59 protein-coding genes, 1 pseudogene and 1 riboswitch (1 of these 61 running past the window's edge) are annotated in these 54,792 nt (G+C 71.2%); of the genes and pseudogenes, 33 read left to right on the plus strand and 27 right to left on the minus strand.

Translation table 11 applies throughout. The features are described 5' to 3' along the window. Positions 1-169 precede the first annotated feature (169 nt). Complete coding sequence (ftsH, locus tag ACZ67M_RS36085; RefSeq protein WP_392016647.1) at positions 170-2,116, plus strand: ATP-dependent zinc metalloprotease FtsH; 1,947 nt, start codon at positions 170-172, stop codon at positions 2,114-2,116. A gap of 13 nt (positions 2,117-2,129) precedes the next feature. Here ftsH and ACZ67M_RS36090 read toward each other — a convergent pair whose 3' ends face one another. Continuing rightward, positions 2,130-2,738, minus strand: a complete 609-nt coding sequence (locus tag ACZ67M_RS36090; protein ID WP_469854149.1) for a hypothetical protein — start codon at positions 2,736-2,738, stop codon at positions 2,130-2,132. Between the two features lie 170 nt (positions 2,739-2,908). Beyond that, complete coding sequence (locus ACZ67M_RS36095; protein WP_469854150.1) at positions 2,909-3,796, minus strand: SAM-dependent methyltransferase; 888 nt, start codon at positions 3,794-3,796, stop codon at positions 2,909-2,911. Between the two features lie 680 nt (positions 3,797-4,476). Between ACZ67M_RS36095 and ACZ67M_RS36100 the strand changes: the two genes are divergently transcribed. The 17 genes and pseudogenes from ACZ67M_RS36100 (at position 4,477) to ACZ67M_RS36180 (ending at position 18,196) form a co-directional block, all read left to right on the plus strand. After that, positions 4,477-5,073 (plus strand): hypothetical protein, encoded by a 597-nt coding sequence (locus ACZ67M_RS36100; RefSeq protein ID WP_122615172.1) that lies wholly within the window; start codon positions 4,477-4,479, stop codon positions 5,071-5,073. Positions 5,074-5,329: 256 nt separating this feature from the next. Next, a complete protein-coding gene (rpsP, locus tag ACZ67M_RS36105; protein WP_361365347.1) occupies positions 5,330-5,758 on the plus strand; it encodes a 30S ribosomal protein S16 in 429 nt (142 codons plus the stop codon). Between the two features lie 2 nt (positions 5,759-5,760). Continuing rightward, positions 5,761-6,000 (plus strand): RNA-binding protein, encoded by a 240-nt coding sequence (locus tag ACZ67M_RS36110; RefSeq protein WP_003973401.1) that lies wholly within the window; start codon positions 5,761-5,763, stop codon positions 5,998-6,000. Positions 6,001-6,127: 127 nt separating this feature from the next. Then, on the plus strand, positions 6,128-6,691 hold the full coding sequence (gene rimM / locus ACZ67M_RS36115) for a ribosome maturation factor RimM (protein ID WP_361365350.1): 564 nt from the start codon (positions 6,128-6,130) through the stop codon (positions 6,689-6,691). Continuing rightward, positions 6,691-7,524 (plus strand): tRNA (guanosine(37)-N1)-methyltransferase TrmD, encoded by an 834-nt coding sequence (trmD, locus tag ACZ67M_RS36120; protein WP_382813207.1) that lies wholly within the window; start codon positions 6,691-6,693, stop codon positions 7,522-7,524. Before rimM ends, trmD begins: the two co-directional genes overlap by 1 nt. A 136-nt stretch (positions 7,525-7,660) precedes the next feature. Continuing rightward, positions 7,661-8,011: a 50S ribosomal protein L19 gene (gene rplS, locus ACZ67M_RS36125; protein ID WP_361365356.1), complete on the plus strand. Its 351-nt coding sequence runs from the start codon at positions 7,661-7,663 to the stop codon at positions 8,009-8,011. A gap of 44 nt (positions 8,012-8,055) precedes the next feature. Then, positions 8,056-8,808 carry a signal peptidase I gene (lepB, locus tag ACZ67M_RS36130; protein WP_469854151.1) on the plus strand — a complete coding sequence of 251 codons (753 nt, stop codon included), beginning with the start codon at positions 8,056-8,058 and terminating at the stop codon, positions 8,806-8,808. Continuing rightward, positions 8,801-9,883: pseudogene (lepB, locus tag ACZ67M_RS36135) on the plus strand (signal peptidase I); the annotation flags it as partial. The gene lepB (ACZ67M_RS36130) and the pseudogene lepB (ACZ67M_RS36135), both read left to right, overlap by 8 nt. Then, a complete protein-coding gene (gene lepB / locus ACZ67M_RS36140; protein WP_361365362.1) occupies positions 9,774-10,763 on the plus strand; it encodes a signal peptidase I in 990 nt (329 codons plus the stop codon). The pseudogene lepB (ACZ67M_RS36135) and the gene lepB (ACZ67M_RS36140), both read left to right, overlap by 110 nt. A gap of 101 nt (positions 10,764-10,864) precedes the next feature. After that, positions 10,865-11,638, plus strand: a complete 774-nt coding sequence (gene lepB, locus ACZ67M_RS36145) for a signal peptidase I (RefSeq protein WP_361365365.1) — start codon at positions 10,865-10,867, stop codon at positions 11,636-11,638. After that, complete coding sequence (locus tag ACZ67M_RS36150) at positions 11,628-12,158, plus strand: NUDIX hydrolase (RefSeq protein ID WP_467321274.1); 531 nt, start codon at positions 11,628-11,630, stop codon at positions 12,156-12,158. Before lepB (ACZ67M_RS36145) ends, ACZ67M_RS36150 begins: the two co-directional genes overlap by 11 nt. A 57-nt stretch (positions 12,159-12,215) precedes the next feature. Beyond that, positions 12,216-12,524: a DUF2469 domain-containing protein gene (locus ACZ67M_RS36155; RefSeq protein WP_003965949.1), complete on the plus strand. Its 309-nt coding sequence runs from the start codon at positions 12,216-12,218 to the stop codon at positions 12,522-12,524. A 127-nt stretch (positions 12,525-12,651) separates the two neighbouring features. Further along, complete coding sequence (locus tag ACZ67M_RS36160; protein WP_361365371.1) at positions 12,652-13,014, plus strand: YraN family protein; 363 nt, start codon at positions 12,652-12,654, stop codon at positions 13,012-13,014. Continuing rightward, the gene (locus ACZ67M_RS36165) at positions 13,014-14,639 is read left to right on the plus strand and encodes a YifB family Mg chelatase-like AAA ATPase (RefSeq protein WP_469854152.1); all 1,626 of its coding nucleotides are present in this window, start codon (positions 13,014-13,016) and stop codon (positions 14,637-14,639) included. Before ACZ67M_RS36160 ends, ACZ67M_RS36165 begins: the two co-directional genes overlap by 1 nt. Before the next feature lie 554 nt (positions 14,640-15,193). Next, entirely contained in the window at positions 15,194-16,387 is a 1,194-nt protein-coding gene (gene dprA, locus ACZ67M_RS36170) for a DNA-processing protein DprA (RefSeq protein WP_469854195.1), read from the plus strand. Positions 16,388-16,667: 280 nt separating this feature from the next. After that, complete coding sequence (gene whiG, locus ACZ67M_RS36175) at positions 16,668-17,510, plus strand: RNA polymerase sigma factor WhiG (RefSeq protein WP_469854153.1); 843 nt, start codon at positions 16,668-16,670, stop codon at positions 17,508-17,510. Between the two features lie 128 nt (positions 17,511-17,638). Further along, the gene (locus ACZ67M_RS36180) at positions 17,639-18,196 is read left to right on the plus strand and encodes a TetR/AcrR family transcriptional regulator (RefSeq protein ID WP_361365532.1); all 558 of its coding nucleotides are present in this window, start codon (positions 17,639-17,641) and stop codon (positions 18,194-18,196) included. On the opposite strand, the gene ACZ67M_RS36185 is transcribed toward ACZ67M_RS36180, so the two are convergent. Next, entirely contained in the window at positions 18,150-18,875 is a 726-nt protein-coding gene (locus ACZ67M_RS36185) for a murein hydrolase activator EnvC family protein (RefSeq protein ID WP_469854154.1), read from the minus strand. The two genes, ACZ67M_RS36180 and ACZ67M_RS36185, sit on opposite strands and share 47 nt — an antisense overlap. 270 nt (positions 18,876-19,145) lie before the next feature. Between ACZ67M_RS36185 and rpsB the strand changes: the two genes are divergently transcribed. The 5 genes from rpsB (at position 19,146) to ACZ67M_RS36210 (ending at position 23,822) form a co-directional block, all read left to right on the plus strand. Beyond that, complete coding sequence (gene rpsB, locus ACZ67M_RS36190; RefSeq protein WP_361365383.1) at positions 19,146-20,063, plus strand: 30S ribosomal protein S2; 918 nt, start codon at positions 19,146-19,148, stop codon at positions 20,061-20,063. 95 nt (positions 20,064-20,158) lie between these two features. Further along, entirely contained in the window at positions 20,159-20,995 is an 837-nt protein-coding gene (tsf, locus tag ACZ67M_RS36195) for a translation elongation factor Ts (RefSeq protein ID WP_361365386.1), read from the plus strand. A gap of 206 nt (positions 20,996-21,201) precedes the next feature. After that, on the plus strand, positions 21,202-21,960 hold the full coding sequence (gene pyrH / locus ACZ67M_RS36200; RefSeq protein ID WP_064730053.1) for a UMP kinase: 759 nt from the start codon (positions 21,202-21,204) through the stop codon (positions 21,958-21,960). A gap of 180 nt (positions 21,961-22,140) precedes the next feature. Continuing rightward, the gene (frr, locus tag ACZ67M_RS36205; RefSeq protein ID WP_122615154.1) at positions 22,141-22,698 is read left to right on the plus strand and encodes a ribosome recycling factor; all 558 of its coding nucleotides are present in this window, start codon (positions 22,141-22,143) and stop codon (positions 22,696-22,698) included. Next, complete coding sequence (locus tag ACZ67M_RS36210; protein ID WP_385802312.1) at positions 22,698-23,822, plus strand: phosphatidate cytidylyltransferase; 1,125 nt, start codon at positions 22,698-22,700, stop codon at positions 23,820-23,822. Before frr ends, ACZ67M_RS36210 begins: the two co-directional genes overlap by 1 nt. Positions 23,823-24,021: 199 nt before the next feature. Here the strand turns inward: ACZ67M_RS36210 and ACZ67M_RS36215 are convergent, their stop codons facing one another. The 12 genes from ACZ67M_RS36215 to ACZ67M_RS36270 all read right to left on the minus strand — a co-directional run bounded on the left by ACZ67M_RS36215 (position 24,022) and on the right by ACZ67M_RS36270 (position 31,064). Further along, positions 24,022-25,284 carry a tyrosine-type recombinase/integrase gene (locus ACZ67M_RS36215; protein ID WP_469854155.1) on the minus strand — a complete coding sequence of 421 codons (1,263 nt, stop codon included), beginning with the start codon at positions 25,282-25,284 and terminating at the stop codon, positions 24,022-24,024. Beyond that, positions 25,284-25,481 (minus strand): helix-turn-helix transcriptional regulator, encoded by a 198-nt coding sequence (locus ACZ67M_RS36220; RefSeq protein ID WP_391789923.1) that lies wholly within the window; start codon positions 25,479-25,481, stop codon positions 25,284-25,286. Before ACZ67M_RS36220 ends, ACZ67M_RS36215 begins: the two co-directional genes overlap by 1 nt. Positions 25,482-25,483: 2 nt before the next feature. Next, the gene (repSA, locus tag ACZ67M_RS36225) at positions 25,484-26,863 is read right to left on the minus strand and encodes a replication initiator protein RepSA (RefSeq protein WP_469854156.1); all 1,380 of its coding nucleotides are present in this window, start codon (positions 26,861-26,863) and stop codon (positions 25,484-25,486) included. Further along, positions 26,856-27,041, minus strand: coding sequence for a hypothetical protein (locus ACZ67M_RS36230; RefSeq protein WP_469854157.1), 186 nt, complete (start codon positions 27,039-27,041; stop codon positions 26,856-26,858). The genes repSA and ACZ67M_RS36230 overlap by 8 nt, the downstream gene beginning before the upstream one ends. 85 nt (positions 27,042-27,126) lie before the next feature. Next, positions 27,127-27,678 carry a GGDEF domain-containing protein gene (locus tag ACZ67M_RS36235; protein ID WP_469854158.1) on the minus strand — a complete coding sequence of 184 codons (552 nt, stop codon included), beginning with the start codon at positions 27,676-27,678 and terminating at the stop codon, positions 27,127-27,129. 88 nt (positions 27,679-27,766) lie between these two features. Then, positions 27,767-28,090 carry a SpdD-like protein gene (locus tag ACZ67M_RS36240; RefSeq protein ID WP_469854159.1) on the minus strand — a complete coding sequence of 108 codons (324 nt, stop codon included), beginning with the start codon at positions 28,088-28,090 and terminating at the stop codon, positions 27,767-27,769. Between the two features lie 12 nt (positions 28,091-28,102). Beyond that, positions 28,103-28,258, minus strand: coding sequence for a hypothetical protein (locus ACZ67M_RS36245; protein WP_469854160.1), 156 nt, complete (start codon positions 28,256-28,258; stop codon positions 28,103-28,105). A gap of 12 nt (positions 28,259-28,270) precedes the next feature. Then, positions 28,271-28,462, minus strand: coding sequence for a mobile element transfer protein (locus ACZ67M_RS36250; protein WP_386780413.1), 192 nt, complete (start codon positions 28,460-28,462; stop codon positions 28,271-28,273). 1 nt (position 28,463) lies between these two features. Beyond that, complete coding sequence (locus ACZ67M_RS36255) at positions 28,464-28,658, minus strand: hypothetical protein (RefSeq protein ID WP_469854161.1); 195 nt, start codon at positions 28,656-28,658, stop codon at positions 28,464-28,466. An 18-nt stretch (positions 28,659-28,676) separates the two neighbouring features. Next, positions 28,677-29,333 carry a DUF2637 domain-containing protein gene (locus ACZ67M_RS36260; RefSeq protein WP_469854162.1) on the minus strand — a complete coding sequence of 219 codons (657 nt, stop codon included), beginning with the start codon at positions 29,331-29,333 and terminating at the stop codon, positions 28,677-28,679. Between the two features lie 18 nt (positions 29,334-29,351). Next, positions 29,352-30,707, minus strand: coding sequence for an FtsK/SpoIIIE domain-containing protein (locus ACZ67M_RS36265; protein ID WP_469854163.1), 1,356 nt, complete (start codon positions 30,705-30,707; stop codon positions 29,352-29,354). Positions 30,708-30,710: 3 nt separating this feature from the next. Further along, positions 30,711-31,064: an SCO3933 family regulatory protein gene (locus ACZ67M_RS36270; protein WP_469854164.1), complete on the minus strand. Its 354-nt coding sequence runs from the start codon at positions 31,062-31,064 to the stop codon at positions 30,711-30,713. 157 nt (positions 31,065-31,221) lie between these two features. On the opposite strand from ACZ67M_RS36270, the gene ACZ67M_RS36275 reads away from it, so the two are divergent. Together ACZ67M_RS36275 and ACZ67M_RS36280 are read left to right on the plus strand one after the other, a co-directional pair. Then, the gene (locus ACZ67M_RS36275) at positions 31,222-31,953 is read left to right on the plus strand and encodes an XRE family transcriptional regulator (protein WP_469854165.1); all 732 of its coding nucleotides are present in this window, start codon (positions 31,222-31,224) and stop codon (positions 31,951-31,953) included. 28 nt (positions 31,954-31,981) lie between these two features. Beyond that, positions 31,982-32,452, plus strand: a complete 471-nt coding sequence (locus ACZ67M_RS36280; protein ID WP_469854166.1) for an NUDIX hydrolase — start codon at positions 31,982-31,984, stop codon at positions 32,450-32,452. Here ACZ67M_RS36280 and ACZ67M_RS36285 read toward each other — a convergent pair. Together ACZ67M_RS36285 and ACZ67M_RS36290 are read right to left on the minus strand one after the other, a co-directional pair. Beyond that, positions 32,440-33,000 (minus strand): HD domain-containing protein, encoded by a 561-nt coding sequence (locus ACZ67M_RS36285; protein WP_469854167.1) that lies wholly within the window; start codon positions 32,998-33,000, stop codon positions 32,440-32,442. The genes ACZ67M_RS36280 and ACZ67M_RS36285 overlap by 13 nt on opposite strands. A gap of 746 nt (positions 33,001-33,746) precedes the next feature. After that, positions 33,747-34,265: a hypothetical protein gene (locus ACZ67M_RS36290; protein WP_469854168.1), complete on the minus strand. Its 519-nt coding sequence runs from the start codon at positions 34,263-34,265 to the stop codon at positions 33,747-33,749. A 521-nt stretch (positions 34,266-34,786) separates the two neighbouring features. Between ACZ67M_RS36290 and rlmN the strand changes: the two genes are divergently transcribed. The 4 genes from rlmN (at position 34,787) to ACZ67M_RS36310 (ending at position 39,913) form a co-directional block, all read left to right on the plus strand. After that, the gene (gene rlmN / locus ACZ67M_RS36295) at positions 34,787-35,893 is read left to right on the plus strand and encodes a dual-specificity RNA methyltransferase RlmN (protein WP_361365420.1); all 1,107 of its coding nucleotides are present in this window, start codon (positions 34,787-34,789) and stop codon (positions 35,891-35,893) included. A 41-nt stretch (positions 35,894-35,934) separates the two neighbouring features. Continuing rightward, positions 35,935-36,040: riboswitch (TPP riboswitch) on the plus strand. Positions 36,041-36,118: 78 nt separating this feature from the next. After that, complete coding sequence (locus ACZ67M_RS36300) at positions 36,119-37,204, plus strand: thiamine ABC transporter substrate-binding protein (RefSeq protein ID WP_469854169.1); 1,086 nt, start codon at positions 36,119-36,121, stop codon at positions 37,202-37,204. Further along, on the plus strand, positions 37,180-38,862 hold the full coding sequence (locus tag ACZ67M_RS36305) for an ABC transporter permease (protein ID WP_392016673.1): 1,683 nt from the start codon (positions 37,180-37,182) through the stop codon (positions 38,860-38,862). Before ACZ67M_RS36300 ends, ACZ67M_RS36305 begins: the two co-directional genes overlap by 25 nt. A gap of 31 nt (positions 38,863-38,893) precedes the next feature. Further along, positions 38,894-39,913, plus strand: coding sequence for an ABC transporter ATP-binding protein (locus ACZ67M_RS36310; RefSeq protein WP_469854170.1), 1,020 nt, complete (start codon positions 38,894-38,896; stop codon positions 39,911-39,913). Between the two features lie 97 nt (positions 39,914-40,010). Here the strand turns inward: ACZ67M_RS36310 and ACZ67M_RS36315 are convergent, their stop codons facing one another. The 6 genes from ACZ67M_RS36315 to ACZ67M_RS36340 form a co-directional block, all read right to left on the minus strand. After that, positions 40,011-40,721 (minus strand): LAETG motif-containing sortase-dependent surface protein, encoded by a 711-nt coding sequence (locus tag ACZ67M_RS36315; protein ID WP_361365432.1) that lies wholly within the window; start codon positions 40,719-40,721, stop codon positions 40,011-40,013. Between the two features lie 207 nt (positions 40,722-40,928). Beyond that, positions 40,929-41,336 carry a VOC family protein gene (locus ACZ67M_RS36320; protein ID WP_125495025.1) on the minus strand — a complete coding sequence of 136 codons (408 nt, stop codon included), beginning with the start codon at positions 41,334-41,336 and terminating at the stop codon, positions 40,929-40,931. 127 nt (positions 41,337-41,463) lie between these two features. After that, positions 41,464-42,864, minus strand: a complete 1,401-nt coding sequence (locus tag ACZ67M_RS36325; RefSeq protein ID WP_469854171.1) for a hypothetical protein — start codon at positions 42,862-42,864, stop codon at positions 41,464-41,466. Then, positions 42,846-43,622, minus strand: a complete 777-nt coding sequence (locus ACZ67M_RS36330) for an ABC transporter ATP-binding protein (RefSeq protein WP_469854172.1) — start codon at positions 43,620-43,622, stop codon at positions 42,846-42,848. The genes ACZ67M_RS36325 and ACZ67M_RS36330 overlap by 19 nt, the downstream gene beginning before the upstream one ends. Positions 43,623-43,836: 214 nt before the next feature. Next, the gene (locus tag ACZ67M_RS36335) at positions 43,837-45,210 is read right to left on the minus strand and encodes an aspartate aminotransferase family protein (protein WP_385802301.1); all 1,374 of its coding nucleotides are present in this window, start codon (positions 45,208-45,210) and stop codon (positions 43,837-43,839) included. Between the two features lie 2 nt (positions 45,211-45,212). Beyond that, entirely contained in the window at positions 45,213-45,728 is a 516-nt protein-coding gene (locus ACZ67M_RS36340) for an Lrp/AsnC family transcriptional regulator (RefSeq protein WP_469854173.1), read from the minus strand. Between the two features lie 165 nt (positions 45,729-45,893). On the opposite strand from ACZ67M_RS36340, the gene ACZ67M_RS36345 reads away from it, so the two are divergent. Beyond that, on the plus strand, positions 45,894-47,333 hold the full coding sequence (locus ACZ67M_RS36345) for a gamma-aminobutyraldehyde dehydrogenase (protein WP_469854174.1): 1,440 nt from the start codon (positions 45,894-45,896) through the stop codon (positions 47,331-47,333). A 160-nt stretch (positions 47,334-47,493) separates the two neighbouring features. After that, positions 47,494-48,684, plus strand: a complete 1,191-nt coding sequence (locus ACZ67M_RS36350; RefSeq protein ID WP_469854175.1) for a polyamine ABC transporter substrate-binding protein — start codon at positions 47,494-47,496, stop codon at positions 48,682-48,684. A 69-nt stretch (positions 48,685-48,753) separates the two neighbouring features. Here ACZ67M_RS36350 and ACZ67M_RS36355 read toward each other — a convergent pair whose 3' ends face one another. From ACZ67M_RS36355 to ACZ67M_RS36365, 3 genes are all read right to left on the minus strand, one after another. Further along, entirely contained in the window at positions 48,754-49,944 is a 1,191-nt protein-coding gene (locus ACZ67M_RS36355; protein ID WP_392104002.1) for a serine hydrolase domain-containing protein, read from the minus strand. A 148-nt stretch (positions 49,945-50,092) separates the two neighbouring features. Further along, the gene (locus tag ACZ67M_RS36360) at positions 50,093-50,803 is read right to left on the minus strand and encodes a glycerophosphodiester phosphodiesterase (RefSeq protein ID WP_469854176.1); all 711 of its coding nucleotides are present in this window, start codon (positions 50,801-50,803) and stop codon (positions 50,093-50,095) included. Positions 50,804-50,817: 14 nt separating this feature from the next. After that, positions 50,818-51,879: an adenosine deaminase gene (locus tag ACZ67M_RS36365; RefSeq protein ID WP_361365454.1), complete on the minus strand. Its 1,062-nt coding sequence runs from the start codon at positions 51,877-51,879 to the stop codon at positions 50,818-50,820. A gap of 156 nt (positions 51,880-52,035) precedes the next feature. On the opposite strand from ACZ67M_RS36365, the gene ACZ67M_RS36370 reads away from it, so the two are divergent. Beyond that, positions 52,036-52,938 (plus strand): DUF4190 domain-containing protein, encoded by a 903-nt coding sequence (locus ACZ67M_RS36370; RefSeq protein ID WP_469854177.1) that lies wholly within the window; start codon positions 52,036-52,038, stop codon positions 52,936-52,938. A gap of 184 nt (positions 52,939-53,122) precedes the next feature. On the opposite strand, the gene ACZ67M_RS36375 is transcribed toward ACZ67M_RS36370, so the two are convergent. Continuing rightward, positions 53,123-53,719 carry an NADAR family protein gene (locus ACZ67M_RS36375; protein WP_450734008.1) on the minus strand — a complete coding sequence of 199 codons (597 nt, stop codon included), beginning with the start codon at positions 53,717-53,719 and terminating at the stop codon, positions 53,123-53,125. Positions 53,720-53,921: 202 nt separating this feature from the next. Between ACZ67M_RS36375 and ACZ67M_RS36380 the strand changes: the two genes are divergently transcribed. Next, positions 53,922-54,792, plus strand: partial view of a gamma-aminobutyraldehyde dehydrogenase gene (locus tag ACZ67M_RS36380; RefSeq protein WP_469854178.1) — the 5' portion only. Its footprint extends 665 nt past the window's final position; 871 of the gene's 1,536 nt are visible here — the first part of the coding sequence; it begins with the start codon at positions 53,922-53,924; the stop codon falls past the right edge of the window.

The following is a 54,792-nucleotide window of genomic DNA, read 5'->3' on the forward strand; positions in this document are numbered from 1 at the left end:
GGCGGTCAGGGATTTGGAGTGGGGGGGGGGTTCAAAGGGGTTGGTGGTTGGATTTGGGACGACGGTCCGGTTGGGGGGGACGGCGGTGGGGCCCCCCCTTGTAGAGGGGGGCCCCCCCAGCGCCGTACATGCACATGCCCAGGCGGCTTTCCTGTCGTAACGTCCGGATATGACCAACCCGTCCCCGCCGCGCAAGGCGTCCGAGCGGCCCTGGCGCACCGAGGGCACGCCCGACGAGCCTCCGAAACCGCCGCCCGGTGGCAGGAGGATGCGCGGCGGCTGGTGGAACCTGGTCCTGGCCGCGCTGGTCGTCTACCTGATCGCCAACCTGGTGCTCTCGTTCTTCAACGAGGGCGACGAGCCGACCATCTCCTACACGGAGTTCAGCAAGCAGGTCGACGAGGGCAACGTCAGCAAGATCTACGCCAAGGGCGACGCGATCCAGGGCCAGCTCAAGAAGGGCCGCGACAAACCGGACGGCGACGGGACGTACACCAAGTTCACGACCGAGCGGCCCACCTTCGCGGACGACCAGCTCTGGGACGACCTGACGAAGAACAACGTCACCGTCACGGCCGAACCGGTGGTCCAGCACCGCAGCTTCCTGTCCAACCTGCTGATCGCGCTGGCGCCGATGCTGCTCCTGGTGGTGCTGTGGATCTTCATCGCGCGGCGCATGAGGGGCGCCCTGGGCGGCGGCGCGGGCGGCATGCTCGGCCGCAAGGCGCCGCCCAAGCCGGTCGAACTGGAGGCGGGCGAGCCGCGGACCACGTTCGCGGACGTGGCCGGGATCGACGAGGTGGAGGGCGAACTCAGTGACGTCGTCGACTTCCTGAAGAACCCGGACGCCTACCGCCGCATGGGCGCGAAGATGCCCCGGGGTGTCCTCCTGACCGGTCCGCCCGGCACCGGGAAGACGCTCCTCGCGCGTGCGGTCGCCGGCGAGGCGGGGGTGCCGTTCTTCTCCGCGTCCGCGTCCGAGTTCATCGAGATGATCGTGGGTGTGGGCGCCTCCCGGGTGCGGGAGCTGTTCGCCGAGGCCCGCAAGGTCGCGCCGTCGATCATCTTCATCGACGAGATCGACACCATCGGCCGCGCGCGCGGCGGCGGCTCCGGCATGGGCGGCCACGACGAGCGCGAGCAGACGCTCAACCAGATCCTCACCGAGATGGACGGCTTCTCGGGCTCCGAGGGCGTCGTCGTCATCGCCGCCACCAACCGCGCGGACATCCTGGACCCGGCCCTGACCCGCCCCGGCCGCTTCGACCGGGTGGTCAGCGTCTCGCCCCCGGACCGCGGCGGCCGCGAGGCCATCCTGGACATCCACACGCGCGAGATCCCGCTCGCCCCGGACGTCGACCTGGCCCAGGTCGCCCGCACGACCCCGGGCATGACCGGCGCCGAACTGGCGAACCTCGCCAACGAGGCGGCCCTGCTCGCGGTCAAGCGGAAGCAGGACCGGGTGACGCAGGCCAACCTCTCCGAGGCCCTGGAGAAGGTCCAGCTGGGCGCCGAACGGCCCCTGGTGATGCCCGAGGAGGAGCGCCGGCGCACCGCGTACCACGAGAGCGGACACGCCCTGCTGGGCATGTTGCAGCCGGGCGCCGACCCGGTCCGCAAGATCACCATCGTGCCGCGCGGGAGGGCACTCGGGGTGACGCTGTCGACGCCGGACGCGGACAAGTACGCGTACACCGAGGAGTACCTGCGCGGCCGGATCATCGGCGCGCTCGGCGGCATGGCGGCCGAGCACGTGGTGTACGGCGTGATCACGACCGGTTCCGAGAGCGACCTCGAACAGGTCACCAACATCGCCCGCGGCATGGTCGCCCGCTGGGGCATGAGCGAGCGGGTCGGCCGGCTCTCCGCCCTCCCCGGCGACGCGCAGCAGGCGTACGGCCTCGCCGCCGCTCCCCAGACGCTGGACGCCATCGACGGGGAGATGCGGCGGGTCGTCGACTCCTGCTACGAGGAGGCCGTCCGCAAGCTGCGCGACCACCGCGAGCGGCTCGACGCGCTGGCCGAGGCCCTGCTGGCCAGCGAGACGCTGGACGAGGCGGAGGCGTACCGCATCGCCGGGATCACCCGGCTCACGAAGGACGACCCGGAGGCGTGAGAGCCGGGCGTTCCTACTTCTGCGGGAACTTCCAGACGTAGGGCTCGCCGTCCTCCTCCGACCAGTGCGCCTCCACGCTCTTCGCGCCGGCCGGAATCACGTACGTCTCGCAGAAGACGTGGCTCTCGCCCTGCTTCCAGCTCTCGACGTCGTACGGGTCCTCGCAGCCCGCCGCGTCCTCGGAGGCGCCGACGAGGACGCTGCCGCGCTGCCCGTCGGCGAAGACCGTGGCGCCGTCGTGCACGTCGGAGCCCTCGGTCAGGGCCGGTCCGCTCTTGTGCGTGTACTTGATGTACGCGGTGGCCAGCACTTTGCCCTTGACGTCCGCGGCGTCCGCCACCGCCTTCGCGGCCTCGGCCTCGGTGCCCACGTCGACCTTCTGTGCCACGACGTCGTAGGTGACCTCGCCCGGGTCCTCGGCGACCTTGCCGGTCGCGCTCTCGCCCGTCGCCAGGTCGCCGCCCGAGGCCGCCTCGGAGGGCGAGGGCGACGCCTCGGTGGTCGCCGGGCCCTTCGCGCCGGTGTCCTTCGAGTCCTCGTCTCCGCCCCCGCACGCGGTGAGGGCGAGGGCGAGGACGGCGACGGGCGCGGCGAGGCGCAGTGCGGTCTTGCGGTGCGGCACTACAGGCTCCTGTATGCAGATGTGTGTTTCCCCCGAACGGTGGATCAGAGTAGAGGTCCATGATCCACCTGGGGAAACCGCAGGAGCCCGCGGCCGGCTTCTTCACGGCATTCACACCTGCACCGGAAAAAGTCGGCCGAACGACGCACAGGTTCGATCGGAATCGATCTTTAGGGAACTCGTGCGATCAAGTAGCGAAAGACATTCGGCATCCAGACGGTCCCGTCCGCGCGCCGGTGCGGATGCAGGGCCTCCGCCAGCTCCTTGTCGACCTGTTCCCGGTCGGTGGCCGCGATCGCCGCGTCGAACAGCCCGGTCGACAGCAGTCCCCGCGCCGCGCTCGCGGCGTCCGCGTACCCGAACGGGCACGCCACCCGCCCGGAGCCGTCCGGCCTGAGCCCGGCCCGCTGCGCGACCTCCTCCAGGTCGTCGCGCAGGGCGGGGCGCCAGCTGCCCGCGCTGCGCAGCGGGTCCGCGAGTTTGGTGGCCACCCGCAGCACCGAGGCCGTGGCGCACCGCTCCGGCGGACCCCAGCCCGCCAGCACCACCGCGGCCCCGCGCCCGGCGAGTGGTGTCGCCTCGGCCAGCAGCCCGCCCAGCCCCTCCGAGTCGCCCGCGAGGCACCCGATGGGTTCGAAGGCGGTCACCAGGGTGAACGCCGGCGCCGACGGGTCCGCCGCGGCACCGGGTGGTCCCTCCACGACCCGCGCCGCGTCCGCGCGGGAGCGGGCGGGCCGGGTGCCGGGAGGTTCCGGCGCCTCGGGTGCCCCGGGCAGCAGACGCCGCCGTGCCAGTTCCAGGAGTTCCGGAGAGCGGGTGTCGACACCGGTCACCGAGGCGCCGCGCGAGGCGCCCATCAGCAGGGCGAGCCCGGAACCGCAGTTCAGGCCCAGCATCCGGGTGCCGCCGCCCACGTCAAGGCGCTCGAAGACGGCCTCGTAGAGCGGTACGAGCATCCTCTCCTGTATCTCGGACCAGTCACGCGCACGTGCACGCAGGTCCACGGGAGACATCGTCCCCGTGTGAGATGAGTGCTGCCGTACGAGCGTAGGTGTCATAGGAAAGCGCCCCAATCGCCGAGTGTTGCCGCTGTGCCCGATTCCATGGCCCCCGTGCAGTGCGCTCGAACTCCCCCCGTATGCCAGGAAACTCCGGGCTCGCCGCGGCGTCCAGTGGTAGAGAGGGCCGGTTTGCCCGATCCCCGCCCCCATGGCGAGATTTCACTTCCCGGCAACGTGGGCCGGCCGCGCGGTACCCGCGGTAGCCCCCCGGCGACACCTTGACCGGATGGCCGGATCGTGCCGGTCGGCGATGACAGCGGGTGGCCGGAGTGCGGAGGGGGTGGTTCCGGCCAAGGTCGACGGGGTCCGCGGGCGTCTGGGAGGGCGCGGGAGGGGACGCGGGAGTGCCGGGGGCGGGGCGGTGCCGCACCCCGGTGGCCCACCCGGTAACGTCGCCCCCGTCGACGCGTCCGCCCGGACGCCTCCGCTCCGGCGCGACGGCGGCCGAAACGCCCCTTGCGCACGAGAGCGCCCCGCGCCCCCGGAGTGTGGACGACCGCTACGCGCCGGGGCGTACGTTGGACTACGCACCAGCTTGGTATGAGCTGTGAGGCTTCTCCGCAGATCAGCGCACCCGCCCTCGTCGGGACGCATCAGCGGCAACTGACTGGTACGTGCAAATTATTTGGGATGCCCCGGAATAGGAACACAGCGGCACTCCGGCTCGTTGTCATTACGTGAGCACGACACCACCTGTTCTCGCCGCAGAGCTGGCGCAGGCGTGGGCCGACATTCAGCGGTACCACCCCGAGCTGCCCGATCTTGCCGCGCCCGAGTCCCTGATCGGAGAGTCGTCGTCCGCCTGCGGGCACGAGCTCTCCTTCGAGCGACTGCTCCATGAGGCAGTCCACGGCATCGCTGCCGCGCGCGGAGTACGCGACACCTCCCGCGCGGGGCGCTACCACAACCGTCGATTCCTGGCGATCGCAGAGGAGCTGGGCCTCGACCACCCCGAGGAGCCACATCCCAGCAGCGGCTTCTCACTGGTCACCCTCACCCCCGAGGCGAAGCGCCGCTACCGCCCGACGACCGAACGCCTCCAGCGCGCGCTGAAGGCCCACACCGCCGCCACCGCGACCGACTCGGCCCGCAGCTTCCGCGGTCCGGCCGCCCGCCACGGCTCCTCCGGGGGAGGAGTGCGCGTGAAGGCCGTCTGCGACTGCGGGCGCAACGTACGGGTCGTCCCGTCCGTGCTGGCCCAGGCCCCGATCATGTGCGGCGGCTGCGGCAAGCCGTTCCGCATCCCGGAGGTGGTCGGCGCGGGCGTGAGCTGACGGTCCGGCTGCTCGTGGCAGCCGGATCCGGGCCAGGTTCTGTCGTCGGACCCGCTCCGCCGGACCGGAGGGCGGCCCCGGTGCCCTCCGGTCCGAGGGGTCTGCCCGCGTGTGGCACAATGGCAAGCTGTACTCGACAGTCGCACAGGACCCCTCTCTCCTCCGGCTGACGCGTCCATCGGGCACTCGGGTACCGCAACCCCACGCGGCTCTCTCGCCGTGCCCAATCACGTCAAAACCAGGAGAATCCACTCCCGTGGCAGTCAAGATCAAGCTGAAGCGTCTGGGCAAGATCCGTTCGCCTCACTACCGCATCGTCGTCGCCGACTCCCGTACCCGCCGTGACGGCCGGGCCATCGAGGAGATCGGCAAGTACCACCCGACGTACAACCCGTCGGTGATGGAGGTCGACGCCGAGCGTGTCGCCTACTGGCTCGGTGTCGGCGCCCAGCCGACCGAGCCCGTGATGGCCATCCTGAAGAAGACCGGCGACTGGCAGAAGTTCAAGGGCGAGCCCGCCCCGGCCCCGCTGCTCCAGCCGTCCGAGAAGGCGGCCCGCCCGTCCTTCGAGGCGATCGGTGGCGAGGACGAGGGCAAGGGTGAGGCGATCACCCAGAAGAAGAAGGCCGACAAGAAGGACGAGGCCGCCGCCGAGTCCTCCTCGGCCGAGTCGACCGAGGCCTGAGCATGCTCGAGGAGGCTCTCGAGCACCTCGTGAAGGGCATCGTCGACAACCCTGACGATGTGCAGGTCGCCTCGCGCAACCTGCGTCGCGGGCGTGTGCTCGAGGTCCGGGTGCACCCCGACGACCTCGGCAAGGTGATCGGCCGCAACGGCCGCACCGCACGCGCCCTGCGCACCGTCGTGGGCGCCATCGGCGGCCGCGGTGTCCGCGTCGACCTCGTCGACGTGGACCACGTCCGCTGACGCCACAACGCAGCACCGGCTCGGGCCGGGGAGGGCCATGGGCCTTCCCCGGCCCGCAGTCGTAGAGCACCGCACGGGGTCGTGAGCCCGCCGGGCTCGCCGCAGTTCCGACAGGAGATCAAGCACAGTGCAGCTGGTAGTCGCTCGCATCGGCCGCGCCCACGGCATCAAGGGCGAGGTCACCGTCGAGGTCCGCACCGACGAGCCGGAGCTGCGGCTCGGCCCCGGCGCCGTCCTGGCCACCGACCCCGCCACCGCCGGTCCGCTGACCATCGAGACCGGCCGGGTGCACAGCGGCCGCCTCCTGCTGCGCTTCGCGGGCGTCCACGACCGCACCGGCGCCGAGGCCCTGCGCAACACCCTGCTGATCGCCGACGTCGACCCCGACGAGCGTCCCGAGGACGACGACGAGTACTACGACCACCAGCTCATCGACCTCGACGTGGTGACCGCCGACGGCACCGAGGTCGGCCGGATCACGGAGATCTCCCACCTGCCCACCCAGGACCTGTTCGTGGTGGAGCGCCCCGACGGCAGCGAGGTCTACGTGCCGTTCGTGTCGGAGATCGTCACGGAGATCGACCTGGAGGAGCAGCGCGCGGTCATCGACCCGCCGCCGGGCCTGATCGACGACCGCGCCGAGATCGCCTCCGCGCGGGACGCCGGGGAAGCCCCGGAGGAAGGCGCGTAATGCGGCTCGACGTCGTCACGATTTTCCCCGAGTACCTGGAACCGCTGAACGTCTCCCTCGTCGGCAAGGCACGCGCGCGTGGACAGCTCGACGTCCAGGTGCACGACCTGCGCGAGTGGACCTACGACCGGCACAACACGGTCGACGACACCCCCTACGGGGGCGGCCCCGGCATGGTCATGAAGCCCGACCCGTGGGGCGACGCGCTGGACTCCGTCCTGGCCGACGGCTACGAGGCCGGCTCCGGCGAGCCCGCCCTGATCGTGCCCACGCCCAGCGGCCGGCCGTTCACCCAGGAACTCGCCGTCCACCTCTCCGAGCGACCCTGGCTGATCTTCACGCCCGCCCGCTACGAGGGCATCGACCGCCGCGTCGTCGACGAGTACGCGACCAGGATGCCGGTGTACGAGGTCTCCATCGGCGACTACGTCCTCGCCGGCGGCGAGGCGGCCGTACTGGTCGTCACCGAGGCCGTGGCCCGGCTGCTGCCCGGCGTCCTCGGCAACGCCGAGTCCCACCGGGACGACTCCTTCGCCCCCGGCGCCATGGCGAACCTCCTGGAGGGCCCCGTCCACACCAAGCCGCCGCAGTGGCGCGGGCGCGGCATCCCGGACGTGCTGCTCAGCGGCCACCACGGGAAGATCGCCCGCTGGCGCCGGGACGAGGCACTGCGGCGCACATCGGCCAACCGGCCCGACCTGATCGAGCGGTGCGACCCCAAGGTCTTCGACAAGAAGGACCGCGAGATGCTCTCCATCCTGGGCTGGGCGCCGGACCCGGAGGGGGAGCCGTACGGCCGATTTTGGCGCAGGACCCCCGGCATGGAACAATAGGCCGCTGTTGTGCGTCCGTCCGGAGCGCGCCCCTGCCACAGGGGGACACGACGCCCGTCCCGACCCGCACGACTCTGAATCCGAAACACCTAGTTTCCGTTGATGACCTGTGGCATCAGCGAGGAAAGCAGACGAAATGTCTCACCTGCTCGACTCCGTCGACGCCGCGTCGCTGCGCAGCGACGTCCCCGCCTTCCGCCCCGGCGACACCGTCAACGTCCACGTGCGCGTCATCGAGGGCAACCGCTCCCGTGTGCAGCAGTTCAAGGGCGTTGTGATCCGCCGCCAGGGTGCCGGCATCCGCGAGACCTTCACGGTCCGCAAGGTCTCCTTCTCCGTCGGCGTCGAGCGCACCTTCCCGGTGCACACCCCGATCGTGGAGAAGATCGAGCTCGTCACCCGCGGTGACGTCCGCCGCGCCAAGCTGTACTACCTGCGCGAGCTGCGCGGCAAGGCCGCGAAGATCAAGGAGAAGCGCGAGAGCTGAGCGCCTGAGAGGTCCGCGCCGGGGCCGGATAGCATCTGGCCCCGATGGACACCGAAGCACAGCCCACGGAGCGCGACCGCTCCTCCCGCCCTTCCGACTCCGAGCAGCCCTCGGATCCGGAGGGCCAGGAGGGACGGTCGCGTTCCGCGTTCGCGGGGCGGATCACGGACTGGGTGCCGGGCGGCCGGATCACCGTCACCCTGCTGACGCTGCTGCTTTTCCTGCTGCTGCTCAGCACCTTCGTACTGCGGCCGTTCCAGATCCCCAGCGGATCCATGGAGCGCGGATTGAGGATCGGTGACCGGGTTCTCGTAAATAAGTTGGCGTACCGTTTCGATGGGCGGCCGCAGCGGGGCGACGTCGTGGTCTTCGACGGCACGGGACTCTTCGGGCCCGGCGACTACATCAAACGCGTGGTCGGTGTGGGCGGGGACCACGTGGTGTGCTGCGACAGGGAGGGGAGGGTACAGGTGAACGGCCAGTCGGTCGACGAGTCGGAGTTCCTGTACCCCGGCGACCGCCCGTCGACGGTGCGCTTCGACGTCGTCGTCCCCGACGGCACCCTCTTCGTCCTCGGCGACCACAGGTCCGGCTCCAGCGACTCCCGCGACCACCTGGGCTCGCCGGGCGGCGGCATGATCCCGGTGGACGAGGTGATCGGGCGCGCCGACTGGATCGTCTGGCCCTTCGCCCACGCCACCCACCTCGACCGTCCCGACGCCTATGCGCGCGTGCCGGAGGCCGACGCGGACGGAGGGGCCGGCGACGCGCGCCGGCCCGCGGGCGCCGATGGGTAGCCGCGGGAAACCGCGCGGAGCCCCCAGCAGCCCCGCGGAGAACCTGCTGCCCACGGGCTCCCGGCGCACCGCCGTGCCCTCCGGCGGCCGTTCCCGCGCGGAGCGGCGCAAGCTCCAGCGCAAGGTCAAGCGGCGCCGCAGGCGCGGCGCCGTCAAGGAGATACCGCTCCTCATCGGCGTCGCCGTGCTCATAGCGCTGGTACTCAAGACCTTCCTCGTCCAGGCCTTCGTGATCCCGTCCGGCTCGATGGAGCAGACCATCCAGATCGGCGACCGGGTCCTGGTGGACAAGCTCACCCCCTGGTTCGGCTCCGAACCGCAGCGCGGGGACGTCGTGGTCTTCCGGGACCCGGGCGGTTGGCTGGCGGGCGAACAGACCACCAAGAAGGACGATCCCGTCGTCGTCAAGCAGGTCAAGGAGGGCCTGGCCTTCATCGGCCTGCTGCCGTCCGACGACGAGAAGGACCTCATCAAACGGGTCGTCGGCGTCGGCGGGGACAAGGTCAAGTGCTGCGACACCCAGGGACGCGTCACCGTCAACGGCGTCCCCCTGAACGAGGACTACCTGTACCCGGGTGACACCCCGTCACGGACGCCGTTCGACGTCACCGTCCCGGAGGGACGGCTGTGGGTCATGGGCGACCACCGGTCCAACTCCGCCGACTCCCGCGCCCACCAGGACACCGACTTCGGCACGGTCTCCGAGGAGGAGGTGGTGGGACGCGCCATGGTGATCGCCTGGCCGTTCGGTCACTGGACCACCCTGGACGAGCCGAAAACGTATGCATCCGTCACCGACTCGGCCTCCGGTGCGACCGCCGCTCCCCGGCTGTCGCATAGGGTTGCCCCCGACGATCCGAACGCGATGATGCAACTCCCGACCCCTGCGGAACTCCCGCTCGTTATGGGAGTGGTGGGCCTGCGCCGTATACGGGGCGGGCGGCGGCAGAGAGTAAGGAGTTGGCGTGGGGGATGTGGCGGTTGGCGCACGGTCCGGACACGACGGCGAGGAGAACCGCGGACGCCCCGAGGAGACGGCCGGCCCGGCCCCGGACGGCGCCCGCGACTCCGGTCACGGCTCCGGAACCGAGGACGGCAGGGTGACGAACGAACACAACGGGACGCAGGACGAGGGAGTGGGCGGGACGCCACCCACGCCGCACCGCGAGACCAAGAAGCAGCGGTCCTTCTGGAAGGAACTGCCGATCCTGATCGGTATCGCGCTGGTGCTCGCGCTGCTGATCAAGACGTTCCTGGTGCAGGCGTTCTCGATCCCGTCCTCGTCGATGGAGAACACGCTCAAGATCAATGACCGTGTCCTGGTCGACAAGCTCACGCCCTGGTTCGGCTCCGAGCCCGAGCGCGGCGAGGTCGTCGTCTTCCACGACCCCGACAACTGGCTCGCGGGCGAGCCGACCCCCGACCCGAACGCGTTGCAGACGGTGCTCAGCTGGATCGGCCTGATGCCGTCCGCCGAGGAGAAGGACCTGATCAAGCGCGTCATCGGCGTCGGCGGCGACACCGTCGAGTGCAACAAGACCGGCCCGCTCACGGTCAACGGCAAGGCGCTCAACGAGCCCTACGTCTACCCCGGCAACACGCCGTGCACCGACGACGACCAGGGCGGCCGGTTCAAGGTCACGGTGCCCGAGGGCTACATCTGGGTCATGGGCGACCACCGGCAGAACTCCAAGGACTCCCGCTACCAGCAGGCGGACAAGCACGGCGGCATGGTCCCGGTGAAGGAGGTCGTCGGCCGCGCGGTCGTGGTCGCCTGGCCGATGAACCGCTGGGACAACCTGCCGGTCCCCGAGACCTTCGACCAGGTCGGCCTCCAGGCGGGCTCCCCGGCCGCCGGCGCGCTGTCGGTCGCGCCCCAGGGGCTCGCCGTCGCCGGCGTCCTCCCGGTCGTCTGGTGGCGCCGCCGTCGGCGCGCCGCCGCCGAGGCCCGCTGAGGCGCCCCGGCCCGTACGTCCCCATCGATGCGACAGCCCCCTTCCCGGTCCTCGGGAGGGGGGCTGCCCCGTTGGGGTACCGCCGGGTAGGGTGCGGCTCCATGGGTGGCGAGAGCACGACACGTACGGCCCCGCGCGGGGGAGCGAACAAGAGTCCGGCGGGCAGCCGGACCGGGCAGCGACTGTCCGGCCTCGCCGTGGCGCTGGGCATGGTGCTCTTCCTCGGCGGGTTCGCCTGGGGCGCCGTGGTCTACCGGCCCTACACCGTGCCGACCAGCTCGATGGCCCCGACCATCGGTGTCGGTGACCGGGTGCTCGCCGAGCGCGTCGACGGGAGCGACGTACGGCGCGGCGACGTCGTCGTCTTCAAGGACACGGCCTGGGCCAACGCCCCGATGGTCAAGCGGGTCGTCGCCGTCGGCGGGGACACCGTCTCCTGCTGCCAGGAGGGCAAGCTGAAGGTCAACGGCAAGGTGATCGACGAGCCGTACCTGCCCGCCGGCACACCGGCCGAGATCATGGACTTCCAGACCGTGAACGTCCCGGAGGGCCGCCTGTTCCTGCTCGGCGACGAGCGGGACAACTCCGTGGACTCCACCGCCCACCTCACCGACGCGGCCCGCGGCACCGTCTCGAGCGGTGCCGTGGACGCCCGCGTCGACGCCGTGGTCTGGCCCATGAACGGGATGCTGGAGCGGCCGACCGGCTTCGAGGCCCTCGGTGGCCTCTCCTCGCCGGGGCCGCTCACGCCGGTCGTCGCCCTGGTGATCGCCGGGGCCGTGCTGGTCCTGGGCGGTGGGGCGTACGGTCCCGTCGCCAAGCGGGCCGCGGCCTCGCGTGCCGGTCGTGCCGCGGAGCCCGCCGATGGGCGCTGAGGCGACCCCGGCCGGGCAGGACACCTACCGGGGCGGACTTCGCAGGGTCGCGCGGGTCGTGCTGCTCGATCCCGACGACCGCATCCTGCTGCTGCACGGCCACGAACCGGACGACCCGGCCGACGACTGGTGGTTCACCCCCGGTGGCGGTGTGGAGGGCGACGAGACCCGTGAGGAGGCCGCCCGGCGGGAGCTGCTGGAGGAGACCGGCATCGCCGACGTCGAAATCGGCCCGGTGCTGTGGCGGCGCCGGTGTTCCTTCCCCTTCGCGGGCCGCCGCTGGGACCAGGACGAGTGGTACTACCTGGCCCGCACCCGGCGGACCGCCACCGGGGTCGTCGGCGCCGGGCTCACCGAGCTGGAGCGCCGCAGCGTCGCCGGAGCACGCTGGTGGACGTGTGAGGAACTGACCGGGGCACGTGAGACGGTGTATCCGACCAGACTCGCCGGGCTGCTGCGCACGCTGCTCGACGAGGGTCCCCCGGCCGGGCCGGTGACCCTGGACACGGAAATCGTCTAGGGGTGCACGGGACTGGCGCACAATGGGGGGACCCGCACGGCTGAAGGGGAACATGCCATGAGCGCCGAGGACCTCGAAAAGTACGAGACCGAGATGGAGCTCAAGCTCTACCGGGAGTACCGCGATGTCGTCGGTCTGTTCAAATACGTGATCGAGACCGAGCGGCGTTTCTACCTCACCAACGACTACGAGATGCAGGTGCACTCGGTCCAGGGCGAGGTGTTCTTCGAGGTCTCGATGGCGGACGCGTGGGTGTGGGACATGTACCGGCCGGCTCGCTTCGTGAAGCAGGTGCGCGTGTTGACGTTCAAGGACGTGAACATCGAGGAGCTGAACAAGAGTGACCTGGAGCTTCCGGGCGGGTGAGAGCGGGCCACCCGAGGAAGTTTTCACTCGTGTGGGTGACGAAGTTGTCCACAGTCGGCTGACCGTCCACCAAGATCCAAAAGCTCGCTGAGCTGCCCTCATCGTTGGCGCCGGAGGTGGTGCCGACATGAACGCACGAGGTGCGCTGGGCAAGTACGGCGAGACACTCGCCGCCCGCCGGCTGACCGGAGCCGGCATGACGGTCCTGGAGCGCAATTGGCGCTGCGGCAGGACCGGCGAGATCGACATCGTGGCCCGGGACGGGGACGTGCTGGTCGTCTGCGAGGTCAAGACGCGCAGGAACGGCTCCTTCGAACACCCGATGGCCGCGGTGACCCCCGAGAAGGCGGAGCGGCTGCGGCGGCTCGCCGAGCGCTGGATCCAGACCCACGGCGGAGCCCCACCCGGCGGTGTGCGCATCGACCTGGTGGGCGTTCTCCTCCCGCAGCGCGGCGCCCCCGTGGTCGAGCACGCCCGGGGGGTGGCGTGATGGGGTTCGCGCGTACGTGCTCCGTGGCGCTCGTCGGCGTCGAGGGCGTGGTGGTCGAGGTCCAGGCCGACCTCGAACCGGGCGTGGCGGCGTTCACCCTGGTGGGGCTGCCGGACAAGAGCCTCACCGAGAGCCGGGACCGGGTGCGGGCCGCGGTGGTGAACTCGGGCGCCGAGTGGCCGCAGAAGAAGCTGACGGTGGGACTCAGCCCGGCGTCGGTGCCGAAGAGCGGCAGCGGTTTCGATCTGGCCGTCGCGGCCGCCGTCCTGGGCGCCGCCGAGCGGATCGACCCGCGGGTGCTCGCGGACATCGTCATGGTCGGGGAGCTGGGTCTGGACGGCCGGGTGCGGCCGGTGCGCGGCATCCTGCCCGCGGTGCTGGCCGCCGCGGAGGCGGGCTACGAGCAGGTGGTCGTGCCCGAGTGCGCCGCCGCCGAGGCGTCCCTGGTGCCCGGGGTGTCGGTGCTCGGCGTACGCAGCCTGCGCCAGCTGATCGCCGTCCTCGCCGACGAGCCCGTCCCGGAGGAGGCACAGGACCAGCCGGGCCGCCCGGATCCGCTCCTCGCGGGCCTGCGCATGCCCGGCACGGGCGCCGCCACCGGTATGCACAGCATGGGCGCCGCCCAGTACGACCAAGGGCACGACCTCGCTGACGTGGTGGGCCAGGAGTCGGCGCGTACGGCTGTGGAGGTCGCCGCGGCCGGCGGCCATCACCTGTTCCTGGAGGGACCGCCCGGCGCCGGGAAGACCATGCTCGCCGAGCGGTTGCCCGCCATCCTGCCCCGGCTCACCCGGCCGGAGTCCCTGGAGGTCACGGCCGTGCACTCGGTGGCGGGCCTGCTGCCGCCGGGCAAGCCCCTGATCGACGTGGCCCCCTACTGCGCACCGCACCATTCCGCCACGATGCAGGCCCTGGTCGGCGGCGGACCCGGCGTCGCGCGGCCCGGCGCGGTCTCGCTGGCACACCGCGGGGTCCTGTTCCTCGACGAGACCCCCGAGTTCGGCAGCCACGTCCTGGACGCCCTGCGGCAGCCGCTGGAGGCCGGGCACGTCGTCATCGCGCGCAGTGCGGGCGTGGTGCGCTTCCCGGCCCGGTTCCTGATGGTGCTCGCGGCCAATCCGTGCCCGTGCGGCCGGTTCTCGCAGCGGGACGACCTCTGCGAGTGTCCGCCCTCGGCGATCCGCCGGTACCAGGCCAGGCTGTCCGGTCCGCTGCTCGACCGGGTCGACCTCCGTGTCGAGGTCGACCGTGTCACCCGCGCCCAGCTGACCGGGAGCGGAGCCCGCGGGGATGCCACCGCGACCGTCGCCGACCGGGTGGCGGCGGCCCGGGCGCGGGCGGCCGCTCGCCTTACGGGCACGCCGTGGCTGTCCAACAGCGAGGTACCGGGCCGCGAGCTGCGCAGCCGCTGGCACGCCGCGCCCGGCGCGCTGGACGAGGCGGAGCGCAGCCTGGAACGCGGGGTACTCACCGCCCGCGGTCTCGACCGCGTCCTGCGCGTCGCCTGGACCGTCGCGGACCTCGTCGGCCACGACCGCCCCGACGCGGGAGACGTCGCCCTGGCACTCCAGCTGCGCACCGGGGTGCCACGCGGAGTGCCGATGGCTCTGGGAGCGCTGACGTGAGCGGGCGCGATGCGGTGCCGGGCGGGTGCGGAGGCGCTGCCGAGGGCGCCCTGTTCGGTCCGGGCGCGTTAGATGGTTCGGATGCCTTGGACGGGGGTGCCGGGGGCGGCGGCGGGTGCGTGGACGCGGGTGCGGTGCCCTGGGGAGGAGGTCCGGTCGCGGGTGAGGCCCCGGTCGGCGTGGGCGGCGGGGGCGGTGGTGCGTGGGAAGCCGCGACGGCCGGGGGCGGCGGACCTGGTGGGGTCCTCCCGTCCGGCGCGGGCGTCTTGGACGCCTCGGATGCCTCGTCCGGCGCGGGCGCTTCGGGTGCTTGGGGCGGGAGTGCCGGGCCCCAGGGCGGGTGGTGGGCCGCGGACGTGACGCCCGGAGAAGAGGATCCGGCTGTGGGGGATGCCCCGCCCGACGTGGGCGCTGAGGGCCCGACCGGCTCTGCGGGCGGGGCCGGGGACGCTGCGGGCGGGGCGCGCCCGATCGGCCGGGTTGGCGGTCCCCTGGACGCTCCGGGCAGAGTCCCACCGGTCTCCCCGGCCGTCGGAGACGGCGTGGACCGAGGCGTGGCCCCGGCCGTGGCGGCAGCCGTCGCCAACCCGGCCCGGGAGGGCGACGTGGACTCCGATCTGCTCGGCCGGGTCTTCCTCACCCGGGTCATCGAGCCCGGCGACGAGACCGGCGGTCGGTGGGTGCGGGAGCGCGGGGTCGCGGAGGTGGTGCGGCGACTGCGTGAGGGCGCGCGTGCCCTGCCGGGGGTGAGCGCGAAGCGGTGGGCCGGGCTGTGCGCGCGGGCGGGCCGGGCCGACCCCCGGAGGGACCTGGCCCTCGCGCGTTCCGCCGGCGTGCGCTTCGTGGCACCCGGCACCGCCGAGTGGCCGGGGCAGCTCGACGACCTCGCGGACGCCCGGCCGCTCGGGCTCTGGGTGCGTGGCGCCCCCAGCCTGCGCATGTGGGCGCTGCGTTCCGTGGCCGTGGTCGGCGCCCGTGCCTGCACCGAGTACGGCGCCCACATGGCGGCCAACCTCGCCGCCGGCCTCGCCGAACGGGGCTGGGTGGTGGTGTCCGGCGGCGCCTACGGGATCGACGGCGCCGCCCACCGGGGCGCCCTCGGCGCGGGCGGAGCCACCGCCGCCGTGCTGGCCTGCGGGGTCGACCGGCCCTACCCGCCGGGGCACACCGGGCTGATCACCAGGATCGCCGAGCAGGGGCTGGTCGTCGGCGAGCTGCCACCCGGTGATCATCCGACGCCGAGCAGATTCATCCTGCGCAACCGCGTGATCGCCGCGCTCACCCGGGGCACCGTCGTCGTCGAGGCCGCCTACCGCAGCGGTTCCCTGGCCACGGCCCGGGCCGCGCAACGCCTGGGCCGGCACACGATGGGCGTGCCCGGGCCCGCCACCAGCGCGCTGTCCGCGGGCGTGCACGAACTGCTGCGCGGCGACGCCGTGCTCGTCAGCGACGCCGCCGAGGTCGTCGAACTGGTCGGCGACATGGGGGAGCTGTCCCCGGAGCGGCGCGGACCGGTCCTGCCCACCGACCTCCTGGAACCCCGGACCCGCCACGTACTGGCCGGACTGCCCGCGCGCGGCACGGTGACGGCGGCCGAGGCGGCACGCCGTGCGCAGACCACGCAGGACGACGCGATCGCGAGACTGTACGAGCTTCGAGCACTTGGTTACGTCGAACGACACGGCGATGGCTGGAAGTTGACACGCCAGGCGATGATCTCGGTCCGCGAGGGTCGGAGTCCCTGCTGACGCACCGTGTTCGGCCGTCCGGGGGAACCCCGACGCCCGTGGGAAATCTGGCAGTTGAGGTATTCGAGTGATCACGCAGAGCGATCATCGTCCCCCCTGTAGAGCGTTCAGCGGAACGTATCTGCGCACGCTCCCCACCCACTCCTTCGCACAACGCGACGGTCCAGTCACGCTACGCTCACGAGGGCCTCACGAACACGCCCGACAACAGGCGACCACCAGACAGCAGACCGGCGGCCTCAGGCGCACCACATCACGGCAGAACGGCACAAGGCGACGAATGCCCCAGCACACCTCCGGGTCCGACCGGGCGGCGGTCCCCCCAGCCGCCCGCGACGGCGGCAGCGTGCGACCGTCCGCCCCCTCGACGCTCGACGAGCTGTGGCGGTCGTACAAGTCGACGGGGGACGAGCGGCTGCGGGAACAGCTGATCCTGCACTACTCGCCCCTGGTGAAGTACGTGGCGGGCCGGGTCAGCGTGGGGCTGCCGCCCAACGTCGAACAGGCCGACTTCGTCTCCTCCGGTGTGTTCGGGCTGATCGACGCGATCGAGAAGTTCGACGTCGACCGCGAGATCAAGTTCGAGACGTACGCGATCACCCGCATCCGCGGCGCGATGATCGACGAACTGCGCGCGCTGGACTGGATCCCCCGCTCGGTGCGGCAGAAGGCGCGCAACGTGGAACGCGCCTACGCGACGCTGGAGGCACGACTGCGCCGCACCCCCTCGGAGAGCGAGGTGGCCGTGGAGATGGGGATCGCGGTCGAGGACCTCCACGCGGTCTTCAGCCAGCTGTCGCTGGCCAACGTGGTGGCCCTGGAGGAGCTGCTGCACGCGGGGAGCGAGGGCGGCGACCGGCTCAGCCTCATGGACACCCTGGAGGACACCGCCGCCGACAACCCCGTGGAGGTCGCCGAGGACCGTGAGCTGCGCCGGCTGCTGGCACGGGCGATCAACACGCTGCCGGAGCGCGAGAAGACCGTCGTCACCCTGTACTACTACGAGGGCCTCACACTCGCCGAGATCGGCAACGTGCTGGGTGTGACGGAGAGCCGGGTCAGCCAGATCCACACCAAGTCGGTGTTGCAGCTGCGCGCAAAGCTGGCCGGTTTCGGCCGTTGAGCTGGGCTTATGGCTTCGCGAAGCCGCCCGTCGCCATCCGCTCGACGGCCGTGCGGCCGGGTGACCGTCTCCCGCACGGGGTGACGCGTCCGTAAAGTGGTGGCGTGCCAAGGATTCGAGCGGCCTCCGTGGCCGAGCACCGGTCGATGCAGCGTGCCGCCCTGCTGGACGCGGCACGCTCCCTGCTGTCCGACGGCGGAACGGAGGCGCTGACCTTCCCCGCCCTCGCCGAACGGACGGGCCTCGCCCGGTCGTCGGTCTACGAGTACTTCCGGTCCCGCGCGGCCGTCGTCGAGGAGCTGTGCGCCGTCGACTTCCCGGTCTGGGCGGCCGAGGTCGAGGCGGCGATGGAGCGCGAGACGACCCCCGAGGCCAAGGTCGAGGCGTATGTGCGCACCCAGCTCGACCTGGTCGGGGACCGGCGCCACCGCGCGGTCGTGGCCATCTCCGCCAGTGAGCTGGACGCCGGCGCGCGGGAGAAGATCCGGGCGGCGCACGGCGGGCTGATCGCCATGATCGTCGAGGCTCTGGCGGAGATGGGCCACGCCGAGCCCAGGCTCGCGGCGATGCTGCTCCAGGGCGTCGTGGACGCGGCCGTGCGGCGGATCGAACTGGGTGCGGCCGAGGAGCCCGGGGCGATCACCCGGGCGGCGGTCTCCATGGCGCTGCGGGGCGTGCGCGGCTGATCGCCCATGGCTCGCCGGACCGGTCTGCGGACGGGGCTGCGGACCGGACCCCGGGCTGCCCTTCGGACGGTTCTCCGGGCAGCGGCACCCCCAGGACCGGCAGCAGTCTCGACGGCCCCGAGTCCAGCAGCCACGGCGGGAGCAGGGAGAGCGGGTCGAGGTAGACGTCCCCGCGCAGCAGGCCCCAGTGCAGGCAGGCCGTGCAGTGCGAGCCCGTCGGCTCGACCGTGCCGAGCACCTCGCCCGCCGCCACCTCGTCGCCCTCGCGTACCGAGGCCGCGACCGGCTCGTACGTGGTGCGCAGGGGCGGGTCGCCGGTACCCGTCAGTTCCAGTGAGACGACGCCCCTGCCCGCCACCCGCCCCGCGAAGGACACCCGTCCCGCCGCCACCGCCCGCACCGGGGTGCCGCCCGTCGCGGCGAGGTCCACACCCCGGTGACCAGGACCGTAGGCGTCGGCCGGGGGCTCCCACCCGCGCAGGACCGCGGGCCGGGTGCCCACCGGCCACCACCGGGCCACGGCCGGCACCGAAGGATCCGGACCTCGCCCCACGACCGCCGACGGCACCACCGACGCCGCCCGCGCGGCGCCGAACGGCGCCGGGGCCAGGACGGCCGACAGCAGCACCACCCACGTACACGCACACACGCACGCACTCACGCTTCGCCTCGCTCGCATGCGAGAACCGTCCCGCACGGAGCGGGCCTCCGTGCGGGCCTGTGGACCGCCGCCCGGTTGTGGACAGCCGCGTCACCCGGTACCCCTCCGGTCCCGTACACTTCTGGTGGCGATCCGGGTCACCGGGTCGACTTCGCACGCCCCGACACGACGCCTTCCAAGGCGCGTGTCAGCGCCCCTCGGTCCCTTGCGGCACGGCGCACAGCGGGCGTCAGGCGCGCGAGCCGTCCGGCTTGCGCGGCACAACCGAGAAAACCAAGGAGAACGGCCATGGCCGTCGTCACGATGCGGGAGCTGCTGGAAAGCGGCGTCCACTTCGGTCACCAGACCCGTCGCTGGAACCCGAAGATGAAGCGCTTCATCTTCACCGAGCGCAACGGCATCTACATCATCGACCTGCTCCAGTCGCTGTCGTACATCGACCGCGCCTACGAGTTCGTCAAGGAGACCGTCGCCCACGGCGGCACGGTCATGTTCGTCGGCACGAAGAAGCAGGCGCAGGAGGCCATCGCCGAGCAGGCCACCCGCGTCGGCATGCCCTACGTCAACCAGCGCTGGCTGGGCGGCATGCTCACCAACTTCTCGACCGTCTACAAGCGCCTGCAGCGCCTGAAGGAGCTCGAGCAGATCGACTTCGAGGACGTGGCCGCCTCCGGCCTCACCAAGAAGGAGCTGCTGGTCCTCTCCCGCGAGAAGGCCAAGCTGGAGAAGACCCTCGGCGGTATCCGCGAGATGTCCAAGGTGCCCAGCGCCGTCTGGATCGTGGACACCAAGAAGGAGCACATCGCGGTCGGCGAGGCCCGGAAGCTCAACATCCCGGTCGTCGCCATCCTCGACACCAACTGCGACCCCGACGAGGTCGACTACAAGATCCCGGGCAACGACGACGCGATCCGCTCCGTCACCCTGCTCACCCGCGTGATCGCCGACGCCGTCGCCGAGGGCCTCATCGCCCGCTCCGGCGCCGCCGGTGGTGCCAAGGGTGAGAAGGCCGCCGGCGAGCCGCTCGCCGAGTGGGAGCGCGACCTGCTCGAGGGCGAGAAGAAGGACGAGGCCGTCGAGGCCGCCGCCGAGGCGCCCGCCCCCGACGCCAAGGTCTCCGAGGCCGTCGAGGAGGCCGCCACCGAGGTGGCCGCCGACGCCGACAAGCCCGCCGAGGCCCCGGCCGCGGACGCCGAGCAGGCCTGACCCCTCACCACCTTCGGGTTCTGGACGGCGGGGGCCCACGAAGCCCCCGCCGTCCGGCCCGTAGATCTTCGGACTTCGAGAGAGATTCCTGAATCATGGCGAACTACACCGCCGCCGACGTCAAGAAGCTTCGTGAGCTCACCGGCGCCGGCATGATGGACTGCAAGAAGGCGCTGGACGAGGCCGAGGGCAACGTCGAGAAGGCCGTCGAGGCGCTCCGCATCAAGGGCCAGAAGGGCGTCGCCAAGCGCGAGGGCCGCTCCGCCGAGAACGGTGCCGTCGTCTCGATCATCGCCGACGACAACACCTCCGGTGTCCTGGTCGAGCTGAAGTGCGAGACGGACTTCGTCGCCAAGGGTGACAAGTTCCAGAACGTCGCCAAGGCCATCGCCGAGCACATCGCCAAGGCCGCCCCGGCGGACCTGGAGGCCCTGCTCGCCTCCGAGATCGAGGCCGGCAAGACCGTCCAGGCCTTCGTGGACGAGGCCAACGCCAACCTCGGCGAGAAGATCGTCCTGGACCGCTTCGCGCAGTTCTCCGGCGGCTTCGTGACCGCGTACATGCACCGTACGATGCCCGACCTGCCCCCGCAGATCGGTGTCCTCGTCGAGCTGGACAAGCCGAACGCCGAGATCGCCAAGGGCGTCGCCCAGCACATCGCCGCCTTCGCGCCGAAGTACCTCTCCAAGGAGGACGTCCCGGCCGAGGTCGTCGAGTCCGAGCGCCGCGTCGCCGAGGAGACCACCCGCGCCGAGGGCAAGCCCGAGGCCGCCCTGCCGAAGATCGTCGAGGGTCGCCTCAACGGCTTCTTCAAGGACGCGACCCTGCTGGGCCAGCCCTACGCCCTGGACAACAAGAAGTCCGTCCAGAAGGTGCTGGACGAGGCCGGTGTCACCCTGAAGCGCTTCTCGCGCATCAAGGTCGGCATCTGAGTCCGTACCGCGACGGACGCTCGACCCCGGTAGGGTCGACAGCAGTCGTCGGCGCCGTTCGCGCAGGCCGTGGCGCACGCGCGCGTGGCGGCGGACGACAGCAGATCTGACGAGGAGGCCATTGCCGCGTATGGGATGCGAAACACGCCCCCACCGGCAGTGGCCTTCTTCGTGTGTGTGACCCACGTAAAAGAGGCGAGATCTCCATGACCACCAAGGCCGAGAAGAGCGACGACGGCAAAGTACGCGGCCGCTTCATGCTGAAGCTGTCCGGAGAGGCCTTCTCCGGCGGTGGCGGCCTGGGCGTCGACCCCGACGTGGTGCACGCCATCGCCCGCGAGATCGCGGCCGTCGTACGCGACGGCGCCGAGATCGCCGTCGTCATCGGCGGCGGCAACTTCTTCCGCGGGGCCGAACTCCAGGTGCGCGGCATGGACCGCGCCCGCTCCGACTACATGGGCATGCTCGGCACCGTGATGAACTGCCTGGCCCTCCAGGACTTCCTGGAGAAGGAGGGCGTCGACTGCCGCGTGCAGACCGCCATCACCATGGGCCAGGTCGCCGAGCCCTACATCCCGCTGCGCGCCGTGCGCCACCTGGAGAAGGGCCGCGTGGTCATCTTCGGCGCCGGAATGGGCATGCCCTACTTCTCCACCGACACCACCGCCGCCCAGCGCGCCCTGGAGATCGACGCCGAGGCGCTGCTCATGGGCAAGAACGGTGTGGACGGGGTCTACGACTCCGACCCCAAGACCAACCCGGACGCCGTGAAGTTCGACGCGCTCGGCTACGGCGAGGTCATCACCCGCGACCTCAAGGTCGCCGACGCCACCGCCGTCACCCTCTGCCGCGACAACAGCCTCCCGATCGTGGTCTTCGAGCTGTTGAAGGAGGGCAATATCGCCCGCGCCGTCAAGGGTGAGAAGATCGGCACGCTCGTGGGTGACCAGGGCACCCGGGACTGACCGGAGAACACCCCCTGTCCGCGGACGCCACCTGTCCGGGGGACGGACGGGACGGGGCCGGGCCGGGGGATGGACAATGTCCCGCCGGTCGGGAACCGTGCAGGAAGAACGCGACGCAGCCGGCCGCCGCCCCGCCAGGGGACCGCAGCCGGGCCTACTCAAGACACGCAGGAGCAAGTGGTGATCGAAGAGACCCTCCTCGAGGCCGAGGAGAAGATGGAGAAGGCCGTCGTGGTCGCCAAGGAGGACTTCGCCGCGATCCGCACCGGCCGTGCGCACCCGGCGATGTTCAACAAGATCGTGGCCGACTACTACGGCGCGCTGACGCCGATCAACCAGCTGGCCTCGTTCTCCGTGCCCGAGCCGCGCATGGCCGTGGTGACGCCCTTCGACAAGAGCGCCCTGCGCAACATCGAACAGGCGATCCGCGACTCCGACCTGGGCGTCAACCCTAGCAACGACGGCAACATCATCCGAGTGGTGTTCCCCGAGCTGACCGAGGAGCGCCGCCGCGACTACATCAAGGTCGCCAAGACCAAGGGCGAGGACGCCAAGGTGTCCATCCGCTCCGTGCGCCGCAAGGCCAAGGACGCCATCGACAAGCTGATCAAGGACGGCGAGGTCGGCGAGGACGAGGGCCGCCGTGCGGAGAGCGAGCTCGAGCAGACCACCTCGAAGTACGTCGCCCAGGTGGACGAGCTCCTCAAGCACAAGGAAGCGGAGCTGCTCGAGGTCTGATGAACGACTCTTCCTGGGGAGCGCCGCCACAAGCCGGGTACTGGGGGCCGTCCGACGGGGGACCTGTCCAGGGCGCTGCCCCGGCGGGTCCCGCATACGATGCGCAGTACGCGCAGCAGACTCGGCCCATGCCCATCGTGCCCGACGTACCCGAACACGGCGGTGACCAGGACGACGACCGGGGGGCCGCTCGGGCGAGCGGCCCCCTGTTCCAGACCCCGCCGGCGCAGCCGTACGCGGCGGTGCCGCAGAATCCGGAGCCCATGCCCGACGCCCCGCAGCCGGCGCAGTCCCAGCCGCCGCCGAAGAAGACCGCGGGGCGCGACCTGGGCGCGGCGATAGGGGTCGGCGTCGGACTCGGCGCCGTCATCATCGCGTCGCTGTTCGTCGTCAAGGCCGTCTTCGTCGGCGTGGTCGCGGTCGCGGTCGTCGTGGGCCTGTGGGAGCTGACCAAGCGGCTGGAGGAGCGCAAGGGCATCAAGGCGCCGCTCGTGCCGCTGGCGATCGGCGGCGCGGCGATGGTGGTCGCCGGGTACGCGCGAGGTGCCGAGGGTGCGTGGGTCGCCATGGCGCTCACGGCGCTGGCGGTGCTCGTGTGGCGGATGACCGAGCCGCCGGAGGGCTACCTCAAGGACGTCACGGCAGGTCTCTTCGCGGCGTTCTACGTGCCCTTCCTGGCCACGTTCGTCACGATGATGCTGATGGCCGACGACGGCGCGCAGCGCGTGCTGACCTTCCTGTTGCTCACGGTCGTCAGCGACACCGGTGCCTATGCCGTCGGCTGGCGCTTCGGCAGGACCAAGCTCGCCCCGCGCATCAGCCCCGGCAAGACCCGCGAGGGCCTGCTGGGAGCGGTGGCCTTCGCGATGGCGGCCGGCGCGCTGTGCATGCAGTTCATGATCGAGGACGGCGTCTGGTGGCAGGGCCTGCTGCTCGGCCTCGCGGTCGCCGTCAGCGCCACGCTGGGCGACCTCGGCGAGTCCATGATCAAGCGCGACCTCGGCATCAAGGACATGGGCACCCTCCTGCCGGGCCACGGCGGCATCATGGACCGCCTGGACTCCCTCCTGCCGACGGCGCCGGTGGTGTGGCTGCTGTTGGTGATCTTCGTGGGGTCCGGCTGATCCGGCCGGCGTGAGCCCGCAGAACAGGTTTCACCTGCACGTTCTTCGCGAGAGACCCGTTGTCCACAGGGCGGCGGGTCTCTTCTCATATGTCTGCGACACTGGTACAGCCATGCCTAAGCCCGGAGAACTTGCAGTAGCCGGGCAGCAATAAGCCCCCTACCAGCGCGTTCGGCGCGGATAGGGGGCCTTGTTCTGGCTACTGGGCCGTTTCTGGGCCGTCAGGCTCGCGCGGGGCCGGGAGAAGCACCCGATCGACGGCCTTCCTCGTACGCTCCTGGCTCGACGGCATGAGGTGCGCGTAGACCCGCAGCGTCAGCCCGGGGTCGGCGTGTCCCAGGTACTCGCTTACGGTCTTGATGCTCTCGCCGGCGTCCAGGAGCACCGAGGCGTAGAAGTGCCTCAGTGCGTGCATGCCGTGCTCACGAGCGGACTGATACTTGCCGTTCTCACCGGCCGCCGCGATCAGACCGGCCGCCGCGAGGGCGGGCTTCCACTCCTGACTGTTGAAGTTGCTGCGCCAGACGAGCCCGCTCGCGGTGTTCGTGAACAGGAGACGGGCCGACACCTTTGGACCGTCCGGCTTGCGCCAGGGCAACGTGATCTCAACCGGCTTGAAGGCGTCCAGGTGTGCCCGCAGGGCCTCAGCCACCGACGGCGGCAAAGGTACGTCCCGCTCCTTGTTGCACTTCGGAGGGGCGAACACGGCCTTGCCCCGGATCAGCTTCACCTGCCGGACGATTCGGATGATGCCGCCGTCGAAGTCGAGCGCATCCTCAGCCAGCCCCACGATCTCGCCCTGACGGAGCCCGCACCCGGCGCCCACGTCCACCATGGGCCGGTAGCGCCGGGGGAGTGCTGCACGGACCGCCTGAACCTGGGCGGGCAGCCACGGCACGACACGGCGCTGCTCAGCGGCCGGCGGACGGACCGACTTCGCGGAGCACGGGTTCCGGGGCAATAGCCCATCGTCGACGGCCGCACTGAGGACGGCCCGCACGTCGCCATAGATGTTCCGCGCGTAGCCGCCACTCACGGCCGGGTCGTTCTCCAGCGCGCTCACCAGGCCTCGGATGTGCTCCGGGCGGAACGAGTCCAGCGGCCGAGAGCCGATCAGTCGGAACGCGTGCAGACGCAACCGCTGCTCGACCACGACCTGACTGGCCGGGTCGATGCCGTGCGCCTTGAGCCACTTCTCGGCGTAGCTCTTGAAGGTGATCCGGGCCGCACGCGGGTCGATGTACCGACCGCGGGACATGTCCGACGCGATGTCGGTGAGCCACTGTTCGGCGAGGCGCTTCTGTCGGTCCGGGAAGCTCTTGGACTTCTCCGTGCCGTCGGGGCCGACGTACCGGGCCCGATAGCGCAGGCCGGTGCCGTGGCGGTCGGTCTTGACCTTGAGGGTCTTGCCGTCGGAGCCGGTCTCGGACCGGTACCAGCGGTCTTGGATGTGTCCGGCCATCAGGCGGCCTCTCCGATCTGGGAGTCGACCCAGGCCCGCACGTCGGTGGGGTCAAAGCGGAGGTGCCGGCCGACGCGGAAGCCGCGGGGACCGGTGCGCTTGCGGCGCCACTGGTAGACCGTCTCGACGCTGGGCAGCTCGAACATCTCGACCAGGTCCTCAGGGGTCAGGAACCGGTTCGGCAGCTGTGAGGCCATGGTCAGCACTCCCTTTCGTCGGCGAGTTGGTCGCGCAGGGCTTCGCGGGCGGTTGCGCGGTTGAGCTGGAGGCCGCGGGCGATGGTGGCGGCTAGGGCGGATTCACCGGGGGTGTGGCCGTGGCCCGCGTACTGCCAATCGGCCAGGACTAGGACGGTGTCCGGCTCGCGGTTGTCATCTAGGCCGAGGGCGGCGTGCTCCTGGGTGGCGCGGTAGTCGGCGCGTGCCTGGCGGAGTGCGCCGAGGGTGGTCGAGTAGCGCCGGGACTTGGAGGAGAAGTGGCCGCGGAAGCCGAGCATGTGCGCCCAGGCCCACAACCGGCGGTCCGGGTACAGCGGATCGAGGGCGCGGCAGGCGGTGATGAGTCGGCGGGTGTGGTCGGGGACGCCGTGGCGGTCGAGCTCGGAGAGTTCGCCGATGCGGCGGTCGAGGGTGCCGGTGTTCTCGGCGGCCTTGGTGGCGTACTTCGCGACGTAGGAGGCGACGGCCTGTTCTGTGATCTCCGAGCCGTCCCCGAATGCCTTGACCGGACGGACGTCGAGCTGGGGGCCCCACCGGAAGGTCCGGGCCGGTTGCCCCTCGGCGGCCGGGACGGAGACCGAGGTGTAGGAGTGCGCGGCGGCGGCGCGGATCGCGTCGGCGAGCAGCTGCACGGTGGCCCAGGACGGCGGCGGGGTGTCCGGCCCATCGGGTCCGTCGAGGCGGATCACGGCGTGAAAGTGCAGGGCGCCGCGTTTCTGGAACTCGGCGACCTTGCCGTATGACAGCCGGGCCCGCTCTTTCAGCTCCCGTTGGGTGAGGCCGGCGCGGGCGGCGAGCTCGCGGCGGAGCCGGTTGGTGAAGCGCTGCCAGAGCTGTCCGGCATGGTTATTGAACAGCACCGCGCCCGCGTAGTCGTACGTCTCCACGTCCAGGGCGGTGCCCAGTTCCGAGGCGTCCGGGGCATGGCGAGCACCGCAGCGGCAGACGCCATGGTCGGGCCGGTTGTGCACGCGGCCGAAGGACGGGGCGGTGAGTGTGGCGAAGACGCGGGGGTGATCGCGGACGGTGGCGGGGATGTCGCGGCGGTTGTCACCGGCCAGGCCCGCGCGGATGAGGTGGTAGGTGTCGCCCGCGTAGGTCCAGGCGCAGGATGGGCAGCGCGATGCCCGCCGGTTGCCGCAGGCGACGCGGAGTCGCCCGCCCGGCTCACCCTCGGTGGAGTAGTGGTGGAGGGTCTGGCCGGTGGTCTTGTCCTTGGTCAGGGTCCAGCCAGTCAGGTGGATTGGGTCGGCGCAGCCGCCGGTGCGGCGGATCTGTTCTTCCCAGCGGTGGTAGTCGACGGCCGAAGCCACCCTCAGCAGGTCGCCAAGGGTGGCCGGGTCGAGCAGCGTCTCAGGCACCAGCACCCTCCCGGACGATGCGGGCGGGAACGGTGCCGGTGCCGTGGCAGGTCGGGCAGTGCGCCGTGATGGTGCGCAGGTGACCGCGCGGGTCGCGGCCGCCGAGGGTGACGGCGACGGAGGCGAAGCCGTCGCAGTGCGGGCAGATACGTCGTGCGGGCGGGGTGTGCTGGGCCATGATGGGGGTTCCTTTCGATTGCGGTTGGAAGGAACGGCCCCGGGTGGCGGCGTGCTTGGCGGCTTGTGCGCCACCCGGTGGCCGGTCAGTGAGAGAGGCGCGAGCCCCGGCGGCCACGGCCCTTGGCCGCGTACATGGCCGTATCGGCGGCGGCGAGTGCATCGGTCAGCAGCGGCACCGGCAGCTCGGCGAGACGGCAGATTCCGACCGACGCGGCCAGCGGCAGCGATACGCCGTTGTAGGGCAGCGGCCGGTGCAGGTCGGTGATCAGCGCGTCGAGGTCGGCGGCGGCCAGGTCATGGACGACGGCGACGAACTCATCCCCGCCCAGGCGTCCGGCGGTGCCGTGGCGTCCGCACCAGGCGCGGAGTCGGTCGGCGGTGGCGACGAGGGCGGCGTCCCCGGCGGCGTGGCCGTGGGTGTCGTTGAGGGTCTTGAAGTGGTCGAGGTCGACTAGGAGCACGGCGGCGGCCGGGTGCCGGCGGATGCAGTGTTCGGCGCGGGCGGTCCATCCGGCGCGCGTGTGCAGACCGGTCAGCGGGTCGCGGCGGGCGGAGGCGAGCCGGTGGGCGAGGACGCTCCCATGCACGGCCCAGCCCAGTAACGGCACCAGGGCGGCGGCGATCTGCAGATCCATGATGTTCCCCTTGGCGATGGCGGTTGGCGGAGCGTGGTCCCGGAAGGCGGCGGCGTGCTGGCGGCTTGTGCGTCGCCTCCGGGACCGGTCAGCGGCGGTGTTGCGAGGCGAGCAGCGAGCGCAGGACGACGGCGCAGACGGCGACCGAGGCGGCGGTGATGGCGACCGCCAGGAGCATGGAGACCAGGACGGCGCCGATGACCAGGACCATGGCGGTGCCGCCGCCGACCAGGGCGAGCGCGGTGCTGGGGGTGAGCTGGACCGTGGGCCGGGAGGGAACCGGGGCCGGGGCGGCGGGGGCCGGCGGCGTGGGCGGGGTGCCGGGGGTGATGGTGGTCGGCTCGACGACGACCGCGGGCGGGATCACGGTGCCGGTGGGCTGGGGCATGGTCGGGAGCTTGGGCCGGAACATCAGGGGATCTCCTTACTTGACGGCGGTGCCGATGACCGGGGCGAGGGCGCTGTCAGCGAGGAGGAACCCGCCGAGGAGAAGCACGCCGATGAGCCACCAGGGCGGGCGGATGAGCTTGACGCCGAGGACTCCAACGCAGAGCAGGGCGAACCAGAGCGGGACATCCATGACTGTGGCCTCCTAGCGGACCTTGCAGCGGTGGGTGCGGGCGGCGAGCTGTGCGGCGGACTGGCTGGAGTAGTCGGCGGACCAGCCGCAGCCGTCTGAGCTGCATACGGCGGCGTGCTTGGTGTGGCCATTGCGGTCACGGTGGGTGCCGATCTGTACCGGGCCGATCCGCATCACGGAGTGGAAGAAGTCGCGGGCGGGCATGTCAGTCGGTCTCCGTTCGGGTCAGGTTCGGGTCGGGGAAGGCGGCGCGGATACCGGCGGCGGTGGCCGTGTCGGCGGTGAGTCGGGCAGCTTCCTCGGCGAGGAGGTGGGCGAGGAACGGCCGGTTGGTGGCGGCCATCTCGCGGGCAGCGTCGAGGTGGTCGGCGGCAGTCAGGTCGGCCGGGTTCACGAGCATGAGGTGTCTCCCTTCGGGTCAGCCGAGCTGGGCGGCGATGGCGTCAGCCAGGTTCGGCGGGACGCCGAGGCGGGCGCGCAGGGTGTCGGTGTCGATCCGGGCACCGGTCCGCTCCTCGTGGTCGGCGGCGACCTTGCGGGCGTGGTCCACCAGCGCGGCCGGGACCGGAACGGCCGGCGGTGCCGGGGCCGGATCGGCGGCCGGGAGGGCGGGGGTGTCGTCGACGGGCGCCACCGGTTCCGGACCCGGCTCAGCGGTAGCGACCGGCTCGGACTCCATCTCGGGCGTGGGCTCCGGGTCCGGGGCGTGACCTGCGGGTGAGTGGGCGAGGAGGGTGCCGCCCATGAAGGCCAGGGCGGGCCAGGCGGCGACGAGGATGCGCAGCCAGGCCGGAACGTCGCCCAGGTCGAGGAGTCCGGCGGTGGCGACGTTGGCGCCGAGCGAGGCGACCAGGGCGATCAGGAACCAGCACCAGGCCAGCCGGGATGGCCCGTCCGAGCGCAGCCGACGCCAGGCGGCGACCAACAGTAGGTCCACCGAGACTGGGTAGGCCCATGCCTTCCAGCCGTCCTGTCCGGCAGCGGCAGCCAGGTCGTGCAGGTGGGCAAAGGACAGGGCACCGGCGATGACCGCCTGGACCAGGACGGCGTCCACGCGCAGCGACGAACGGGGCATGACGAACCTCCGGGAAGGTCAGGCGGCGGCTGGCGCCGACTCCACGGCCGGGGCCGGAACCGGGGCAAGGGGACCGAGGGCAGGGCGGAACGGCGCGAGGACGGGCAGGTCCGGAGTCAGGTCGGCGTGCCGGTTGCAGGTGTTGACGGCCTGGCGCAGCGAGGTGTGCGGCGCGCGGATGCGGGCCCAGCCGCCGGTCGAGTCGCCTGTGATGGCGACGCCGGGGGTGTCGGTGGGGATCTGGATCGCGGCCAGGACGGCGTCCGGGGCGATGTCGCCGAGGGCCATGTTCGCCGAGGATTCGTCGTTGACGCGGTGGGCGGTGCGGCCGGTGAGCTGGGCGCGAAGCATGGTGATGCCCTTGCCGAGTTCGGAGCCGAAGCGCTGCCCGCAGATCTCCAGATAGATGCCGGCCGCGCGGCCGAGCTGGGCGAGACGGGCCAGGGCGGTGATGATCCGGTCCCGCCGCTTCTCCTCCTCCTTGGTGGCAAAGAGGGCGAGTTCGGCCACCTCGTCGACCAGGACCACGATCGGCACCGGCCGCAGGTCCTCGGGCAGGTCCCAGATATCTGCGGCGATCTCCGCATCGGGCACGTCCGCGGTGATCCGCTGTTCGGCCCGGATGAGCTGATACACGTCCTGCATAAGCGACACGAGGGCGTCGAGGAGTTCGGCGGCGGTGTCGGGGTTGTCGGCGAGCGCGGAAAACCGGCGGGCCAGCGGGAACAGCTCAACGCCTTGCTTGCAGTCGATGCCCACCAGGGCGACCCGTTGCGGCGCGAGCGCGGCCACGAGGTTGCGCTGATAGACGGACTTGCCGGACTCCGTGGCACCGAGGGTGAGGGCATGCGGCACGGTGCGGTAGTCGCGATAGTGGACGGCTCCGTCCTCGCGCAGGGCGACCGGGACCCGCATCGGCCGGGTGTCGACCAGGACGGGCATCTGCACGCGCTTGAGCACGTCATAGCCGGTCATACGAACCTCGACGACACCCGAGCGCAGTTCACGGGAGGTGACCCCGTACATGGCGAACGAGTGCCGCAGCCGGTCACACGAGGCCGCCACGTCGAAGGCGTCCTGACCGGGCCGAAGCTTCAACCGCAGCGTCAGGCCGGTACGGGTCACCCGGACCCGCAGGATGCGCGGGGCGCGCGGGCCGGGAACGGGCCGGTTGGTCATCCGGGCCAGCGTCAGACGCCAGCGGGGAGCCGGGACGGTGAGGCCGCAAGCATCCATGACCGAGCCGTAGCGGACCAGGACCCGCAGCGTGGCGAGGGCAACCCCAAAGGTCAGCCAGTACCAGGCGGGACGCCGCCACCGCAGGAGACCCGCAGCGGCGACGGCCAGCACCAGGGCGACGATCAGCCACGTCATGGCTCAGGCCGCCTTCGAGGCCGAGCCCGCAGCGGCCAGCGAGGTGACCGCGACCGCGCGGAAGGCGATCCCGTGCCGCTTCTGGCCGTTGAACTCGTTCTCCCACGGCGAGGCGACCAGGCCGGTCAGGACCACTGGGGTGCCCATGGCCAGGTCCTCGGAGACGCCGGACTGCGGAACGGTGAGCTTGAGGATCTCCACCTCGTCGGGCGTGGAGAACATGACCTCCACGACCATCAGGGTGGCACCGTCCTTGTCGAGGGCGATCTCACCGGTGCGGCGGTCCTTCACCTTGGGCTGCGGGGCCTTGGCGACCATCACGGTGGCGTTGGCGGTGTCCACCAAAATCTGACGCATCGTCTTGTCTCCTGTATCGGCGTGATGTTGACCGACATCCCGTCGGTGAGATCAGGAGACCTTGGGGGAGGGTGGACGCATCACCGTCCGTGTGGACGTTTGGGGACGTCTGAGCTACCGTCAAAACGTCCCTAGTGATCCCAGCGGAGGGCACGCCATGGCGAACGAGCGTCTGCGCGCGGCAATTTCGGCGAAGGGCGAGACGATCCAGTCCGTTGCCGAGCACGTCGGAGTGGATCCGAAGAGCGTCGAGCGGTGGATCACCACCGGCCGCACTCCGCACCGCGGGCACCGCTGGAAGGCGGCGAGCCTCCTCGGAGTCGATGAGGTCTACATCTGGCCGTCCGTGGAGAAGCAGGCGGAGAAGGCCAGCACGTCCGAGCTGATCACGTACTACCCGCACCGTGGCGCGGTGCCAGCTGCCCTCTGGTCATCCCTGATCGAGAAGGCGGCGGACCAGGTTGACATCCTCGTGTACGCCGGACTGTTCCTCTTCGACAGCAATCCGGACCTGCCCGACCAGCTGGCCGAGAAGGCGAAGGCCGGCGCCCAGGTCCGCATCCTGCTTGGAGACCCCGACTCCGGAGCGGTCCGCCAGCGCGGCGAAGAGGAGGGCATCGGCAACGACCTGGCCGCACGTGCCCGCATCACCCGGCGCTACCTCGAACCCGCCATGTCGACGCCCGGTGTTGAAGTCCGGCTGCACGACACGATCCTCTACAACTCGATCTACCGGTTCGACGAGGACGTTCTCGTGAACCCCCACGTCCTCGGAGCTCCCGCCGGCCAGAACCCGGTGATGCACTTCCGGTACCTCCCCGGAGCGCGGACCTTCCGGCACTACATGCGGAGCTTCGACTACGCATGGGAGCGGGGCCGGGAGGCGTAGTAAGCGCCGGACGTGCAACGCTGAACACATGGCCCGTGTTGACTACTTCAACGATCCCAATGCCCCGAAGGCGAACAGCCTCGTCCCCTCCGTGACCGCCGTGGCACGCAACGAGGCCGGAGAGGTCTTGCTGATCCACAAGACCGACAACGACCTCTGGGCCTTGCCCGGTGGCGGCGTCGACCTGGGCGAGTCGGCCCCAGACGCAGCCGTGCGCGAGACGAAAGAAGAGACAGGCTTCGACGTGGAGGTGACCGGCCTCGTCGGCACCTACACCAACCCAGGCCACGTCATGGCGTACGACGACGGAGAAGTCCGCCAGCAGTTCTCGATCTGCTTCCAGGCCCGCATCACCGGCGGCGAGCTACGGACGAGCAGCGAGAGTAAGGAAGTGGCATTCGTCGACCCGAGCAAGCTGGACGAGCTGAACATCCATCCTTCGATGCGCATGCGGATCGAGCACGGCCTGGCCGAGCGGGCGGAGCCCTACATCGGCTGATGCGCCATGCGGTCGCGAGTCCGCTCGACAGCGCCCCGGAGATACGGCCGTGCCTTGCTGATCGCGTTGTGAACCTCGCTGCCGGGCTCGTAGCGGACCAGGATCTCGTCAATCCGGGTGTCGAAGTCGAAGGACTGGCCGGCGGGGCCGGTCGTCATGTCAGCGAAGATCAAGGCGTCGAGGACCGGCGAGTCTTCCCGCTCATAGACGGCCAGCTCCGCCGAGAGCCCGCGCTGCTCTGCCTCATACACGGCCCCGGAGTGATGAGCGACCAGCCTCACCAGGCGCGCCGGCGCACCCAGCGATTCGAGGTACCGGGCACCGTCGAGCGGATGGAACCCGGTGTCCCGCGGCTCGGGGGCGTAGCCGATGTCATGCAGCCACGCGGCAGCAACGAGGAGATCCCGGTCCACCTCGGACACAGCCGCGGAAGCCTCACGAGCCCGAGAGGCCACGGCCTGAGTGTGCAGCCAGCGGTTCCCGAGCGGAGGGAGCAGGGACTCGGCGAGTTCGGCCGCTCCCTGGGGCGTGTCCAGTGCAGAAGGCATGCATGGAACGGTAGCCGAGGCGAGCCGAGAGCCGACAGGCCACGATCGGGGCGGTTGCCGATCATGGGTGCGGTAAGACTTTCTCTACGTTCATCAAGAGCCCGCGCACGGCGCGGGCGCGCGCCGCCTCTGCGGCGCGGCCTGCCTCCTGTCTGCGCCCCGGCTGGCCGCGCCCGGCGGCGCGCTCGGCGGCTGCGGGCATGAAGTGGGAGACACCCTATGTGGCTGGGGCGGTCGGCTCCGCGGCTTTAGGCAGCCACTTTGGGGCGAGCCTCTAAGATCTTGGCCCCAACGTCGTGCTTTAACGGGCAGGTCCACAGACTGCCCGACTCGCCATCAGCTTACGGGGCCAAGATCACTCGCCCCAAAGCAGCTCCAGCCCAAAGCCGCTCCACCGACCTCAGAATGGACGGTCCAGATCGTCGATCAAAGAATCGATCACTTCATCCGAATTCCGGGATCGGTTGGCAACTAGATCGAAAAGTTCAGCGATCTTGTGGTCGATTTGGTCGGCGCCGCTAGTTCGTACTTCGTCAACGATTTGACCCTGTTCCCCTCGAATGATCAAAATGAAGGGGGGGAGTCCGTCGCCGTCCCTATTTTGGATCTCCACGGTCCCTCGCGTGAGGGAAAGTGAATAGATGTCATGCGCGGCGGGACGCTCCGGGTAATTGCTCGTCCATTCAACTCGATGGTTAATGGTCGCACGGTGTAGTGCTTCCACTAGATGTAGGATCTTTGCAGGGCTAGCTCCCACTTCCGTTTCCTCCCGCTTGCATACCGTAAGTAGATGCCATTGCGCCAAGCCCACTAGTAACTTTGCTCATCGCCTGCCTGGCGTTCTTGGTTGCCAATACGACGTTTGGTGAGTCCTCGTCGATCAAGCGCGCCTTAGCTGATGCTGCGGCTGAAATTGACGCCTGCAGCAAGGTGATCATTTCGCGTTGAGTAGGTTCATCTTCGTCTAGAAAGCCCCGTACTTGGCCAGCTTGCCAGCGCCAAGTGGAAAGCCATGCGATGGTCAGGTCCAGCGAGCGATCCCTAACTGAGCGCTCGAACTGATCCTCAATGCGATGGAGCTGCGGAATAAGGACCAGGAGCGAAGCTCTGCTGATGCCCTCTCGAACCCCCTCGGCGGCTATTCTTGCAGACTCGGCAGCGCTTTTTGCCTTGTAGGTCTGAAAGATGGTGATGCCGAAACCTAATCCTGCGAGAGGAATTGCAGTCCAGGTAGACGCGGCATCGACTATGGAATAGAAAGACATGCCTTCGCGTCCCCATCGACTGGTGCACCGCTGCGACAGGCGAATCTTAGCGCACAGGGTGCGAGGCAGACCTCTGTGAGCGCGTACCGGCCTACCGCCGGGAAGTCGCGAGATGCTTCTGGACTGGGCTGCTAGCTGTGACGATTTAGATGAGCAAGCCGCCCGTAGCGGCCTGCTTTGCCTGTCTGCTAGAGGTTGCAGTGGGCACTCCCGGCCTCCAGCAGCCAGTGGTCAAGGGTCGCGAGGTGGTCGAAGTGCCAACGGCAGACGACCCCGAAGATTTGCGGACTCTCGGCGCAAGCAAGTGGTGTACCAGTGCAAGGCAGAGTCCACAACCGCGTTGCTTCAGGATGAAGACGTGACGTGCAGCGCAGCGCAGGAGCGATGGCGGCCGCTCAGCTCCTGGGCCGTCCCTGGGCCGTCCGAGGTCGACCAACGCCGACAGTCGGCACCCACGGGTGACCACCCCCACCCCGCACTGGCCTGGGCCCCCGGAGTCGATCTGCGACACTGGTACAGCCATGCCTAAGCCCGGAGAACTCACATTCGTCGCCCCCCGCGGAGCCAAGAAGCCGCCGCGGCACCTTGCCGACCTCACGCCCGCCGAGCGTAAAGAGGCCGTCGTCGCCGTCGGCGAGAAGGCCTTTCGTGCGAAGCAGCTCTCGCAGCACTACTTCGCGCGGTACGCGCACGACCCCGAGCAGTGGACCGACATCCCCGCCGGTTCGCGGGAGGGGCTCCGTGAGGCGCTGCTGCCCGAGCTGATGACCGTCGTCCGGCATCTGTCGACCGACCAGGGCACCACCCGCAAGACGCTCTGGAAGCTGTTCGACGGGACGCTCGTCGAGTCGGTGCTCATGCGCTACCCGGACCGGGTGACGATGTGCATCAGCTCCCAGGCCGGCTGCGGCATGAACTGCCCGTTCTGCGCCACGGGACAGGCCGGCCTGGACCGGAACCTGTCGACGGCCGAGATCGTGCACCAGATCGTGGACGGGATGCGGGCGCTCAGGGACGGCGAGGTCCCCGGAGGTCCGGCCCGGCTCAGCAACATCGTGTTCATGGGCATGGGCGAGCCCCTGGCCAACTACAACCGGGTCGTCGGCTCCATCCGCCGGCTCACCGACCCGGAGCCGGACGGGCTGGGGCTCTCCCAGCGCGGCATCACGGTCTCCACGGTCGGTCTCGTCCCGGCGATCAACCGCTTCACCGGCGAGGGCTTCAAGTGCCGCCTCGCCATCTCGCTGCACGCCCCCGACGACGAGCTGCGCGACACCCTCGTCCCCGTCAACACGCGCTGGAAGGTGCGTGAGGTGCTGGACGCCGGGTTCGAGTACGCCGCGAAGTCCGGGCGCCGGCTCTCCATCGAGTACGCGCTGATCCGGGACATCAACGACCAGGCGTGGCGGGGCGACCGCCTCGGGCGGCTGCTCAAGGGCCGGCCGGTGCACGTCAACCTCATCCCGCTCAACCCCACGCCCGGCTCGAAGTGGACCGCGTCGCGGCCCGAGGACGAGAAGGCGTTCGTGGAGGCGATCGCGGCGCACGGTGTGCCGGTGACGATCCGGGACACCCGTGGCCAGGAGATCGACGGGGCGTGTGGTCAGCTCGCCGCGAGCGAGCGGTAACCTGACCGGCGTCAGTACATCGCCACAGTAACCACATCTTCATATTCCGACAGGGGAGCGCCACAGCGCTGAGAGTGCGGCACCGGCCGCAGACCCTCCGAACCTGGCCCAGGTCATTCTGGGTAGGGAGATCGGTCACCACTCGAGCTGTTGCGCCCTGCCCGGGACCCTCGCCAGGGGCCGCGGGCGGGGCCGCGTCTTCTCCTGGTCACCCAGGAGGAATCAGTGAGCATCACCAAGAAGGTCACCGTCCTGGCCGTCGGTCTCGGCATGGCCGGCGGCCTGGCCGCGTGCGGGTCGTCGTCCGACGAAGGGCAGGGCTCCGGCGACTCCAAGACCGTGACCCTGGTCAGCCATGACTCGTGGGCCGCTTCGAAGGAGGTCATCGCCGCCTTCGAGAAGAGCTCCGGCTACAAGGTCAAGGTCCTGGAGGACGGCGACGCCGGGCAGGCCGTCAACAAGGCCGTCCTCACCAAGGACAACCCGCAGGGCGACGTCTTCTTCGGCGTCGACAACACCCTGCTCTCCCGCGCCCTCGACAACGGGCTGTTCCAGCCGTACGAGGCGAAGGGCTCCGACCTGGTCCTGCCCGAGTACCAAGCCGACCGGGACAAGCACCGGGTCACGCCCGTCGACACCGGCGACGTCTGCGTCAACTACGACAAGGCGTACTTCAGCAAGCGCGGTCTCACCCCGCCCAAGTCCCTCGACGACCTGGTCAAGCCGGAGTACAAGGACCTGCTCGTCACCGAGAACGCCGGCAGCTCCTCGCCCGGACTCGGCTTCCTGCTCGGCACCGCTGCCAAGTACGGCGACGAGGGCTGGGAGGGCTACTGGAAGAAGCTCAAGGCGAACGGCGTCAAGGTCGTCGACAGCTGGGAGCAGGCGTACAACGAGGAGTTCTCCGGCTCGGCCGGGGGCAAGAAGGCCAAGGGCGACCGTCCGCTCGTCGTCTCCTACGCCTCCTCCCCGCCCGCCGAGGTGATCTACGCCGACCCGCAACCGTCCACCGCGCCCACGGGCGTCGCCGACGGCACCTGCTTCCGCCAGGTCGAGTACGCGGGCCTGCTGAGCAACGCCAAGAACTCCGAGGGCGGCAAGGCACTCCTCGACTTCCTCATCGGCAAGCAGTTCCAGGACGACATGCCGCTGAACATGTTCGTGTACCCGGTGCGGGAGGGCGCGCGGATCCCCGAGGCGTTCGTGAAGTACGGGCCGCAGGCCAAGGACCCGCAGACCATGGACCCGGCGAAGATCGCCGACAATCGCGACCAGTGGGTCAAGTCGTGGACCTCGCTCGTACTGAAGTAGGCAAGGGAGCCCCCACGGCTCGGAACCCGCGCGGGAGCGCGGCGCGGCTCGCCCTGATGGCCGCGCCCGTCGCGTTCTTCGCGGTGTTCTTCGCCTATCCCGTCGCCGCGATCGTCGCGCGCGGCCTGGAGGTCGACGGCGCCTGGCAGTTCGGCCGGATCGGGGACGTGCTCGCCCAGTCCGACGTGCGGCACGTGCTGTGGTTCACGACCTGGCAGGCGCTGGCATCCACCGCGCTCACCCTGCTGATCGCACTGCCCGGCGCCTACGTCTTCGCCCGCTTCGACTTCCCCGGCAAGCAGGTGCTGCGGGCGGTGGTGACCGTGCCGTTCGTGCTGCCGACGGTCGTCGTGGGGACGGCGTTCCTGGCCCTGGTGGGGCGCGGCGGGCTGCTCGACGAGCTGTGGGGCGTACGGCTGGACACCACCGTGTGGGCCATCCTGCTCGCGCACGTCTTCTTCAACTACGCCGTCGTAGTGCGCACCGTGGGCGGCCTGTGGGCGCAGCTCGACCCGCGGCAGGAGGAGGCGGCGCGGATGCTCGGCGCCTCCCGCGCGCGGGCCTGGCGGCAGGTCACGCTGCCCGCGCTCGCTCCCGCGGTGGCGGCCGCCGCGCTGATGGTGTTCCTGTTCACCTTCACCTCCTTCGGCGTCGTGCAGATCCTCGGCGGACCCGCCTTCTCCACCCTGGAGGTGGAGATCTACCGGCAGACGTCCCAGATCTTCGACCTGTCCACGGCGGCCGTGCTGACGCTGATCCAGTTCGCGGCGGTCGCCGCGGTCCTCGCCGTGCACGCCTGGACGGTGCGGCGGCGGGAGAGCGCCCTGCGGCTGGTGGACGCCGCCACGACCGCGCGCAGGCCCCGGGGCACGGGCCAGTGGGCGCTGCTGGCGGGCGTCCTGGCCACCGTCGCGCTGCTGCTGGTGCTGCCGCTCGCCGTGCTGGTCCAGCGGTCGCTCGGCGCACCAGGCTTCGGCTACTACCGGGCGCTGACCAGTGCCGACGGCGGCACCTTCCTGGTCCCGCCGATCGAGGCCATCGGCAACTCCCTCCAGTACGCCGTCGCCGCCACCGCCATCGCCGTGGTGATCGGCGGTCTCGCCGCCGCCGCGCTCACCCGGCGGGACGCCGGCCGGTTCGTGCGGGGCTTCGACGCGCTGCTGATGCTGCCGCTCGGGGTGTCCGCCGTGACCGTCGGTTTCGGGTTCCTGATCGCGCTGGACGAACCGCCGCTGGACCTGCGCTCCTCCTGGATCCTGGTGCCGCTCGCCCAGGCGCTGGTCGGTGTCCCCTTCGTCGTACGGACCATGCTGCCCGTACTGCGGGCGGTGGACGGTCGGCTGCGGGAAGCGGCGGCAGTGCTCGGGGCGTCGCCCTGGCGGGTGTGGCGGGAGGTGGACCTGCCGATGGTGCGGCGGGCGCTGCTGGTCGCCGCCGGGTTCGCCTTCGCCGTGTCCCTCGGGGAGTTCGGCGCCACCGTGTTCATCGCGCGGCCCGACAACCCGACGCTGCCGGTCGCCGTGGCGCGGCTGCTGGGCAGGCCCGGGGACATGAACTACGGCCAGGCCATGGCCCTTTCGACGATTCTGATGCTGGTGTGCGCCGTGGCGCTGGTGGTGCTGGAGCGGCTGCGCACCGACCGGAGCGGGGAGTTCTAGAGATGCGACTGGTTGTGCGGGTGATCCAGGGATGCTGCTGAGCCTTGAGGGTGCGACCGTCCGCTTCGGCGGGCGGGCCGTGCTGGACGCCGTCGGCCTGGAGGTCGCCGAGCACGAGGTGGTGTGCGTGCTCGGGCCCAGCGGCAGCGGCAAGTCGACGCTGCTGCGCGCGGTGGCCGGGCTCCAGCCGCTGGACGCCGGGCGGGTGACGCTCGACGGCCGGGACCAGTCCGGGGTGCCCGCGCACCGGCGCGAGCTGGGCCTGATGTTCCAGGACCACCAGCTGTTCCCGCAGCGGGACGTGGCCGGAAACATCGCCTTCGGGCCCCGGATGCGGGGCGCGTCCCGCACCGAACAGCGGGACCGGGTGGAGCAGTTGCTGGAACTGGTCGGACTGCCGGGCGCCGGACGCCGGTCGGTCGCCGCGCTCTCGGGCGGCGAGCAGCAGCGGGTGGCCCTCGCCCGGGCGCTCGCGCCCCGGCCCCGGCTGCTGATGCTGGACGAGCCGCTCGGTCAGCTCGACCGCTCGCTGCGGGAGCGCCTCGTGGTCGAACTACGGCAGCTGTTCGGCCGGTTGGGCACCACGGTGCTCGCCGTCACCCACGACCAGGGCGAGGCGTTCGCGCTCGCCGACCGGGTCGTGGTGATGCGGGACGGGCGGATCGCCCAGTCGGGGACGCCGCTGGACGTGTGGCAGCGGCCGGCCGACGCCTTCGTGGCCCGTTTCCTCGGCTTCGACAACGTGGTGGAGGCGACCGTCGCCGGGCAGGTCGCGGACACGCCGTGGGGCAAGGTCCCGGTTCCCGAGGACGCCCTCCAGGGGACGCGGACGGTGCTCGTGCGGCCGGCCGGGGTCCGGATCGTCGCCGCCGACGCGGGCCTGCGGTGCACGGTCGCGGCCCGCACCTTCCGGGGCACCCATGTCGCCGTGCGCCTCCAGCCGGAGGACGCGCCGCCCCTGGAGGCGGCGTGCGCGCTGCGGGCGGCACCGGAGGTCGGGGACGCGGTCGGAGTGGAGTTTGAGGCGGCGGAGGTCGTCGTGCTCGGCTGAGCGCGGGCCCGCGGCGGGCGGTGCCCCCCTGGACATGACGGTGGCCCGCCCCCGAACCGGGGACGGGCCACCGCCGCTGTCCATCTGTGGGCGGGCGTCAGCGGGTGCTGTTCGCTCCGCGACGGCGCAGGCCGAAGAAGACGGCACCGCCACCGACGACGACCAGGGCCGCCGCGATGCCGGCGATCATGCCGGTGTTGGAGTTGGCGCCGGTCTCGGCGAGGTTGGAGTCACCGGCCGCCGGGGACGGGGCGTTGCTGGGCGCGGCCGCCGGAGCGGTGCTCTCGTCCTCCGTCGGCGCGGGCGCCGAGGTGGACGGCTCGGGGGCCGGGCTCTCCGTCTCGTCGGACGGGGTGGAGGAGCTCTCCGACGGGCTCGGGCTCGGAGTGTCCTCGGTCTTGCAGGGGGTCGACGGGGTCTTGAGGTTGGGCTTGATGTCCTCGTCGACGTAGGGGTCGGCCTTGACGTGGATGCGGTACTCGGCGTTCGGCTTCCAGTCCGCGGCGAAGGTGATGGTGCTGCCCTCGCGCGAACCCTTGACCGTCTGCTCGCCGACCTTCTCGGCGTCGGCACCGTTGTTCTGCAGGTAGACGGTGACGACGGCGGGCACGCCGGCGGGGTCCACGTCGGTGACGGTGATGACACCCTTGTCGCCTTCGCACTTGGCGGCGGCGGAGAACTCGCCGATGTTGCAGGCGAGGGCGTTGCCCGCGGCGCCGACGGCCAAGGCCGCCGAGGCGGCGACGACGCCGAGGGCGCGGACGCTACGGCGTGATGCCGTGCGGCTGATTATGGACAGGACTGCCACGATTGTCCTTTACGGGAGCACAGATGGGGGGTGGGCAGGGTGCCGACGCCCGATGACACGGCATCAGCACACCCATGAGCCTCACTGGTTTATAAGCGGTGCATAAGCAGTGTCAACGCATATGCCAGCCAAGCACGTTGACTTTGCCGTCTTATTAACCACCGACACGTTTCAGCACGTCGGGAGGTGGCTCGGCCCCCTGCCGGCTCAGCCCTCGACCGCTGCCGGGTCCATCCACACGACCTCGAAGGTGTGGCCGTCGACGTCGTCGAAGGCGCGGCCGTACATGAAGCCGTGGTCCTGGGTCTCGCCGCTGACCGAACCGCCGGCCGCGACCGCCTTCTCCACCAGCTCGTCGACCTTCTCGCGGCTCTCGGCGCTCAGCGCGAGGAGCACCTCGCTGGACTTGGCGGAGTCCACGATCTCCTTCTTCGTGAACTGGCGGTACTTCTCCGGCGTGTGCACCATCACGACGATGGTCTCGCTGAGCGGGATCGAGGCCGTGGTGTCGTCGCTGAACTGGGCGTTGATCTCGTAGCCGAGACCGGTGAAGAACTTCTTCGAGGCGGCCAGGTCGTTGGTGGCCAGGTTCACGAAGATCATCTGCTGGTACATGAGGGCCTCTCCCGTAAGTGCGCTGCCGTTGCCGTGCTGTTCGAAGGGTTAGACGTACGGCGCGCCCGGAACTCATCGCCGTTCGGTGGATCTCTTCGAGAATTTTCTCGCGGGTGCCGCGAGGGCGTCAGCGGGACAGGGGGAGCGCCGCCAGTGCCGCGACGATCAGGGTCAGCGGGCCGAAGAGGGCGAGCAGCGCGGCGGCGCGTACGGCGGCGGCGGCGCGCAGGGTGCCCGGGGGCGCCCCCAGCCGCAGCAGGGCGTCGGTGGTGTCGGCGCGGTCGTGCTTGGCCTCCACGGCCGCGGTGAGGAGGGTGGCCACCGTGCAGCCGGCCACGAGCAGGGCGCCCAGGGTGCTCAGCGCGCCGAAGTCCGGGCCGTCGGTGGCGTACAGCGAGGTGGCTACGTAGGCCGCGGCCGCCACGGTGCAGACGACGCCGAGGGGGCGGCCGATGCGGTGCGCCTCGTCCATGAGGACGCGCCCGGCCAGCAGTCGCAGGGCGCCGGGGCGGGCGGCCTGGAGGAGGCGGCCGCACAGGTGGGTGAGGCCGGGGCCGGCGAGGGCGAGGCCCAGGGCGGTGAGGGCCCAGCCGACGAGTACGCCGGCCGACGGGGTGGTGTCGGGGGTGGTGGCCGGGTGCCCGGTGTACGTCTCGACGGCGAGGCCCGCGGCGAGTACGGCGATGCCCCAGGGGAGGACGGTGGTGTTCGGCGGGCGGGGTGCCGGGAAGGCGGGGGCGGAGTCCTGCGCGGGCGGGGGGCCGTCCGGGTCCGCCGCGAGGTCGCCGTCGCCGGCCCGCGTCAGCAGGGCGGCTCCTCCGGTGGGGGCGTCGGAGGGAGCGGCGGAACCACCGGCCGCCTGCCGGGCCGTGGGCGCCGGGGCACCGGCCCGGGCCGGGGACGACGTCCAGCGGGCGCCGAAGCGGCCGTAGGCGCCGAAGGTCTCCCGGGCCTTGCCCCAGCCGTACGCCCCGAAGCGGCCGTAGCCGCGGGTGCCGGTGGCCCGGGGGCGACGCGGCTCGCGGGGGCGCAGGGAGTACGCGACCGTGGCCGAGGCGGCGGCCGGTACCAGGGCCAGCAGCGTCAGGATCGCCGGCGCCGGGAGGGACTGGCCGACGGCCAGCGCGTCGGCCGGGACGCCGTCGATGGGCGGGCCCGTCAGGTCGCCGCGCAGGTGGAGGAAGACCAGCAGGGCCGCCACCGAACCGAGCACGCCCGACAGGGCCGTCGTCGTCGCCGAGACGGCCATCAGCCGGCCCGGCCCGAGGCCGATCGCGGACAGCCCCGAGCGGGGCCGGGTGCCGGGGTCGGTGCGGGCCACGGCGACCGCGAGGTACACCGTGGCGGCGAGCGGCGCCGCGCACCAGGCGAGGCGGAGGGCGGAGGAACCGGGCGCGTCCGAGTGGCTCATCGCGTGTCCGAAGGCGCACAGCAGCAGGAAGCCCGTGCCCGCCGAGGCCACCGCGACCAGCAGACGGCGCAGGTGGACGGCGAGATGGGCGGCGCGGGTCAGGCGGAGAGCGAGCACGCGGCCCGGCCTTCCGTTCCGGAGGCCCCGGCGGCGCCCGTGGCCACCGTGGTCTCGGCGAGCGGGGGCAGATGCACGGTCCGTACCCGTCGTCCGTCCAGCAGCGCCACCGCGCGGTCCGCCAGGCCGGCGGTCTGCGCCTCGTGCGTCGCGAGGACGACGGTGATGCCGTGCGAGCGGGCCGCAGTGGTGAGGGTGCGCAGCACCTGGGCGCGGTCGGCGCGGTGCAGCGGCGCCGTGGGCTCGTCGGCGAAGAGGACCGCGGGGGCGACGGCCAGCGCGCGGGCGATGCAGACACGCTGCCGCTCGGCCTGCTGGAGTTCCCGCGGGCGCCGTCGGGCCTTGTCGCCGACGTCCAGGCGGTCCAGCCACTCCAGGGCGGCGGTCTTGGCCCGGCGCCGGCCCGTGCCGCGCAGCATGAGGGGCAGGGCGGCGTTCTCCCAGGCGTTCAGTTCCGGGACCAGCACGGGGGCGGGGTCGATCCAGCCGAAGCGGTCGCGGCGCAGCCGTTCGCGGCTGAGCGACCCCATGGTGTGCACCGGCACGCTGTTGAACCACACCTCGCCGTCCTGCGGCCGGACCAGTCCGGACAGGCAGCGCAGCAGCGTGGTCTTGCCGCTGCCGCGCGGGCCGCTCACGGCGAGGATCTCGCCCTCGCGGACGCCCAGCGACACGCCTTGAAGCGCGGGGGAGCCGTCCTGGTGCTGGAAGTGCAGGGCGCGGGCCCAGAGCACGTCGTTGTCCGGCGGAGCCTCCATGGGCGTACACCTCGGTTCTGATCCGTGTTTCCCCGGTCACGTCCCCCGTCCGGGGGAACGAGGAGGGGGCCGATCGGTCACTGGGCACGGTAGGGAGTCGCCGCGGGGGAAGCCGGAAAGCACGCGGCCCCGGGCCGCCGTTCTCACTCGAACGGACGGCGCCGGGGCCTGTGATGATCTTCTGGAACTACCGGATGACCATCCGGTAGGCCGATCAGAGCTTCGTCCACGCCTCCGTAAGCGTGGCGCGCAGGATCTGCTCGATCTCGTCGAAGGTCTCCTGGTTGGAGATCAGCGGCGGGGCGAGCTGGATGACCGGGTCGCCGCGGTCGTCGGCACGGCAGTACAGGCCGTTCTCGAAGAGCTTCTTGGAGAGGAAGCCGTACAGGACGCGCTCGGTCTCCTCGTCGGTGAAGGACTCCTTGGTGTTCTTGTCCTTGACCAGCTCGATGCCGTAGAAGAAGCCGTTGCCGCGGACGTCGCCGACGATCGGCAGGTCGTGCAGCTTCTCCAGGGTGGCGCGGAAGGCGCCCTCGTTGTCCAGCACGTGCTGGTTGAGGCCCTCGCGCTCGAAGAGGTCGAGGTTGGCGATGCCGACCGCGGCGGACACCGGGTGGCCGCCGAAGGTGTAGCCGTGCAGGAAGGTGTTGTCGCCCTTGTAGAACGGCTCGGCCAGGCGGTCCGAGATGATGCAGGCACCGATCGGGGAGTAGCCCGAGGTCATGCCCTTGGCGCAGGTGATCATGTCCGGGACGTAGCCGAACTTGTCGCACGCGAAGGTCGTGCCCAGGCGGCCGAAGGCGCAGATGACCTCGTCCGAGACGAGCAGCACGTCGTACTGGTCGCAGATCTCGCGCACCCGCTGGAAGTAGCCGGGCGGGGGCGGGAAGCAGCCGCCCGCGTTCTGCACGGGCTCCAGGAAGACGGCCGCGACCGTGTCCGGGCCCTCGAAGAGGATCTGCTGCTCGATCTGGTCGGCGGCCCAGCGGCCGAAGGCCTCGGGGTCGTCGCCGAAGATCGGGGCGCGGTAGATGTTGGTGTTCGGCACCTTGTGCGCGCCCGGGACGAGCGGCTCGAACGGTGCCTTGAGGGCGGGCAGGCCGGTGATGGACAGGGCGCCCTGCGGGGTGCCGTGGTAGGCGACCGCGCGGGAGATGACCTTGTGCTTGGTCGGCTTGCCGGTCAGCTTGAAGTACTGCTTGGCGAGCTTCCAGGCGGTCTCGACCGCCTCGCCGCCGCCGGTGGTGAAGAAGACCTTGTTGAGGTCGCCGGGGGCCTCGTTAGCGAGGCGCTCGGCCAGCTCGACGGCCTTCGGGTGGGCGTAGGACCAGATCGGGAAGAAGGCCAGCTCCTGCGCCTGCTTCGCGGCGGTCTCCGCCAGCTCCTGGCGGCCGTGTCCGGCCTGGACCACGAACAGGCCGGCGAGACCGTCGAGGTAGCGCTTGCCCTTGTCGTCGTAGATGTGGGTGCCCTCACCGCGGACGATGGTGGGGACGGGGGCCTTCTCGTACGACGACATGCGGGTGAAGTGCATCCACAGGTTGTCGTACGCGGTCCTGCTGAGGTCCTTGGGGCTGTCGGTGCTCACGATTATCGGGTTCCCCACATGTAGGTCTGCTTCTTGAGCTTCATGTAGACAAAGCTCTCGGTGGAGCGCACGCCGGGCACGGCCCGTATGCGTCGGTTGATGACCTCCAGGAGGTGGTCGTCGTCCTCGCAGACGACCTCCACCATCAGGTCGAACGAGCCCGCGGTCATCACCACGTACTCGCATTCGGACATGGCCGTCAGCGCGTCGGCGACGGACTCCACGTCGCCCTCCACGTGGACACCGACCATCGCCTGGCGGCGGAAGCCCACGGTGAGCGGGTCCGTCACGGCGACGATCTGCATCACGCCCTGGTCGAGCAGCTTCTGGACGCGCTGGCGCACCGCGGCCTCGGAGAGGCCCACGGCCTTGCCGATGGCGGCGTACGGCCGGCGGCCGTCCTCCTGGAGCTGTTCGACGATGGCGAGGGAGACGGCGTCCAACTGGGGACCGCCGTTCCTGGACTCGCGGGAGTCCTTCGGGTCTGCGCTTCGACTGGCCACGGGTTCACTCTGCACGACGTCTCGACAGTTTCGCAAGGCCGTACCGATGAAATCCGTTGTCTAGGTCGTTCCAGTCTGCGGATTTCGCAATCAAGAGGCGATCGGGGGTGTTGAAAACGTCGGTGCACGGATTAGGGTGGGTGTCTCAGTGATTGGACACCCAACCTTGGAGGGCCGGCAGTGAGCACCGAGCTGCGTCGTCTGCGCAATTACATCGACGGTGAGTTCCGGGACGCCGCCGACGGACGGACCACGAAGGTGGTCAACCCCGCCACGGGAGAGGCCTACGCGACCGCGCCCCTGTCCGGACAGGCGGACGTGGACGCGGCCATGGCGGCCGCCGCCGCGGCCTTCCCGGCCTGGCGCGACCTGGTACCGGCCGAGCGGCAGAAGGCCCTGCTGAAGATCGCCGACGCGTTCGAGGAGCGGGCCGAGGAGCTGATCGCGGCCGAGGTGGAGAACACGGGCAAGCCCATCGGGCTGACCCGCTCCGAGGAGATCCCGCCGATGGTCGACCAGATCCGCTTCTTCGCGGGTGCCGCGCGCATGCTGGAGGGCCGCAGCGCGGGCGAGTACATGGAGGGCCTGACCTCCATGATCCGCCGTGAGCCGATCGGCGTCTGCGCGCAGGTCGCCCCCTGGAACTACCCGATGATGATGGCCGTGTGGAAGTTCGCCCCGGCGCTCGCCGCGGGCAACACGGTCGTCCTCAAGCCGTCGGACACCACCCCGGCGTCCACGGCCCTGATGGCCGACATCATCGGCTCGATCGTGCCCAAGGGCGTCTTCAACGTCGTCTGCGGCGACCGCGACACCGGCCGCCTGATGGTCGAGCACGAGACCCCGGCGATGGCCTCCATCACCGGCTCCGTGCGGGCCGGCATGTCGGTCGCCGAGTCCGCGTCGAAGGACCTCAAGCGGGTCCACCTGGAGCTGGGCGGCAAGGCCCCGGTCGTCGTCTTCGAGGACACCGACATCCCCAAGGCCGTCGAGGACATCTCGACCGCGGGCTACTTCAACGCCGGCCAGGACTGCACGGCGGCCACCCGCGTGCTCGTCCACGAGTCGATCCACGACGAGTTCGTGAGCGCCCTCGCCAAGGCCGCGTCCGAGACCAAGACCGGGCAGCCGGACGACGAGGACGTGCTGTACGGGCCGCTCAACAACCCGAACCAGCTCAAGCAGGTCACCGGGTTCATCGAGCGCCTGCCCGCGCACGCCAAGGTCGAGGCGGGCGGCCACCGGGTCGGCGACAAGGGCTACTTCTACGCTCCGACCGTCGTCTCCGGTCTCAAGCAGGACGACGAGATCATCCAGAAGGAGGTCTTCGGCCCCGTCATCACCGTCCAGTCCTTCCGCGACGAGGACCAGGCGGTCGAGTGGGCCAACGGCGTCGAGTACGCGCTGGCCTCCTCGGTGTGGACCAAGGACCACGGCCGCGCGATGCGGATGTCCAAGAAGCTGGACTTCGGCTGCGTGTGGATCAACACCCACATCCCGCTGGTCGCCGAGATGCCGCACGGCGGCTTCAAGAAGTCCGGCTACGGCAAGGACCTGTCGTCGTACGGCTTCGACGACTACACGCGCGTCAAGCACGTGATGACGTCGCTGGACGCCTGACACCCCGGTTCGCGCACCGCGGCCCCGGACGGGAATCCCGTCCGGGGCCGCGGTGCGTGCAACGTGAACGCGTCCCGGTCGACAGGGTGTCGGGCCTGGCCGGAGCCGCTCGACGCAGCGTCGATTGTCCCGGTGGGCGCGGGCGCGGGATCCTGCGGCCATGCCCCTGCTCCCGAGGACGCCCTCGATCTCCCGCCGGTCCCTGCTGCGCGGCCTGGGCGGCGGCGCCGCGCTCGGCGCGCTGGCCGGCTGCGGTGTGCCGGCCGCGTACGTCGCGCCGGGCGACCGCGCCGCCGCCGACCGGTCCGCCACCGAACGCCGGCTGACCTGGGCGAACTGGCCGCTGTACATCGACACCGACGACGAACACCCGAGCCGGCGGCCCACGCTGGAGGCGTTCGAGGACCGGACGGGCATCTCCGTCGACTACATCGAGGAGATCAACGACAACGACGAGTTCTTCGGCAAGATCAGCCCGTCCCTGATGAACCACCAGCCCACCGACCGCGACCTGATCGTCATCAGCGACTGGATGTGCGGCCGGTTCGTCCGGCTCGGCTGGGTGCAGGAGATGGACCACTCCCGGCAGCCGAACGTCACCAAGTACCTGGACCCGCTGCTGCGTTCGCCCGCCTTCGACCCCGGCCGCAAGTACACCGTGCCCTGGCAGTCGGGCATCACCGGCATCGCCTACAACCGCCGTCGGCTGGGCCGGGAGATCCGGCACGTGTCCGACCTGTGGGCGGCCGACCTCAAGGGCCGGGTGACCCTGCTGTCCGGCATGGACGAGGCGTTCGCCCTGCTGATGCAGGGCGACGGGGTGGATATCACCGACTGGCGGACGGACGACTTCCACGCGATGTGCGACCTGGTGGAGAAGCAGGTCGGCAAGGGCCAGATCCGCCGCTTCACCGGCAACGACTACATCAAGGACCTCTCCAGCGGGGACGTGCTGGCCTGCCAGGCCTACTCCGGTGACGTGATCCAGCTCCAGGCCGACGACCCGGACATCGAGTTCGTCGTCCCGGAGGAGGGCGCCGAACTGTGGGCGGAATCCCTGATGATCCCCAACCTGGCCCGCCACAAGGGCAACGCCGAGCGGCTGATCGACTACTACTACCGGCCCGAGGTGGCCGCCGAGCTGGCCGCCTGGGTCAACTACGTCTGCCCGGTCCCCGCCGCCCGGGACGTACTCGCCTCCTCCGACGACCCGGACACGGCCGCCCTCGCCGAGGACCCGCTGATCTTCCCGGACGACAGAATGCGCGAGCGCCTCAGGATCGCCCGGGACATCGGGGCGGGGGAGCGGGCGGAGTTCGCGAAGCGGTGGAACGGGATCGTCGGCGTGTAGCACTGGTCGTCGTCCCGTTCACCCTCTGCGCCCGGCTGCGGCGCGCCGGTGCGCTGCGGCTGACGGGGGCTACTTGAGCGCGGCCGCGGTGATGCCGTCGATGACCGGGTTGCGCTCCGCGCTCTTGGCGTCGGTGGAGTTGACCGAGTGGACGAGGGTGCGGCTCAGGTCGCGGGTTCCGCCGATGAGGGCGCTGTAGCCGTAGCGGGAGCCGGACTTGCCCCAGAACATCTGGCCGCCCACCTTCTGGTACTCCAGGCCCGCGCTGCGGGTCGCCTCCGGGAGGCCCGCCGGGGTCGTGAACATCTCCTCCAACTGCGGCTGCGGCACGATCCGTTCCGAGAACAGCCCCGTGAGCAGCCGCTCCAGGTCGGCGGTGGTCGAGATCATGTCGCCGGCCGCCCAGCGGTCCGCCTGGTTCCACTCGGTCACGTCGACCAGTTCCGTCGTCCCGTCGGGCCGTTCCACCTTCTGGTAGCCCCGGTTGTGCGGGCCCCGGATGCGGGGGTCGGTGCCGGGGAAGTAGGTGTGGCGCATGCCGGCCGGGCGCAGGACGAGCCGGGTGGCCTCGGCGGCGTACGTGCGTCCCGTCACCTTCTCGATCAACAGGCCGAGGACCGTGTAGTTGATGTTCAGGTAGTGCTGCTGGTCCCCGGGGTCGAACTCCGGTCCCCGCGCGATCGCCGACGCCGCGACCCGCTGCGGGGTGAGTGTGTCGAAGCGGTGCGCGTACGCCTCCGCGAAGTCGTCGCCGAGGCCGTCTCCCGCCTGGATGCCGCTGGTGTGGTTCAGCAACTGGCGCACGCCGATCGGCTTCCGGAACTCCGGCGTGAAGAGGCCGGGCAGGTAGCGCTGCACCGGCGCGTCCAGGTCCACCCTGCCCTCCGCCGCCAGCCGCAGCACCGTGGCGGCGGTGACGACCTTGGTGATCGACCCGGCCCGGAAGCGGGCGTTCGCGCGTGCCGGGCGCTCACTGGCCAGGTCGCGCACACCCCCGCTGCCGCGCCAGGTCTCGCCGGTTGCGCCGACCCGTACGAGGGCGGCGGTGGCGTGCTGGTCCGGGACCGCGTCGACGGCGGCGCGCAGCGCGGCTTCGTCCAGAACGTCCGACCCGTTCGTGCCGTCCGTTCTGTGCCCGGGGCCGGAGGTTGCGGACGCGTTGGGGGAGGGCGGGGTGGCGAACGCGGGCGCCGCAAGTGGGCCGGCGGCGAGGGCGAGTACGAGGGAAGCGGCGAGGACGGTGGAGGTACGGGCACGCATCGACGGCTCCAGAGGGTCCGGGCGGGAAGGTCGATGATCATCCTCGTCCGCCGCGACCCGTCACGGATCGTCGGTGAGGAGGGCACGGGCCCCGGGCCCGGACTCCGGGAAGTCCCCCACGAGCGGGGGGACTTGTGCGGGATCGCCCCTACGGGCGCGGACCCGCCGCGTCGCGCAGGGCGCAGAGTACGTCGACCCGGTTGGTGGTGATCGAGTCGGCGCCCAGGGCGATCAGCCGGCGCATGGTGCGGCGGGTGTCGGGGGTCCACACCGACAGCAGGTAGCCGTCGGCGTGGACGCGGTCGGACAGGGCCCGGTCGACCAGGCCGAAGCGGTAGTTGAGCCACCGCGGCCGGACCGCCGCCAGCAGGGCGGCCCGGGGCGGGGCCGACGTCGTCCAGGTGAGGGCGATCTCGGCGGCGGGGTCGGCGGCGCGTACGGCGAGCATGGCGACGGGCCCCGCCGTGTAGTACACGCGGTCCTCGGCCCCGCACTCGCGGACCACGTCCACGATGCGCCGGACCGCCCGCTCGCCGGGCGCCCCCGGCAGGTCGAGCATCAGCCTGCTGCCCTCGGTCGCGGCCAGCGCCTGAGCGAGGGTCGGCACCCCGCCCGCCGTGCGCCCCCGCACCTCCTCCGCCGACAGCGCGCGCAGCGGCCGCTCGTGCTCCCACAGCCGCTTCAGGGTCTCGTCGTGCAGCAGCACGGGCACGCCGTCGCGGGTGAGGCGTACGTCGGTCTCGACCGCGTCCGCGCCGCGGTCGAGGGCGGAGCGCAGCGAGTCGAGCGTGTTCTCGCGGTGCCGGTACGGGTCGCCGCGGTGGGCCACGGCGGTCACGTCGCGCAGGGGAGGACGCATGGGGGCCGCCCGCCTCAGGAGGAGAGCCAGGAGGCGGTGTACGTGTCGATCTCGTCCTTGATCCGCGCCTTGCCCGGCGCGTCCAGGAACGACGCCTCGACCCCGTCCTTCGCCAGGCCGGCGAGGCCCCGCTCGTCCAGGCCGAGGAGCCGGGCGGCGACGGCGTACTCGTTGTTGAGGTCGGTGCCGAACATCGGCGGGTCGTCGGAGTTGATCGTCACCAGGACTCCGGCCCGCACGAACTCCTTGATCGGGTGCTCGTCGAGGGTGCGCACCGCGCGGGTGGCGATGTTCGAGGTCGGGCACACCTCCAGCGGGATGCGCCGCTCGGCGAGGTGGGCCAGCAGCTTCGGGTCCTGGGCGGAGCTGGTGCCGTGGCCGATGCGCTCCGCGCGCAGGTCGGTCAGGGCGTCCCAGACGGTCTGCGGGCCGGTGGTCTCGCCGGCGTGCGGCACCGAGTGCAGTCCGGCGGCGATCGCCCGGTCGAAGTACGGCTTGAATTGCGGCCTGCCGACCCCGATCTCGGGCCCGCCCAGGCCGAAGGAGACCAGGCCCTCCGGGCGCAGCCGGTCGTCCGTGGCGAGCCGCGCGGTCTCCTCCGCCGACTGGAGCCCCGCCTCGCCGGGGATGTCGAAGCACCAGCGCAGTACGGTCCCGAACTCGGCCTCCGCCGCCTTGCGGGCGTCCTCGATCGCGTCCATGAAGGCGCGCTCGTCGATGCCGCGCCGGGTGGAGGAGAACGGGGTGATGGTCAGCTCGGCGTACCGCACCTGCTGCCGGGCCAGTTCCCGGGCCACCTCGTAGGTCAGCAGCCGGACGTCCTCCGGGGTGCGGATCAGGTCCACGACGGACAGGTACACGTCGATGAAGTGGGCGAAGTCCGTGAAGGTGAAGTAGTCGGCCAGGGCCTCGGGGTCGGTGGGGACCTTGGAGTCGGGGTGGCGCGCGGCCAGCTCCGAGACGATGCGCGGGGAGGCGGAACCGACGTGGTGGACGTGCAGTTCGGCCTTCGGCAGTCCGGCGATGAAGGCGTGCAGGTCACGCGGGACGTCGGGGTCGACGAGGTGCTCGGTCAAGGGTGTTCCTCCCCACGGCGGCGTCCCGGGCCGGCGTGGGCCGGCGGGGCGCGGGTGATCGGCTGATCGATGACTCGGGATCATCGTAGGCCGGGCCCGTGCCGGACGGGGACGGGCCTTAGCATGACGGGACGTTCGACTGAGGGGGACCCGCACATGCCCGACGACGCGCAGGCGCCGAGAAACGACCCGCGGCACACGCCTCAGGCTCCCGGGAACGATCCGGCACCCGGGTCGGCCGCGCCCGGCACGCCTGCCGACGGCGGCGCCTCCGCGGAGGCCACCGCACCGGCCCCCGGGGTCGGCCTCGACAAGCCGCACACGCCGGGAGCGCCGGGCACGCCGGGCACTCCGGAAGTACCGGTGGCCCCCGATGGTCCGGCCGCCCCCGACCCCTGGGCGCCGCCCGCGGACACCGTCCCTGCGGCCGACGGCGGACCCGGCGCGACCGTCGCCGCGAACGACGGCGCGTCCTGGCCGCCCCCGTCCGTCCACGACCAGCAGACGGTCACGTCCATGCCGGCCACGGACCCCCCGCGGTGGGCCGCACCGTCCGCCCCCGCCAACCCCTTCGCGGCACCGGACCCGGCGGCCGCCGCGGGCACCGGCGCGCCCAACCCCTTCGCACCCCCGGTCACGCCGCCGCCGTACGTCCAGGACCGGCAGCCGGTCCCGCCGCCGCCCATCGCGCCGGACGGTCCCGGCCACGTCCCCTACGGCTACCCGGGCCCGGTCGGCTACGGGCACCCGGGCCCGGCCGGATACCCCGGTGCGCAGCCGCACGGCTACTACGGCTGGTCCGGCATGGGACCGATGCCGAGCAACGGCATGGGCACCACCGGCCTCGTCCTCGGCATCGTCGCCGCCGTCGGCTTCTGCCTCTGGCCGCTCGCGATCATCGTGGGCATCCTCGGGATCGTCTTCGGCTCCCTCGGCCGCGCGAAGGCGAACCGCGGCGAGGCCACCAACGCGGGCCAGGCGCTGGCCGGGGTCATCTGCGGGATCGTGGGCGTGGTCCTGGGCGTGGGCTTCGGGCTGCTGGTGATCCTCGCGCCCTGAGGGCCCGGCCTCGCGCCGCGCCGTGTGGCTCCGCACGGCTTCGCGCCGCCCCGTGTAGCGCTGCCCCGTGTAGCGCCGCCCCGCATCGCGTGGCCCCGCATCGCGCCGCCCCGCATCGCGCCGCCCCGCATCGCGCCGCCCCGAACGGGGACGCGTGGCCTCGTCGGACGCTCTCCGCCGGGCGTCAGCCCGACGCGCGGGCCCGCAGCCGCTCCCGTGCCCCCATCAGCGCGAACCCCAGCAGATTCGCCCCCCGCCACCGCTCCGGGTCCGTCGCCGCCTCGTCGGAGGCGGGCAGGCCGATGCCCCAGACGCGGTCCACCGGGCTCGCCTCGACCAGGACCCTGTCGCCCGTGTTCAGCAGGAAGTCGCGGAGCGCCGGGTCGGAGGCGAACTTGTGGGTGCTGCCCTCGACGACGATCGCGAAGCGCTCCCGCTGCCACACCGCCTCGTCGAAGCCGCGGACCAGCCGGCCCGCCTTCTTGGCCTCGGCGGGGTGGCCGGCGGCCAGGACGCGGCGCTCGGCCTCCGGGTCCTCGAAGAGTCTGGCCTTGCCGGCCATCATCCAGTGCTCGGCCGTCGCGTACTCCACCCCGGCGACGGTGAACGGCGACGGCCACCACTGGCTCAGGCAGCCCGGACCGACGCGGCCGTCGGGGAGCGGGCGGTGGCCCCAGAAGCAGAGGTACCCGATCCGGGCGCCCGCGCGGACCCGGCCGAGCAGCGCCTCCCTGCTGTCGATGACGCCGGCCTTCGGTGCCGCCCCCGTGATCCTGTCCATGCACGCGAGTCTGGCACGCGCCACTGACACTCCGTCCGTGCTTTTCCGTGGCGACTCGACACCTGGTCGACAGATTCCGTCGCGTAACCAAATGGCAACAACGGAATCACTTGTTGGAGCCCTACTGCTCTGTCAGGATCGGCACTCACATCGAGCCTGAGCCACGCCGGCCCCCGCCACGGGGAGACCGAGGAGAGCCGACATGCACAACCCGGGCAACGCCACCCCGGACCGATTCCCGGCCCAGGACCGCTTCGCGGACGGGGCCCAGTACATCGCGGGCCGTCTGACGAAGGGCACCTCCGGGCGTACGCACACCGTCGTCGATCCGGCGACCGGCGAGGACGTCCTGACCTACGAGCTGGCCGGCCCCGACGACGTCGACGCGGCCGTCGCCGCCGCGCGGGAGGCGTTCCCGGGGTGGGCGGGTGCGACGCCCGGTGAGCGCTCCGACGCCCTGCACCGGTTCGCCGCCGTGCTCGCCGACCGCGCCGAGGACTTCGCCCGCGCGGAGTCCCTCCAGTGCGGGAAGCCGCTGAAGCTGACCCGCGAGTTCGACGTGCCCGGCAGCATCGACAACGCGGCCTTCTTCGCCGGTGCCGCCCGGCACCTCCAGGGCCAGTCGGCGGGGGAGTACTCCGGCGACCACACCTCGTACGTGCGCCGCGAGCCGATCGGCGTGGTCGGGTCCATCGCGCCCTGGAACTACCCCCTCCAGATGGCCGCCTGGAAGATCCTTCCGGCGATCGCCGCAGGCAACACCATCGTGCTGAAGCCCGCCGAGATCACCCCGCTGACTTCCCTGATGTTCGCCGAGGCCGCGACCGCCGCCGGTATCCCCGACGGCGTGATCAACATCGTGAGCGGGACCGGGCGGGAGGCCGGTGAGCACCTGGTCGCCCACCCCGACGTCGCCATGACCTCCTTCACCGGGTCCACCGCGATCGGCAAGCGGGTCGCCGAGGTCGCCACCGCCACCGTGAAGCGCCTGCACCTGGAACTGGGCGGCAAGGCACCGTTCCTCGTCTTCGACGACGCCGACCTGGACGCCGCCGTCCACGGCGCGGTCGCCG

Source organism: Streptomyces sp. NPDC107500, assembly GCF_055582785.1.

Bases quoted from the DNA above. Each gene is read 5' to 3' on its own strand.
- ftsH (WP_392016647.1), top strand. From the start codon at position 170: ATGACCAACCCGTCCCCGCCGCGCAAGGCGTCCGAGCGGCCCTGGCGC.
- ACZ67M_RS36095 (WP_469854150.1), bottom strand. From the start codon at position 3,796: ATGACACCTACGCTCGTACGGCAGCACTCATCTCACACGGGGACGATG.
- ACZ67M_RS36110 (WP_003973401.1), top strand. From the start codon at position 5,761: ATGCTCGAGGAGGCTCTCGAGCACCTCGTGAAGGGCATCGTCGACAAC.
- trmD (WP_382813207.1), top strand. From the start codon at position 6,691: ATGCGGCTCGACGTCGTCACGATTTTCCCCGAGTACCTGGAACCGCTG.
- rplS (WP_361365356.1), top strand. From the start codon at position 7,661: ATGTCTCACCTGCTCGACTCCGTCGACGCCGCGTCGCTGCGCAGCGAC.
- lepB (WP_469854151.1), top strand. From the start codon at position 8,056: ATGGACACCGAAGCACAGCCCACGGAGCGCGACCGCTCCTCCCGCCCT.
- lepB (WP_361365365.1), top strand. From the start codon at position 10,865: ATGGGTGGCGAGAGCACGACACGTACGGCCCCGCGCGGGGGAGCGAAC.
- ACZ67M_RS36150 (WP_467321274.1), top strand. From the start codon at position 11,628: ATGGGCGCTGAGGCGACCCCGGCCGGGCAGGACACCTACCGGGGCGGA.
- ACZ67M_RS36155 (WP_003965949.1), top strand. From the start codon at position 12,216: ATGAGCGCCGAGGACCTCGAAAAGTACGAGACCGAGATGGAGCTCAAG.
- ACZ67M_RS36160 (WP_361365371.1), top strand. From the start codon at position 12,652: ATGAACGCACGAGGTGCGCTGGGCAAGTACGGCGAGACACTCGCCGCC.
- ACZ67M_RS36165 (WP_469854152.1), top strand. From the start codon at position 13,014: ATGGGGTTCGCGCGTACGTGCTCCGTGGCGCTCGTCGGCGTCGAGGGC.
- whiG (WP_469854153.1), top strand. From the start codon at position 16,668: ATGCCCCAGCACACCTCCGGGTCCGACCGGGCGGCGGTCCCCCCAGCC.
- ACZ67M_RS36185 (WP_469854154.1), bottom strand. From the start codon at position 18,875: ATGCGAGCGAGGCGAAGCGTGAGTGCGTGCGTGTGTGCGTGTACGTGG.
- rpsB (WP_361365383.1), top strand. From the start codon at position 19,146: ATGGCCGTCGTCACGATGCGGGAGCTGCTGGAAAGCGGCGTCCACTTC.
- tsf (WP_361365386.1), top strand. From the start codon at position 20,159: ATGGCGAACTACACCGCCGCCGACGTCAAGAAGCTTCGTGAGCTCACC.
- pyrH (WP_064730053.1), top strand. From the start codon at position 21,202: ATGACCACCAAGGCCGAGAAGAGCGACGACGGCAAAGTACGCGGCCGC.
- ACZ67M_RS36210 (WP_385802312.1), top strand. From the start codon at position 22,698: ATGAACGACTCTTCCTGGGGAGCGCCGCCACAAGCCGGGTACTGGGGG.
- ACZ67M_RS36215 (WP_469854155.1), bottom strand. From the start codon at position 25,284: ATGGCCGGACACATCCAAGACCGCTGGTACCGGTCCGAGACCGGCTCC.
- ACZ67M_RS36220 (WP_391789923.1), bottom strand. From the start codon at position 25,481: ATGGCCTCACAGCTGCCGAACCGGTTCCTGACCCCTGAGGACCTGGTC.
- ACZ67M_RS36230 (WP_469854157.1), bottom strand. From the start codon at position 27,041: ATGGCCCAGCACACCCCGCCCGCACGACGTATCTGCCCGCACTGCGAC.
- ACZ67M_RS36235 (WP_469854158.1), bottom strand. From the start codon at position 27,678: ATGGATCTGCAGATCGCCGCCGCCCTGGTGCCGTTACTGGGCTGGGCC.
- ACZ67M_RS36240 (WP_469854159.1), bottom strand. From the start codon at position 28,090: ATGTTCCGGCCCAAGCTCCCGACCATGCCCCAGCCCACCGGCACCGTG.
- ACZ67M_RS36245 (WP_469854160.1), bottom strand. From the start codon at position 28,258: ATGGATGTCCCGCTCTGGTTCGCCCTGCTCTGCGTTGGAGTCCTCGGC.
- ACZ67M_RS36250 (WP_386780413.1), bottom strand. From the start codon at position 28,462: ATGCCCGCCCGCGACTTCTTCCACTCCGTGATGCGGATCGGCCCGGTA.
- ACZ67M_RS36255 (WP_469854161.1), bottom strand. From the start codon at position 28,658: ATGCTCGTGAACCCGGCCGACCTGACTGCCGCCGACCACCTCGACGCT.
- ACZ67M_RS36260 (WP_469854162.1), bottom strand. From the start codon at position 29,333: ATGCCCCGTTCGTCGCTGCGCGTGGACGCCGTCCTGGTCCAGGCGGTC.
- ACZ67M_RS36265 (WP_469854163.1), bottom strand. From the start codon at position 30,707: ATGACGTGGCTGATCGTCGCCCTGGTGCTGGCCGTCGCCGCTGCGGGT.
- ACZ67M_RS36270 (WP_469854164.1), bottom strand. From the start codon at position 31,064: ATGCGTCAGATTTTGGTGGACACCGCCAACGCCACCGTGATGGTCGCC.
- ACZ67M_RS36275 (WP_469854165.1), top strand. From the start codon at position 31,222: ATGGCGAACGAGCGTCTGCGCGCGGCAATTTCGGCGAAGGGCGAGACG.
- ACZ67M_RS36280 (WP_469854166.1), top strand. From the start codon at position 31,982: ATGGCCCGTGTTGACTACTTCAACGATCCCAATGCCCCGAAGGCGAAC.
- ACZ67M_RS36285 (WP_469854167.1), bottom strand. From the start codon at position 33,000: ATGCCTTCTGCACTGGACACGCCCCAGGGAGCGGCCGAACTCGCCGAG.
- ACZ67M_RS36290 (WP_469854168.1), bottom strand. From the start codon at position 34,265: ATGTCTTTCTATTCCATAGTCGATGCCGCGTCTACCTGGACTGCAATT.
- rlmN (WP_361365420.1), top strand. From the start codon at position 34,787: ATGCCTAAGCCCGGAGAACTCACATTCGTCGCCCCCCGCGGAGCCAAG.
- ACZ67M_RS36310 (WP_469854170.1), top strand. From the start codon at position 38,894: ATGCTGCTGAGCCTTGAGGGTGCGACCGTCCGCTTCGGCGGGCGGGCC.
- ACZ67M_RS36320 (WP_125495025.1), bottom strand. From the start codon at position 41,336: ATGTACCAGCAGATGATCTTCGTGAACCTGGCCACCAACGACCTGGCC.
- ACZ67M_RS36330 (WP_469854172.1), bottom strand. From the start codon at position 43,622: ATGGAGGCTCCGCCGGACAACGACGTGCTCTGGGCCCGCGCCCTGCAC.
- ACZ67M_RS36350 (WP_469854175.1), top strand. From the start codon at position 47,494: ATGCCCCTGCTCCCGAGGACGCCCTCGATCTCCCGCCGGTCCCTGCTG.
- ACZ67M_RS36355 (WP_392104002.1), bottom strand. From the start codon at position 49,944: ATGCGTGCCCGTACCTCCACCGTCCTCGCCGCTTCCCTCGTACTCGCC.
- ACZ67M_RS36360 (WP_469854176.1), bottom strand. From the start codon at position 50,803: ATGCGTCCTCCCCTGCGCGACGTGACCGCCGTGGCCCACCGCGGCGAC.
- ACZ67M_RS36370 (WP_469854177.1), top strand. From the start codon at position 52,036: ATGCCCGACGACGCGCAGGCGCCGAGAAACGACCCGCGGCACACGCCT.
- ACZ67M_RS36375 (WP_450734008.1), bottom strand. From the start codon at position 53,719: ATGGACAGGATCACGGGGGCGGCACCGAAGGCCGGCGTCATCGACAGC.